At 62.3% G+C, this 56,128-nt stretch carries 56 protein-coding genes, 1 tRNA gene and 2 pseudogenes (1 of these 59 cut by a window edge); 38 read left to right on the forward strand and 21 right to left on the reverse strand.

Annotated features, from left to right (window positions below):
- From WA950_RS10890 to WA950_RS10915, 6 genes and pseudogenes are all read left to right on the forward strand, one after another.
- Positions 1-127 (forward strand): annotated as a pseudogene (locus WA950_RS10890) (electron transfer flavoprotein subunit alpha/FixB family protein); the annotation flags it as partial.
- 147 nt (positions 128-274) lie between these two features.
- Positions 275-1,147, forward strand: a complete 873-nt coding sequence (locus WA950_RS10895) for a 3-hydroxybutyryl-CoA dehydrogenase (RefSeq protein ID WP_424551735.1) — start codon at positions 275-277, stop codon at positions 1,145-1,147.
- A gap of 139 nt (positions 1,148-1,286) precedes the next feature.
- Positions 1,287-2,270 carry a thiosulfate ABC transporter substrate-binding protein CysP gene (gene cysP / locus WA950_RS10900; protein ID WP_424551736.1) on the forward strand — a complete coding sequence of 328 codons (984 nt, stop codon included), beginning with the start codon at positions 1,287-1,289 and terminating at the stop codon, positions 2,268-2,270.
- Between the two features lie 133 nt (positions 2,271-2,403).
- Positions 2,404-3,225, forward strand: coding sequence for a sulfate ABC transporter permease subunit CysT (gene cysT, locus WA950_RS10905; protein ID WP_424551737.1), 822 nt, complete (start codon positions 2,404-2,406; stop codon positions 3,223-3,225).
- 2 nt (positions 3,226-3,227) lie between these two features.
- A complete protein-coding gene (gene cysW, locus WA950_RS10910) occupies positions 3,228-4,124 on the forward strand; it encodes a sulfate ABC transporter permease subunit CysW (RefSeq protein WP_424551738.1) in 897 nt (298 codons plus the stop codon).
- Positions 4,121-5,143, forward strand: coding sequence for a sulfate/molybdate ABC transporter ATP-binding protein (locus tag WA950_RS10915; RefSeq protein WP_424551739.1), 1,023 nt, complete (start codon positions 4,121-4,123; stop codon positions 5,141-5,143). Before cysW ends, WA950_RS10915 begins: the two co-directional genes overlap by 4 nt.
- A gap of 3 nt (positions 5,144-5,146) precedes the next feature.
- On the opposite strand, the gene tlpA is transcribed toward WA950_RS10915, so the two are convergent.
- Positions 5,147-5,827, reverse strand: a complete 681-nt coding sequence (gene tlpA / locus WA950_RS10920; RefSeq protein ID WP_424551740.1) for a thiol:disulfide interchange protein TlpA — start codon at positions 5,825-5,827, stop codon at positions 5,147-5,149.
- A gap of 22 nt (positions 5,828-5,849) precedes the next feature.
- On the opposite strand from tlpA, the gene argH reads away from it, so the two are divergent.
- From argH to WA950_RS10940, 4 genes are all read left to right on the forward strand, one after another.
- Entirely contained in the window at positions 5,850-7,253 is a 1,404-nt protein-coding gene (gene argH, locus WA950_RS10925) for an argininosuccinate lyase (RefSeq protein ID WP_424551741.1), read from the forward strand.
- Positions 7,254-7,358: 105 nt separating this feature from the next.
- Entirely contained in the window at positions 7,359-7,541 is a 183-nt protein-coding gene (gene lptM / locus WA950_RS10930; RefSeq protein WP_424551742.1) for an LPS translocon maturation chaperone LptM, read from the forward strand.
- 60 nt (positions 7,542-7,601) lie between these two features.
- The gene (gene lysA / locus WA950_RS10935) at positions 7,602-8,870 is read left to right on the forward strand and encodes a diaminopimelate decarboxylase (RefSeq protein WP_424551743.1); all 1,269 of its coding nucleotides are present in this window, start codon (positions 7,602-7,604) and stop codon (positions 8,868-8,870) included.
- Between the two features lie 108 nt (positions 8,871-8,978).
- Positions 8,979-11,618: a TIGR02302 family protein gene (locus WA950_RS10940; protein ID WP_424551744.1), complete on the forward strand. Its 2,640-nt coding sequence runs from the start codon at positions 8,979-8,981 to the stop codon at positions 11,616-11,618.
- A gap of 22 nt (positions 11,619-11,640) precedes the next feature.
- Here WA950_RS10940 and WA950_RS10945 read toward each other — a convergent pair whose 3' ends face one another.
- From WA950_RS10945 to WA950_RS10955, 3 genes are all read right to left on the reverse strand, one after another.
- Positions 11,641-12,000, reverse strand: a complete 360-nt coding sequence (locus tag WA950_RS10945) for a response regulator (protein ID WP_424551745.1) — start codon at positions 11,998-12,000, stop codon at positions 11,641-11,643.
- Positions 12,001-12,212: 212 nt separating this feature from the next.
- Positions 12,213-12,758, reverse strand: coding sequence for a hypoxanthine phosphoribosyltransferase (gene hpt, locus WA950_RS10950; RefSeq protein WP_424551746.1), 546 nt, complete (start codon positions 12,756-12,758; stop codon positions 12,213-12,215).
- Positions 12,759-12,844: 86 nt separating this feature from the next.
- Complete coding sequence (locus WA950_RS10955; RefSeq protein ID WP_424551747.1) at positions 12,845-13,519, reverse strand: hypothetical protein; 675 nt, start codon at positions 13,517-13,519, stop codon at positions 12,845-12,847.
- A 188-nt stretch (positions 13,520-13,707) separates the two neighbouring features.
- Here WA950_RS10955 and ftsE point away from each other — a divergent pair, with 188 nt between their 5' ends.
- The 4 genes from ftsE (at position 13,708) to WA950_RS10975 (ending at position 17,010) form a co-directional block, all read left to right on the forward strand.
- Entirely contained in the window at positions 13,708-14,367 is a 660-nt protein-coding gene (ftsE, locus tag WA950_RS10960) for a cell division ATP-binding protein FtsE (protein WP_424551748.1), read from the forward strand.
- On the forward strand, positions 14,360-15,367 hold the full coding sequence (locus WA950_RS10965; RefSeq protein ID WP_424551749.1) for a cell division protein FtsX: 1,008 nt from the start codon (positions 14,360-14,362) through the stop codon (positions 15,365-15,367). The genes ftsE and WA950_RS10965 overlap by 8 nt, the downstream gene beginning before the upstream one ends.
- Before the next feature lie 145 nt (positions 15,368-15,512).
- Complete coding sequence (locus tag WA950_RS10970; RefSeq protein ID WP_424551819.1) at positions 15,513-16,145, forward strand: YdcF family protein; 633 nt, start codon at positions 15,513-15,515, stop codon at positions 16,143-16,145.
- Positions 16,146-16,221: 76 nt separating this feature from the next.
- Positions 16,222-17,010 (forward strand): lysophospholipid acyltransferase family protein, encoded by a 789-nt coding sequence (locus WA950_RS10975; protein WP_424551750.1) that lies wholly within the window; start codon positions 16,222-16,224, stop codon positions 17,008-17,010.
- Here WA950_RS10975 and WA950_RS10980 read toward each other — a convergent pair whose 3' ends face one another.
- Positions 17,011-17,562: a gamma-glutamylcyclotransferase gene (locus tag WA950_RS10980; RefSeq protein ID WP_424551751.1), complete on the reverse strand. Its 552-nt coding sequence runs from the start codon at positions 17,560-17,562 to the stop codon at positions 17,011-17,013. It lies immediately after the preceding gene.
- Positions 17,563-17,747: 185 nt separating this feature from the next.
- On the opposite strand from WA950_RS10980, the gene WA950_RS10985 reads away from it, so the two are divergent.
- Positions 17,748-18,755 carry a DUF2125 domain-containing protein gene (locus WA950_RS10985; protein WP_424551752.1) on the forward strand — a complete coding sequence of 336 codons (1,008 nt, stop codon included), beginning with the start codon at positions 17,748-17,750 and terminating at the stop codon, positions 18,753-18,755.
- Here WA950_RS10985 and WA950_RS10990 read toward each other — a convergent pair whose 3' ends face one another.
- Together WA950_RS10990 and WA950_RS10995 are read right to left on the reverse strand one after the other, a co-directional pair.
- Positions 18,756-19,688 carry a prephenate/arogenate dehydrogenase family protein gene (locus WA950_RS10990; protein WP_424551753.1) on the reverse strand — a complete coding sequence of 311 codons (933 nt, stop codon included), beginning with the start codon at positions 19,686-19,688 and terminating at the stop codon, positions 18,756-18,758.
- Between the two features lie 60 nt (positions 19,689-19,748).
- Complete coding sequence (locus tag WA950_RS10995) at positions 19,749-20,498, reverse strand: class I SAM-dependent methyltransferase (RefSeq protein ID WP_424551754.1); 750 nt, start codon at positions 20,496-20,498, stop codon at positions 19,749-19,751.
- 89 nt (positions 20,499-20,587) lie between these two features.
- Between WA950_RS10995 and gloB the strand changes: the two genes are divergently transcribed.
- Positions 20,588-21,352, forward strand: a complete 765-nt coding sequence (gene gloB / locus WA950_RS11000) for a hydroxyacylglutathione hydrolase (RefSeq protein ID WP_424551755.1) — start codon at positions 20,588-20,590, stop codon at positions 21,350-21,352.
- 3 nt (positions 21,353-21,355) lie between these two features.
- Here gloB and WA950_RS11005 read toward each other — a convergent pair whose 3' ends face one another.
- Both WA950_RS11005 and WA950_RS11010 read right to left on the reverse strand, forming a co-directional pair.
- Complete coding sequence (locus WA950_RS11005) at positions 21,356-22,237, reverse strand: DMT family transporter (RefSeq protein ID WP_424551756.1); 882 nt, start codon at positions 22,235-22,237, stop codon at positions 21,356-21,358.
- Between the two features lie 32 nt (positions 22,238-22,269).
- Positions 22,270-23,046 (reverse strand): DUF3108 domain-containing protein, encoded by a 777-nt coding sequence (locus tag WA950_RS11010; protein WP_424551757.1) that lies wholly within the window; start codon positions 23,044-23,046, stop codon positions 22,270-22,272.
- Between the two features lie 255 nt (positions 23,047-23,301).
- On the opposite strand from WA950_RS11010, the gene rpmB reads away from it, so the two are divergent.
- Complete coding sequence (rpmB, locus tag WA950_RS11015; RefSeq protein ID WP_424551758.1) at positions 23,302-23,592, forward strand: 50S ribosomal protein L28; 291 nt, start codon at positions 23,302-23,304, stop codon at positions 23,590-23,592.
- Between the two features lie 172 nt (positions 23,593-23,764).
- Positions 23,765-24,403, forward strand: coding sequence for a VUT family protein (locus tag WA950_RS11020; RefSeq protein WP_424551759.1), 639 nt, complete (start codon positions 23,765-23,767; stop codon positions 24,401-24,403).
- 55 nt (positions 24,404-24,458) lie between these two features.
- On the opposite strand, the gene WA950_RS11025 is transcribed toward WA950_RS11020, so the two are convergent.
- The 4 genes from WA950_RS11025 to WA950_RS11040 form a co-directional block, all read right to left on the reverse strand.
- The gene (locus tag WA950_RS11025) at positions 24,459-25,475 is read right to left on the reverse strand and encodes an esterase-like activity of phytase family protein (RefSeq protein WP_424551760.1); all 1,017 of its coding nucleotides are present in this window, start codon (positions 25,473-25,475) and stop codon (positions 24,459-24,461) included.
- Positions 25,465-27,366, reverse strand: coding sequence for a cobaltochelatase subunit CobT (gene cobT, locus WA950_RS11030; RefSeq protein WP_424551761.1), 1,902 nt, complete (start codon positions 27,364-27,366; stop codon positions 25,465-25,467). The genes WA950_RS11025 and cobT overlap by 11 nt, the downstream gene beginning before the upstream one ends.
- 16 nt (positions 27,367-27,382) lie before the next feature.
- Positions 27,383-28,381, reverse strand: coding sequence for a cobaltochelatase subunit CobS (gene cobS / locus WA950_RS11035; RefSeq protein ID WP_424551762.1), 999 nt, complete (start codon positions 28,379-28,381; stop codon positions 27,383-27,385).
- Positions 28,382-28,503: 122 nt separating this feature from the next.
- Positions 28,504-29,136 (reverse strand): J domain-containing protein, encoded by a 633-nt coding sequence (locus tag WA950_RS11040; protein ID WP_424551763.1) that lies wholly within the window; start codon positions 29,134-29,136, stop codon positions 28,504-28,506.
- Positions 29,137-29,258: 122 nt separating this feature from the next.
- Here WA950_RS11040 and WA950_RS11045 point away from each other — a divergent pair, with 122 nt between their 5' ends.
- Positions 29,259-29,540, forward strand: coding sequence for a BolA family protein (locus tag WA950_RS11045; RefSeq protein WP_424551764.1), 282 nt, complete (start codon positions 29,259-29,261; stop codon positions 29,538-29,540).
- On the opposite strand, the pseudogene WA950_RS11050 reads toward WA950_RS11045, so the two are convergent.
- From WA950_RS11050 to WA950_RS11060, 3 genes and pseudogenes are all read right to left on the reverse strand, one after another.
- Positions 29,541-30,266 (reverse strand): annotated as a pseudogene (locus WA950_RS11050) (transporter associated domain-containing protein); the annotation flags it as partial.
- Between the two features lie 191 nt (positions 30,267-30,457).
- On the reverse strand, positions 30,458-31,585 hold the full coding sequence (gene aroB / locus WA950_RS11055) for a 3-dehydroquinate synthase (protein WP_424551765.1): 1,128 nt from the start codon (positions 31,583-31,585) through the stop codon (positions 30,458-30,460).
- 10 nt (positions 31,586-31,595) lie between these two features.
- Positions 31,596-32,177: a shikimate kinase gene (locus WA950_RS11060; RefSeq protein ID WP_424551766.1), complete on the reverse strand. Its 582-nt coding sequence runs from the start codon at positions 32,175-32,177 to the stop codon at positions 31,596-31,598.
- Between the two features lie 141 nt (positions 32,178-32,318).
- Here WA950_RS11060 and WA950_RS11065 point away from each other — a divergent pair, with 141 nt between their 5' ends.
- The 6 genes from WA950_RS11065 to WA950_RS11090 all read left to right on the forward strand — a co-directional run bounded on the left by WA950_RS11065 (position 32,319) and on the right by WA950_RS11090 (position 37,019).
- The gene (locus tag WA950_RS11065) at positions 32,319-32,468 is read left to right on the forward strand and encodes a hypothetical protein (RefSeq protein ID WP_424551767.1); all 150 of its coding nucleotides are present in this window, start codon (positions 32,319-32,321) and stop codon (positions 32,466-32,468) included.
- On the forward strand, positions 32,465-33,412 hold the full coding sequence (locus tag WA950_RS11070; protein WP_424551768.1) for a site-specific tyrosine recombinase XerD: 948 nt from the start codon (positions 32,465-32,467) through the stop codon (positions 33,410-33,412). Before WA950_RS11065 ends, WA950_RS11070 begins: the two co-directional genes overlap by 4 nt.
- Before the next feature lie 78 nt (positions 33,413-33,490).
- Positions 33,491-34,444: an acetyl-CoA carboxylase carboxyltransferase subunit alpha gene (locus WA950_RS11075; protein WP_424551769.1), complete on the forward strand. Its 954-nt coding sequence runs from the start codon at positions 33,491-33,493 to the stop codon at positions 34,442-34,444.
- 202 nt (positions 34,445-34,646) lie between these two features.
- Entirely contained in the window at positions 34,647-36,158 is a 1,512-nt protein-coding gene (locus WA950_RS11080; protein ID WP_424551770.1) for a L,D-transpeptidase family protein, read from the forward strand.
- Positions 36,155-36,403, forward strand: a complete 249-nt coding sequence (locus WA950_RS11085; protein WP_424551771.1) for a sulfurtransferase TusA family protein — start codon at positions 36,155-36,157, stop codon at positions 36,401-36,403. Before WA950_RS11080 ends, WA950_RS11085 begins: the two co-directional genes overlap by 4 nt.
- Before the next feature lie 163 nt (positions 36,404-36,566).
- Positions 36,567-37,019 (forward strand): GNAT family N-acetyltransferase, encoded by a 453-nt coding sequence (locus WA950_RS11090; RefSeq protein WP_424551772.1) that lies wholly within the window; start codon positions 36,567-36,569, stop codon positions 37,017-37,019.
- Between the two features lie 39 nt (positions 37,020-37,058).
- Here WA950_RS11090 and WA950_RS11095 read toward each other — a convergent pair whose 3' ends face one another.
- Both WA950_RS11095 and WA950_RS11100 read right to left on the reverse strand, forming a co-directional pair.
- Positions 37,059-38,207: a CobW family GTP-binding protein gene (locus WA950_RS11095; RefSeq protein ID WP_424551773.1), complete on the reverse strand. Its 1,149-nt coding sequence runs from the start codon at positions 38,205-38,207 to the stop codon at positions 37,059-37,061.
- A 26-nt stretch (positions 38,208-38,233) separates the two neighbouring features.
- Positions 38,234-39,277 (reverse strand): D-alanyl-D-alanine carboxypeptidase family protein, encoded by a 1,044-nt coding sequence (locus WA950_RS11100; protein WP_424551774.1) that lies wholly within the window; start codon positions 39,275-39,277, stop codon positions 38,234-38,236.
- A gap of 200 nt (positions 39,278-39,477) precedes the next feature.
- Here WA950_RS11100 and WA950_RS11105 point away from each other — a divergent pair, with 200 nt between their 5' ends.
- A complete protein-coding gene (locus tag WA950_RS11105) occupies positions 39,478-40,638 on the forward strand; it encodes a M20 aminoacylase family protein (RefSeq protein ID WP_424551775.1) in 1,161 nt (386 codons plus the stop codon).
- Positions 40,639-40,702: 64 nt separating this feature from the next.
- Here WA950_RS11105 and WA950_RS11110 read toward each other — a convergent pair whose 3' ends face one another.
- Positions 40,703-40,948 (reverse strand): hypothetical protein, encoded by a 246-nt coding sequence (locus tag WA950_RS11110; protein ID WP_424551776.1) that lies wholly within the window; start codon positions 40,946-40,948, stop codon positions 40,703-40,705.
- A gap of 160 nt (positions 40,949-41,108) precedes the next feature.
- On the opposite strand from WA950_RS11110, the gene WA950_RS11115 reads away from it, so the two are divergent.
- From WA950_RS11115 to WA950_RS11165, 11 genes are all read left to right on the forward strand, one after another.
- A tRNA-Arg gene (locus WA950_RS11115) sits at positions 41,109-41,185 on the forward strand.
- A gap of 249 nt (positions 41,186-41,434) precedes the next feature.
- Complete coding sequence (locus WA950_RS11120; protein WP_424551777.1) at positions 41,435-42,499, forward strand: hypothetical protein; 1,065 nt, start codon at positions 41,435-41,437, stop codon at positions 42,497-42,499.
- A 29-nt stretch (positions 42,500-42,528) separates the two neighbouring features.
- A complete protein-coding gene (locus WA950_RS11125) occupies positions 42,529-43,104 on the forward strand; it encodes a hypothetical protein (protein WP_424551778.1) in 576 nt (191 codons plus the stop codon).
- 196 nt (positions 43,105-43,300) lie between these two features.
- A complete protein-coding gene (locus tag WA950_RS11130) occupies positions 43,301-44,536 on the forward strand; it encodes a hypothetical protein (RefSeq protein WP_424551779.1) in 1,236 nt (411 codons plus the stop codon).
- An 872-nt stretch (positions 44,537-45,408) separates the two neighbouring features.
- Positions 45,409-46,026: a hypothetical protein gene (locus WA950_RS11135; protein ID WP_424551780.1), complete on the forward strand. Its 618-nt coding sequence runs from the start codon at positions 45,409-45,411 to the stop codon at positions 46,024-46,026.
- Positions 46,027-46,069: 43 nt separating this feature from the next.
- Positions 46,070-47,989, forward strand: a complete 1,920-nt coding sequence (locus tag WA950_RS11140) for an AAA family ATPase (protein ID WP_424551781.1) — start codon at positions 46,070-46,072, stop codon at positions 47,987-47,989.
- A gap of 325 nt (positions 47,990-48,314) precedes the next feature.
- On the forward strand, positions 48,315-48,506 hold the full coding sequence (locus tag WA950_RS11145) for a hypothetical protein (protein WP_424551782.1): 192 nt from the start codon (positions 48,315-48,317) through the stop codon (positions 48,504-48,506).
- A 106-nt stretch (positions 48,507-48,612) separates the two neighbouring features.
- Positions 48,613-49,173: a hypothetical protein gene (locus WA950_RS11150; protein ID WP_424551783.1), complete on the forward strand. Its 561-nt coding sequence runs from the start codon at positions 48,613-48,615 to the stop codon at positions 49,171-49,173.
- Positions 49,174-49,224: 51 nt separating this feature from the next.
- Entirely contained in the window at positions 49,225-51,408 is a 2,184-nt protein-coding gene (locus WA950_RS11155) for an integrase (RefSeq protein ID WP_424551784.1), read from the forward strand.
- Between the two features lies 1 nt (position 51,409).
- The gene (locus WA950_RS11160) at positions 51,410-52,375 is read left to right on the forward strand and encodes an ATP-binding protein (RefSeq protein WP_424551785.1); all 966 of its coding nucleotides are present in this window, start codon (positions 51,410-51,412) and stop codon (positions 52,373-52,375) included.
- Positions 52,376-52,403: 28 nt separating this feature from the next.
- Positions 52,404-54,248 carry a TniQ family protein gene (locus WA950_RS11165; RefSeq protein ID WP_424551786.1) on the forward strand — a complete coding sequence of 615 codons (1,845 nt, stop codon included), beginning with the start codon at positions 52,404-52,406 and terminating at the stop codon, positions 54,246-54,248.
- A gap of 381 nt (positions 54,249-54,629) precedes the next feature.
- Here WA950_RS11165 and WA950_RS11170 read toward each other — a convergent pair whose 3' ends face one another.
- On the reverse strand, positions 54,630-55,010 hold the full coding sequence (locus WA950_RS11170; RefSeq protein WP_424551787.1) for a CAP-Gly domain protein: 381 nt from the start codon (positions 55,008-55,010) through the stop codon (positions 54,630-54,632).
- 57 nt (positions 55,011-55,067) lie between these two features.
- Positions 55,068-55,784 carry an META domain-containing protein gene (locus WA950_RS11175; protein ID WP_424551788.1) on the reverse strand — a complete coding sequence of 239 codons (717 nt, stop codon included), beginning with the start codon at positions 55,782-55,784 and terminating at the stop codon, positions 55,068-55,070.
- 188 nt (positions 55,785-55,972) lie between these two features.
- On the opposite strand from WA950_RS11175, the gene dxr reads away from it, so the two are divergent.
- On the forward strand, positions 55,973-56,128 hold the beginning of the coding sequence (dxr, locus tag WA950_RS11180) for a 1-deoxy-D-xylulose-5-phosphate reductoisomerase (RefSeq protein WP_424551789.1). It continues 1,020 nt past the right edge of the window; the window shows 156 of its 1,176 coding nt (coding positions 1-156); its start codon is at positions 55,973-55,975; its stop codon lies beyond the right edge, outside the window.

Consider the following 56,128-nt stretch of genomic DNA (forward strand, 5'->3'; position numbering starts at 1 on the left):
CATGAAGGATTCGAAGGTCATCGTGGCGATCAACAAGGACGAGGAAGCCCCGATCTTCCAGGTCGCCGACTACGGCCTCGTCGGCGATCTCTTCGACATCCTGCCCGAACTCGAAAAGGCTATTTGAGCCGACCTTGGTCCCATTTCGCGACGATGATTTCACTGGAAATATGCGTCGCGTGGCTTTATCACTTCATCGGGCCGGTTAGACCGGCCCGATGTTTTTTTACCTGCGCCCAAAGCGCGGCGCTGACATGACGGGACGACTGGTGTGATGATCAAGAACGTCGGTATTGTGGGTGCAGGCCAGATGGGCTGCGGTATCGCGCATGTCGCGGCCATGGCTGGCTACAAGGTCCATATCTACGACCTGTCCGCAGAACGCATCGAGGCCGGTCTTGCCACGATCAACGGCAACCTCGCGCGCCAGGTCTCGTCCGGCAAGATGTCCGACGAGGACCGCAAGAAGGCGCTGGCGCTGATCAAGGGCTCCTCCGACATCAACGATCTGTCCGATGCCGACCTCGTCATCGAGGCGGCCACCGAGGACGAGACCGTCAAGCGCAAGATCTACGGCCTGGTCTGTTCCGTGCTGAAGCCGGAAGCGATGCTCGCCACCAACACGTCCTCGCTGTCGATCACCCGCCTTGCCTCCGCCACCGATCGGCCGGAGCGTTTCATGGGCATCCACTTCATGAACCCGGTTCCGGTGATGAAGCTGGTCGAACTCGTGCGCGGCATCGCCACCGGCGAGGAGACCTTTTCCGCCGCCAAGGAATTCGTCGCCCGTCTCGACAAGACGATCACGGTCGCCGAGGATTTTCCGGCCTTCATCGTCAACCGCATCCTGCTGCCGATGATCAACGAGGCGATCTATACGCTCTATGAGGGCGTCGGCTCCGTTGAAGCCATCGACACGGCCATGAGGCTTGGCGCCAACCATCCGATGGGCCCGCTCCAGCTTGCCGATTTCATCGGCCTCGATACCTGCCTTTCGATCATGCAGGTGCTGCATGACGGGCTTGCCGATTCGAAGTACCGCCCGTGCCCGCTGCTGGTGAAATATGTCGAAGCCGGCTGGCTCGGCCGCAAGTCCGGCCGCGGTTTCTACGACTATCGCGGCGAGGTACCGGTTCCCACCCGCTGACCGGCGGAAGAATCTGCCAGGCTCCCCTTTCAGGAAAAAATGTTTCGCCTGCCGCAAATGCCGTGACAGGCCATGCCTCGGATAGCGTCCGGCCGGTCGCTATTGTCTGCCCCAATTCTTCTCGCATTGGGGTTTCCAGATGAAACGTTTGCTCCTTCTCGGCGTGGCTCTCCTCGGCCTCGTCGCTCCCTTCTCCGCGCAGGCCGCCGACAAGCTGCTGAATGCCTCCTATGACGTGGCGCGCGAGCTTTTCGCCGCCGAGAACGAAGCCTTCGTGAAGGCGCATCCGGGCGTCACGGTCGACCAGTCGCATGGCGGCACCTCCAAGCAGGCGCGCGCCATCGCCGAAGGCCTCGAGGCCGACGTGGTGACCTTCAACCAGGTGACGGATATCGACTTCCTCGTGAAGAACGGTTTCGTCGCGGAAGACTGGCAGAAGAAGTTCCCGAACAATGCGTCGCCCTTCTACTCCTTCCCGTCCTTCCTCGTTCGCGCCGGCAACCCGAAGAACATCAAGGACTGGTCCGACCTTGCCCGCGACGACGTGAAGGTCGTCTTCCCGAACCCGAAGACCTCGGGCAATGCGCGCTACACCTATCTTGCAGCCACGGCCTACGCGAAGGAAGCGTTCAACAACGATCCGGTGAAGGTCGAGGAGTTCGTCACCAAGATCTTCGACAACGTGCCGGTCTTCGATACGGGCGGCCGTGCGGCGACGACGACCTTTGTCGAGCGCGAGATCGGCGACGTCATCATCACCTTCGAGGCGGAAACCAAGTCGATCGCCAAGCAGTATGGCGAGGACAAGTTCGAGAGCGTCGTGCCCTCCGTCTCGCTGCTGGCCGAATTCCCGGTCGCCGTCGTCGACAAGGTGGCGGATGCCCGCGGCAGCCGCGATCTTGCCAAGTCCTATCTCGACTTCCTCTATGCGCCGGAAGGCCAGAAGATCGCTGCCGAATTCGGCCACCGCGTTCTCGACGAGAAGGTCGCCGCCGAGTTCAAGGACCAGTTCCCGGAAATCCGCCTCGTGAATGTCGAAGACGTCTTCGGCGGCTGGAACAAGGTTTCCGAAGAACACTTCGCCGAAGGCGGAACGCTGGACAAGATCTACGGCAGCCGTTGATCCACCGACCTCATGCTTCGGGCGACCGGCGGACATTGGTTCCGCCGGTTGTCGCATGCAAGATCCCACCCAATTCCGGCCGGAAAACCGATCCGCACGTTTCCTGGAATTGCCTTCGAAAGGAAAGCGCGTCTTGAGACGGCGTGTACTGCCCGGATTGCCGCTCGCGCTCGGCATAACCCTCGTCTATGTGGCCATCATCGTGGTGCTGCCGCTGGCTGCGCTCGTCTTCAAGGCGGCGAGCCTCGGCCCGGAAGACTACTGGCGCATCATCTCCTCCGAGCGCGCCTTTGCCAGCTACCGCGTGACGGTGCTCTGTGCACTGGCCGCCACGGTCTTCAACCTCTTCTTCGGCCTGTCGCTCGCCTGGATCCTGGTGCGTTACCGTTTTCCCGGTCGCCGCCTCGTCGATGCGCTGGTCGATCTGCCCTTCGCGCTGCCGACGGCCGTCGCGGGCATCGCGCTCACCACGCTGTTCGCCACGAACGGCTGGTTCGGCGGGCCGCTGTCGCATCTCGGTATCAAGGTTGCCTATACGCCGCTCGGCATCATGGTCGCCATGAGCTTCACCAGCATTCCTTTCATCGTGCGTACCGTGCAGCCGGTGCTGGAAGAGCTTGACCCGGCGCTGGAGGAGGCGGGACAGACGCTCGGCGCCAGCGACCTCTCCATCTTCGTCGGCGTCATCCTGCCGCTTCTGACGCCGGCGCTTCTGGCCGGCGTGTCGCTGTCCTTCGCGCGCAGCCTGGGCGAGTTCGGCGCCATCATCTTCATTGCCGGCAACCAGCCGTTCTCGACGGAGATCACCGCGCTCCTGGCCTTCATCCGGCTCGAGGAATACGATTATCCCGCCTCCGCCGCGATTGCCTCGGTCATGCTGCTGACGGCCTTCCTGATGCTGGCCCTCACCAATCTCATGCAGGCCCGCGCCCTGCGCTACACGGCAAGGGGCTGATCATGACGCAGAACCGAAAGGGCAAGCCGCCCCGCGTCGGCGACAATCCGTTTTTCCGTCGCAGCCTGCTTGCAATCGTTCTCCTGCTCGTCGGGCTGATGATCGTCGCGCCGCTCGTTGTCATCGCCGTCGAGGCCTTTTCGCGCGGCGTCGGCTATTTTGCCGAATCGATCGCCGAGCCGGATACGCGGCATGCCATCCTGCTGACGGTCATCACCGCGCTCATCGCCGTGCCGATCAACACGATTTTCGGCGTGGCGGCGGCCTGGGCCATCACCAAGCACGACTTCCGGGGCAAGCGGCTCCTGACGGTCGTCATCGAACTGCCCTTCTCCGTCTCGCCCATCGTCGCCGGTGTCGCCTATCTCTTCGTCTTCGGTCTGCAGGGCCTGTTCGGCCCCATGCTGCAATCGGCGGAAATCAAGATCCTCTTCGCGCTGCCTGGCATCGTGCTGGCCAGCATGTTCGTGACGGCGCCCTTCGTCGCGCGCGAGCTGATCCCGCTCATGCAGGCGCAGGGCCGCGATCTCGAAGAGGCGGCGACATCGCTCGGGGCGAGCGGCTGGCGCACCTTCTTCTCGGTCACGCTGCCGAACATCAAATGGGCGCTGCTCTACGGCGTGGTGCTCTGCAATTCTCGCGTGATGGGTGAATTCGGCGCCGTCTCGGTCGTCTCGGGTAACATTCGCGGCCAGACGAACACGCTGCCGCTGCATATCGAGCTGCTCTACCACGACTATAACGCGGCCGGATCCTTTGCCGCCGCATCCATTCTCGCCGGCCTCGCCATCGTCACGCTCATTGCCAAGGTGGCGCTCGAGCGGCAGGGCGCGGGCCGTGTCCAGCGTCCGACGGCCCTTGCCGGCGCCGACAGCATCCTTCCGGAGGTCAAGCCTTGAAGATCCGCCTCGACAATGTGGTCAAGACATTCGAGACCTTTCGCGCCGTGCACGGCGTTTCGCTGGAAATCGAGAGCGGCGAGCTTGTCGCCTTGCTCGGCCCGTCCGGTTCGGGCAAGACGACGATCCTGCGCATGGTCGCCGGTCTCGAATATGCCGATGGCGGCGCGATCTATTTCGGCGGGGAAAATGCCACCGATATCCCCGTGCGTGAGCGCGGCGTCGGCTTCGTCTTCCAGCACTATGCGCTCTTCCCGCACATGACGCTCGGCCAGAACATCGCCTTCGGCATGAAGGTATCGAAGGTGAAGCGCTCGTCGCAGGCGATTGCCGAACGGGTCGAGGAATTGCTCGATCTGGTGCAGTTGAGCGGCCTCAAGGATCGTTTTCCCGGCCAGATTTCCGGCGGCCAGCGCCAGCGCGTGGCGCTCGCCCGTGCGCTTGCTGTGGATCCGCGCGTGCTGCTGCTCGACGAGCCGTTCGGCGCGCTCGATGCGAATGTGCGGCGGGACCTGCGCCGCTGGCTGCGCAAGATCCATGACGAGCTTGGCATCACCACGCTCTTCGTCACGCATGACCAGGAAGAGGCGCTGGACCTTGCCGACCGGGTGGTCATTCTCAACAAGGGAAAGATCGTGCAGGAAGGGACGCCCGAAGCGGTCTGCCGCACGCCGGCCGATGCCTTCGTGATGAATTTCCTCGGCGACGCCAACCGGCTCGACGCGGATATCCGCGGCGGCAAGGCCTATGTCGATGACGTGGCATTCGAGGCCGACGGCGTTGCGGATGGCAGCGGCCAGATCCTCTTCCGCCCGGCGGACGTGACCTGGCGCGAGGACGGGAACGGCATTGCCGCGAAGATCATGCGCGTCATCGACCGGCCGGATTCGCGCCGCGTGCTGGCGATGACCGGCAGTGGCCAGCCGATCGAGTTCGACACCGCGCCGGAATTCCCGCATCGCAAGGGCGATACGGGGTTCATCGGCATTCGCCGCCCGCGCGTCTACGCGGCGGCGTGAGGGTCAGCTCTTCGGCGCCGCCAGCGCGGCGTTGATCAGGGCCTTGGCGTCCTCGCTGTCCCAGGCGGCCGGGCCGTTCATCGCGGAGATCAGGCAGCCCTTGTCGTCCATCAGCAGGGTCACGGGAAGGCCGAAGGCAAGGCCTTCCTTCTTCAGTGTGTTGAAGACGCCCATCGAGGCATCGCGGTAATAGGCAAGTTCATTGACGCCGGTCTCGGTCAGGAAGCTTTTGGGCTTCTCGTCGTCACCGGTATCGATGTTGATCGCGACGACCTCGAACCTGTCGCTGCCGAGATCCTTTTCGAGCGCGTTCAGCGCCGGCATTTCCTCGCGGCAGGGCACGCACCACGTCGCCCAGAGATTGATGAGCAGGGTTTTGCCGGCAAAGTCGGCGATCGTCTTCTTCTTGCCGTCCGGCCCGTCGAAGATGAGGTCAGGCAGCGGACGGTGTTCGTCGACGGTGCGCATGGCTGCGACCTGCCCCTTCGAGAAGGGGGTGAGTGCCTCGGCCTTGGCGGCCGCGGCGCTGCAGGCGGCAGGATCTGCGGAGGCGACGATGCCCGCGCCATTGCCAGACATGCTCTCCTTCACGTATATCGCTGCGGCACCGGCGAGAAGTCCGGCTAGCCCGGCAATGGCGATCAGCTTGGTTGCGGGCAGGCCGATTTTCTTCTTCACTGACATTTCATTCTCCAGGACAGGCACCATGGCTGACGGCAATTCCGAGACGAAATCCTCGAACCAGATGTGGGGCGGCCGCTTCGCCTCGGGGCCGGATGCGATCATGGAGGAGATAAATGCCTCCATCGGCTTCGACAAGAAGCTTTATGCCCAGGACATCCGCGGCTCAAAGGCGCATGCAGAGATGCTCAGCCATCAAGGCATCATTTCGGCAGAGGATAAGGAAAAGATCGTTCACGGTCTCGACACGATCCTGTCAGAGATCGAAAGCGGTGCTTTCGAGTTCTCGCGCAAGCTGGAAGACATCCATATGAACATCGAGGCGCGGCTGGCGACGCTCATCGGCCCGGCCGCCGGCCGCCTGCACACGGCCCGTTCGCGCAACGACCAGGTGGCGCTCGATTTCCGCCTCTGGGTCAAGGAAGAATTGCAGAAGACCGAGAAAATGCTGACGGGTCTCATCGCGGCCTTCCTCGACCGTGCGGAAGAGCATGCCGAAACCGTCATGCCCGGCTTCACCCATCTCCAGACCGCCCAGCCGGTGACCTTCGGCCACCATTGCATGGCCTATGTGGAAATGATCGGCCGCGACCGCCAGCGCGTGCGCCATGCCATCGAGCATCTCGACGAGAGCCCGATCGGTGCCGCCGCGCTTGCCGGCACCGGCTATGCCATCGACCGCCACATGACGGCGAAGGCGCTGGGCTTCCGCGAGCCGACACGCAATTCGATCGATACGGTTTCGGATCGCGACTTCGCGCTTGAATTCCTGTCGATCGCCGCGATTGCCGCAACCCACCTCTCGCGTCTTGCCGAAGAGATCGTCATCTGGTCGACGCCGCAATTCGGCTTCATCCGCCTGTCGGATGCCTTCTCGACCGGCTCCTCGATCATGCCGCAGAAGAAGAACCCGGATGCGGCCGAGCTGGTGCGCGCCAAGACGGGTCGCATCAACGGCTCGCTGATCGCGCTGCTCACCGTCATGAAGGGCCTGCCGCTCGCCTATTCCAAGGACATGCAGGAAGACAAGGAACAGGTCTTCGACGCTGCCGAAAGCCTGGAGCTTGCCATTGCGGCGATGACCGGCATGGTGCGCGACATGACGATCCGCACCGACAGGATGAAGGCGGCGGCCGGCTCTGGCTATTCCACCGCGACGGACCTTGCCGACTGGCTGGTGCGTGAGGCGGGGCTTCCGTTCCGCGATGCCCACCATGTCACCGGCCGCGCCGTGGCGCTTGCCGAGAGCAAGGGTTGCGACCTCGCGGACCTGTCGCTCGAGGATTTGCAGGCGATCCACGCCGCGATCACCGCCGACATTTTCAACGTGCTGACGGTCGAGGCTTCGGTCGCCAGCCGCAAGAGCTATGGCGGCACTGCGCCGTCGGAAGTCAGGAAGCAGATCGCCTGGTGGCGGCAGCAGAACTGATCAAGGCGCTTGCAGGACTCATCACCAGAATCAGGGTGCACAAGAGCGGGCGAATTCGCTAAGGATGGAGCCCACTCGACCACCGGTATTTCCAGGGAACGCTTCATGACACGCATCGACATCGGCAGGCTGGCTCTCGTGCTTTGCCTTTCCGCAGCGGTTCTGACTGCCTGCGGGCGCAAAGGCGATCTCGAACGGCCGGGCGCGCAGCCGGTGGTGAAGACCATCGATGGCAAGCAGGTCGAGCAGGTCGAAGACAAGCCATTCATCCTCGATCCCCTTCTCTAATCGTACCAACGCGCTTCCGGTTCTCGCCTTTGCCTGAATCGCTCTGGAGGGACCAGACTCTTGAATCATTTTGAGCATCGTGACGGCGTTCTCCATGCGGAGGATGTGCCGGTACCGGAAATCGCCAAGGCGGTGGGCACTCCCTTCTATTGCTATTCGACGGCCACGCTGGAGCGGCACTACAAGGTGTTCTCCGAAGCGTTCGACGGCCTGGATGCGATGGTCTGCTACGCCATGAAGGCGAATTCCAACCAGGCGGTGCTGAAGACGCTCGCCCGGCTTGGCGCCGGCGTCGATGTGGTTTCGGAAGGGGAACTTCGCCGGGCGCTTGCCGCAGGCGTTCCCGCCTCGCGCATCATGTTCTCCGGCGTCGGCAAGACGCCGCGCGAAATGGATCTGGCGCTTGAGGCCGGTATCTACTGCTTCAACGTCGAATCCGAGCCTGAGCTGGAAATCCTGAATGCCCGCGCCGTGAAGGCCGGCAAGGTCGCGCACGTCTCCTTCCGCATCAATCCGGATGTCGATGCGCGCACGCATGCCAAGATTTCGACGGGCAAGAAGGAAAACAAGTTCGGCATTTCCTGGGAGCGCGCGCGCGCCGTCTATGCCCGCGCGGCAAGCCTGCCGGGTATTGAGGTGACCGGCATCGACATGCATATCGGCAGCCAGATCACCGAGCTGCAACCCTTCGAGGATGCCTTCCGGCTGCTGCGCGAGCTCGTCGAGACGCTGCGGGCCGATGGCCACACGATCGATCACGTCGATGTCGGCGGTGGTCTCGGCATCCCCTACAAGCTCGACAACGCGCCGCCGCCGCTGCCGGATGCCTATGCGCAGATCGTCAAGGACCAGCTGAAGGGCCTTGGCTGCAAGATCGTCACGGAGCCGGGTCGCCTGATTGTCGGCAATGCCGGCATTCTGGTCACCGAAGTCATCTATGTGAAGGATGGCGGGGAAAAGACCTTCGTCATCGTCGATACGGCGATGAACGATCTCATTCGCCCGACGCTCTACGAAGCCTGGCACGAGATCGATCCGGTCATCATTTCCGCGGCCAACGCGCCGCGCATCCGCGCCGATGTCGTCGGTCCCGTCTGCGAAACGGGCGATTATCTGGCGCAGGACCGCGAAATGGCGCAACCGAAGCCGGGCGACCTCTTCGCCGTCGGTTCGGCCGGCGCCTATGGCGCGGTGCAGGCCGGCACCTACAACAGCCGCCTGCTGGTGCCGGAAGTGCTGGTCAACGGGTCCGAGTTCCACGTCATCCGGCCGAGGACGTCCTATGACGACCTGATCGGCCTCGACTCCACGCCGGACTGGCTCGCCTGAGCCGTCCGCGCGCGGGAAAGCCGTTCACGATTTTGCGCGTGCCCTCGTCTTCGCCACAAAGCATGTTATCTTTTGGCGGCGACAACCCGCGGCGGAGAATGATGAACGATGGCGATTGAAAGGCAGCGTAAGACGGGGGCGACGGGCAATCCGCTGGCACGCCGGCTTGCGGGCAAACGCCTTGCAGCGCGCACCATCCTCTATCTGGAAACGCTCGCTCCGCGACTGCTGCCGGTTCTCCTGCTCGTCGCCGGTTTCCTGGCGCTGACATGGTTCGGATATTTCCGCCATGTGCCGGCCTGGCTGCATATCGCGACGCTTGCCGCCTTTGCGCTTTGCCTTGCCGGGCTGCTTCTGCGCCTGCGGGGTCTCGACTGGCCCTCCGTCGACAGGGCCGACCGGATGCTGGAGGCGCGCAATGCGCTGGCGCATCAGGCGATCCGTGTGCAGGATGACCAGCCGGCAGGCGGCGATGCCTTTGCCGAGGCGCTGTGGCGCGAGCATCAGGCTCGCATGGCGCGGATGATCGGCTCCCTGCGGACAGGCACGCCCGAGCCCGATATCGCCCGCCATGACCGCCATGCGCTGCGCGCCATTCCGGTGCTGCTCGTCGTCATCGCCTTTGCCTTTTCCTATTCCAACCGTGCCGGCATGCTGGCCGATATCGTTTCCTTCCGCCCGGCGGCCGAGACGACGCCTGACATGCGCATTGACGCCTGGGTGACGCCGCCGGCGCATACATCGCGTGCGCCCGTTTTCCTCACCGGCAACGGGCAGGGCCAGCCGGCCGAAGCGGCGAAGGACGAGATCCGCATTCCGCAGTTCAGCGAACTCACGGTGCGCGTGACCGGCGGCAGCGGCGACGAGCAGGTGAGCTATCAGGCGGCCGGCGAGACCGCGGCCACGGCCATCCGTCCAGAAGAGGAAAAGCCGAAGGACGAGAAGGGCGCAGCTTCCAGGACGGATGCGAAGGCGCCGGTTGCTGCCGTCAATGGCGCCAGGACGATGCAGTATAAGATCCTGAAGGATGGCACGCTGACGGTCGATGGCCGCAGCTGGGTCTTCTCGGTCATTCCGGACCGGGTGCCGGAGATCGCCTTTGACGGCATTCCGAAGAAGACGGTGGCCGCAGCGCTCGAAATCAGCTTCATCGCCAAGGACGATTACGGGCTTCAGGACGCCCATGCGGAGATCGTGCCGGTCGATCAGCCGAAGGACGCGCGACCGCTCTATCCGCTGCCGGATTACAGGCTCGACCTGCCGCGCCGTGCGGCGCGCGACGCCAAGGGCACGACCAGCCGTAACCTCTCCGAGCATCCGCTCTCCGGCAAGCGCGTGAAGATTACGCTCGTCGCCAGGGACGCGGCCGGGCAGGAAGGGCGCAGCCAGCCGGTCGAGATGATCCTGCCGGCCAAGACCTTCTTCGAGCCTCTTGCGGCTGCGGTCGCCGACCAGCGGCAGGTTTTCGCGCTCGACGCCAATCAGCTTGCCTATGCGATCGCGCTCAACGAGGCGCTGACCATCCGGCCGGAAGAGACGATCCCCAACCTTACGCATTTCCTCCTGCTGCAATCGGCCGCCGCGCGCATGAAGCTTGCCCGCACGGACGACCAGATGCGCGAGACGGCGGATTATCTCTGGGAAATCGCGCTGGGCATCGAGGACGGCAATCTCTCACTCGCCGACCGCCGTCTGCGCGAGGCGCAGAAAGCGCTCTCCGAGGCGCTGGAGCGCAACGCCTCCGACGAGGAGATCGCCCAGCTCATGAAGGAACTGCGCGAGGCCATGCAAGCCTATATGGAAGAGCTTGCCCGTCAGGCCGCCAAGAACGGCCAGATGCAGCAGAATGCCCAGCAGCAGGGCCAGATCCTGCGCCAGCAGGATTTGCAGCGCATGATGGACCAGATCGAGAATCTGGCACGTTCCGGCGCGCGTGAGCAGGCCCAGCAGATGCTTTCCGAACTCCAGCGCATGATGAACAACCTGCAGGCCGGACGCCCCCAGCAGGGGCAGCAGGGCCAGCAGAACGATGCCATGCGCCAGCAGATGGACAAGCTCGGCGAGCTGATGCAGAAGCAGCAGCAGCTGATGGAGCAGACCTTCCAGTTCGACCAGGCCCTGCGTGACCGCCAGCAGCTTGGCGACCCGATGCCCGGCGAGGACGGTGAACAGCAACAGCCGGGCGACAACGGCGCCGGCCAGCCGAGCGACAAAAGCGCCGGCCAGCCGACCGACCAGATGACGGCCGAACAGTTGCGGGAAGCGTTGAAGAAGCTTCAGGAGCAGCAGGATGGGCTCGGCAAGCAGCTCGGTGAGCTGCAGGAGGCGCTGAAGGGCATGGGGCTGGAACCCGGCGAAGGGTTCGGTCAGGCCGGTCGCGAAATGAAAGGTGCCTCTGAAGCGCTTGGCGAAGGGCAGGGCGAAGCGGCCGTCGGTAGCCAGGGCCGCGCGCTGGAGGCGCTACGGCAGGGCGCGCAGAACATGATGAGCCAGATGCAGGCCATGGGGCAGGGCCAGGGGCCGGGCGAAGGCATGCCACAGGCCGGCCGAAACGGTCGCGACCCGCTCGGCCGTGAGCACAACGCCAACGGTCAGGGCCCTGATTTCGGCGGGCCGACGAAAATTCCGGAAGAGATCGACATCCAGCGGGCGCGCGAAATCCTCGACGAGATCCGCCGCCGGCTCGGCACGGGCGCCGCACCCGGCTTCGAGCGGGATTATCTGGAACGGCTGCTGGGCATCCGCTGAGAACTCCAGCGGAACGGCAAGGTCAGGCAGCGAGCGCCTGCGCGACGGCGCGACGGATGTCCGGCAGGCTGAAGGGCTTGCTGACGACATCGACGATTTTCGTCGCAAGGTCGTCGGCCCGTTCGCGCTGGTCGGCATAACCGGTCATCAGCAGGATCTTCAGCGCGGGATGTGCGGCGGATGCCTTGTGGGCAAGCTCGATGCCGTCCATCACCGGCATGCGGATATCGGAAAGCAGGAGATCGAAGCCGCCGTCGGTCAGGGCATCGAGCCCGGCAGCGCCATCCGGTGCCTCGACGGTTTCATGGCCATCCAGTCGCAGCGCGCGCGCCACGAAGATGCGCAGCGAATCCTCGTCCTCGGTGATCAGAATCTTCGCCATTGGTTCCCCTTCTCGGTCGTCCGGAAACGAAAAGACCAGACTTTCCTTGTCGATCGGTAAACGTCCGATGGCAATTTGGGGGAGCCACGGCGCATCCTGGCGGGATTGCCTGGAGCAATCCGGGTGAAAACCGGATCGCTGCAATTGCTCCAGGGTTTTGTTTTTGCCGCATTATCCGACGCCGAAGCGATGCTGCTTCGGCTGGAAATGCTTTAGTCCGCGTCACCCGTCACGATGCCCACGAAGGGGAGTTCCCGGAAGGCATAGGCGACGTCCATGCCGTAGCCGACGACGAAGTGGTCGGGGCATTCGAAGCCGACATAGTCGGCCTCCAGATCCGTCTTGCGCTTCTCGCGCTTGTCGAGCAGCACGGCGATCGTGACGTTGCGCGCACCGCGCTCGTACATCAGTTCCTTGGCGAAGGTGAGCGTGCGGCCGGATTCGAGAATATCGTCGATCAGCAGGATATCGCGGCCGTGCACGTCGCTGTCGATGTCCTTGACGACCTTGACGCCCTGCGAGACGGTGCCGGCGCCGTAGCTCGACAGCGTGATGAACTCGACTTCGGGCGCAAGGCCTGCCGTATGCAGCGCGCGGGTGAGGTCGGCAGCGAAGATGAACGAGCCCTTGAGGACCGCAATGACGAGAAGATCCTTCGTCGGTCCGTTTGCAATCGCTGCGGCCAGCTCCGAGTTGCGCGCGGCAATCTGCCCGGCGTCGTAGAGCGTTTCGATCTTCTTTCCGCGGACAATCTGCATCGCGAGGCGTTCCTTCGTGTCGACAAGGCAATTCCGGCAAAGCCGCTGGCGGGCTTGCGTGGAAACAAAGGAGCCGATTAGCACAGTCAGTTGGCCGGTGCACCCTCGGTGTCAAGGGAAACCGAGACTTTGGGCACTTTTCCGCCGCTATGGGGAATATGCAGCGCGAAGTGCTCGCTGCTGCCGGGGGCGAGCATCGCCGTCTCGAGCGCGACGCGCCGTTCAAGCTTCTCGCCCGCGCCCTCGACACGGATTGCCAGCGGCGGGACGGCCTGCGTGCCATTGCCGGCATTGTCGATGCGGCCGTAGACGGAGAGCACTTTCATGCCGTTCCGGTCGCTTATCGCCGTGGTGATGCCGGCGACGCGCAGTGCGGCCGGCGGATCGCTCGCCGGAAGCGTCGCCATGAGCGCCGAGAGGCCGCCGGCATAGGCGAAGACGAAAATGAAGGTTGCGGTGACGAGGCCGGCGAAGGCGCGACCGGGAAGAAGCTGCAAGCCTGCCTCGCAGAGCCGGGCGCCGGCGGCCGCGATTCGCAAGGCGAGGTGCTGCGCGGCCGGCCGGGCCTGAGCCGGACGGATCGGTCGATGATTGTCGTTGGACGTTCGCGCGGCGCTGCCGCGAATCACCACGAAATCGGCATCGACCGCTTCGGGGCGGGCCGGAAACGGTCTTGCGTGCTTGCGGGCGGGCGCCTTCGGCTCCGGCGGGAGCAGATCGATGCGGCCTTTTGCCTGCTGTTTCGCTCTGAAGGCGTTCATCGCGAACTCCTTGCTTGCCGGCCTTCGCGCAAAAAACATTGGCGAAAAGTCGGGCATTGAATGAAATCCTTACGAAACGTAAACCATAACGGTTAATGCTTTGGAAACCTGACCGTGAAAGAGCCGCTTTCCTATGCGACGTCGGCCGCGGTATCGCGGCGAGACCGCTTCTAGAACCGGATTGGCCATTGATTCACTTCGAGAATGTCGGACTGCGCTACGGGATGGGGCCGGAGATTCTCCGCGACCTGACCTTCGATATTCCGCGTCGGTCCTTCCAGTTCCTGACGGGGCCGTCGGGCGCCGGCAAGACGACGCTTCTGCGCCTGCTCTTCCTGTCGCTCCAGCCGACGCGCGGCATCATCCGTTCCTTCGACCGGGAAATCTCGACCATCGCGCGTGACGAGCTGCCGATGCTGCGCCGGCGCATCGGCATCGTCTTCCAAGATTTCCGCCTACTCGATCACCTGACGACCTACGAGAATGTCGCGCTGCCGCTGCGCGTGCGCGGCAAGGAGGAATCGAGCTACCGCGCCGACGTTCTGGAACTTTTGAAATGGGTCGGGCTCGGCGAGCGAATCAACGTGCTGCCGCCGGTGCTTTCGGGGGGCGAGAAGCAGCGCGCGGCGATCGCACGTGCGCTGATCGACCGGCCGGAACTGCTGCTTGCCGACGAGCCGACCGGCAACGTCGATCCGCCCATGGCGCGCCGGCTGCTCAGCCTCTTTCTCGAGCTGAACCGGCTCGGCACGGCCGTGGTGATCGCCACGCACGATCTGTCGCTGATGGATCAGGTCGAGGCGCGGCGCATGATCCTCTCGCAGGGACGGCTCGACATCTATGACTGACGCGCTCCGCGAGACCCCACAGGACACCCAGCCGGCCCGCCGGCCGGAGATGCGTGTGCGCCCGACGGCGCCCATCGTGCCGCAGGCCAACGTGTCCGGCAACGCGCTGATGCTCGTCATCGCCATCATGGCCTTCCTGGCCTGCCTCACCTTCGGCGCTGTCAGCATGGTGCGCGCGACGGCAGCGAGCTGGCAGAGCCAGATTTCCCGCGAGATCACCATCCAGATCAAGCCGGACGAAAATTTCGACATGGAACAGGCGCTCAGGGATGCGCGCGACCTCGCGCTCACCTTTACCGGCACGCGCGACGGCACGATCGTCGACAAGGCGGCGACGGCCCGCCTTCTGGAGCCCTGGCTCGGCGAGGGGCTGGACCTCGATGAACTGCCGGTGCCGCGCCTCGTCATCGTCACCATCGACGAACAGAGCCCGCCCGATTTTGTCGGCATGCGCGCGGCGCTTGCGGAAAAGATCCCGCAGGCCTTCCTTGACGACCATCGCACCTGGGTGGATCGCCTCGTCGCCATGGCGCGCACGACCGCCTTCATCGGCACGGGCGTGCTGGTGCTCGTCTTTTCCGCCATGGTGCTGACGGTGATCTTCGCCACGCGCGGCGCCCTTTCCGGCAACCGGCATATCGTGGAAGTACTGCACTTCGTCGGGGCCGAGGCGGGCTTCGTCGCTTCCGAGTTCCAGAAGCATTTTCTGAAGATCAGCCTCAAGGGCTCCCTTGCCGGCGGGCTCCTTGCGGCATTGTTCTTCGCCATTGCCGGTTTCTGGCAGGGGCGCTCGATCGCCACCCCCCAGAGCGACCAGGCAACGGCCCTTTTCGGCACCTTCTCCATGGGGTTCACCGGCTATCTCGGCATCGCCGCGACCATCGCCGTCATCGCGCTGTTGACGACCTTGACGGCGCGCTTCACGGTGATGCGGACGATTCACGAAATCGACCTCATCCGCTCCGATCCGTCGCGCACGGATCAATTGCCCGACACATGACGCGGGTTGGACGGATCATCGCCGCGAAACGGACTATCCGTTGCCGCAATCGGGTTCTATGGACGGAATCATGAACGCGCTGGAACGGGAAAAACCGGGGCTGTCTGAAGGCACCCGGCCGGAAGGGAAAAGGGGGCGGCGGCGTATGCGGCCGGCCCGGATTGTCGTGCGTGTCGTTCTCGCGTTCATCCTGCTGGCCGTCGTGGCGAGCGTTGCCGGTTTCCTGCAATTCGCCGAGACGGTCGCCGCGCTGGACGCACCCCGCGAACCGAAGGCCGACGCTATCGTCGTCCTGACCGGCGGCTATCAGCGCATCGACCGCGCCATCGGCCTTCTGAAGAACGGCGCGGGAGAGCGCCTGCTGATCTCCGGCGTGAACCCGACCACCAGCGGGAACCAGATCCGCAAGCTCACCCAGAGTTCCTCCGCCCTTTTCGAATGCTGCGTCGACATGGGCTACGAGGCCGTCGATACGATCGGCAATGCCAATGAGACGGCACGCTGGATCAGCGATCATCAGTTCCGCCGTGTGCTGGTCGTCACCAACAACTATCACATGCCGCGCAGCCTTCTGGAGCTGAAGGCCAGCGATACCCGGACGGAATTCATCGCCTATCCGGTCGTCAATTCGGACCTGAAGAACGGCAACTGGCTGCGCCAGCCGGGTGTCGTCAAAGCGATGCTGTCGGAATATCTGAAATATTGCCTTGCGCATCTGCGTGCCTTTGCCGGCGCGCGCAGCTGGTCGGGGCTTCGCGGCGACATGGCCGGCAGCTGAGATCGCTGCAACGGGAGTTTCCCCGCCCTGGATTATCGTGTAGGGCGAAAGGACGCGTCCCGCTTACAGGCTCCCGATGATCGTTCTCCGCTCTGTCATTTTCAATATCGTCTTCTACCTGAATCTCATCCTGCAGATGGTCGTCCTGACACCGGTCTATTTCCTGCTGCCGCGCAAGAAGGCCTATATGGTTCCGAAGAACTGGGCGAGAAGCAGCCACTGGCTGTTCGAGAAGATTGTCGGCACGACCTTCGAGATTGAAGGGCTGGAGAACATTCCGCAGGGCGGCTACATCGTCGCGCCGAAACACCAGTCCTTCTGGGATGCCTATGCATTGCTGCCCTGGCTCGACGATCCGCTCTACATTCTGAAGCGCGAGCTTACCTGGATCCCGCTGTTTGGCTGGTACATCAAGAAACAGCGCATGGTGCCGGTCAATCGCAACGCGCGCGGCAAGGTCATGGCCGCGGTGATGCAGCGCACGAAGGAAGAGATGGATACCGGCCGCCAGCTCATCATCTACCCGGAAGGCACCCGCCGTCCGCCGGGCGCGACGCCGGAATACAAGTATGGCATCGCTCGCCTCTACCGCGATCTCGCGACGCCGGTCCTGCCGGTCGTCATGCATCCGGGCCTGTTCTGGCCGCGGCGCAAGTTCATCCGGTATCCCGGCCACTTCAAGGTGCGCATCCTGCCGCCGATCGAGCCCGGCATGGACCCGGACGCCTTCCTCGCCCACCTCGTCGAGGTGATGGAGACGGAAAGCGACCGCCTGCTTGTCGAAACGATCGAGGCCAACCCGCATCTTCCGCTGCCGCCGACCGCCAAGAAGCGGCTGGCGGAACTGAAGGCGCATGCCGCCTGATCAGGCGGAAGCGCGGGTGTGCAGGGTTTCCGCCGCCCGGCCGACATCCTCCAGCCAGTGATCGCGGATACCCATTTCACGCAGATGTGCGAGCGTGTTGCGCAGGTAGTCCATGTTGTGCCCGGACTTGCCGATGGCGGCGCTGATGGTGGCTGCGGCTTCGTCCACCGACAGCGAACCGGCAAACTGATGGTGCGCCCGGTCGCAAATATAGGCAAGCGTCGTCACCCGCCGTCCATTGCCAAGTGTCGCGGGGAGCGAACGCTCCTGGTAGACATGCGTTACCAGTTCCCGCTCGCGCAGATAGTCGACCACCGCTTCCCGGCTTTCGGGCGCCACGCGAAAGGCGACGCCACGGCAGGAGCCGCCGCGGTCGAGGCCGAGCACGAGGCCGGGCCGTTCTTCGGTGCCGCGGTGGACCCAGGAGCGCACACACAGCGCCCGGCGAAACCCGAAGAGATGGGCGGCCTGCCGCTCCTCGAATTCGAAGCCCGGATTCCACATCAGCGATCCGTAGCCAAAGACCCAGAATTCGTTCATATCCACCGTCACTTGGATCATCTCTCAAAAAGCCGCCGCAATTGCCGGCTTTGTCGCAGGGCAGTTTCGACACGAATGCGAAGCGGTTTGCGTCCGCAAGTGCATGTCAGGTAACCAGATAAAGCGATTTCGCGATTCGAGGAAAAGCGGAATTGCTTCAGCGGGCAAATCATTACCCGTCACAATTGGAGAACACTATGGCATCGTCAAGCCGCGCAGGCACGTCCGGAGTTACGCGCAAGCTGGTCTGGCTTGCCATTGCCATCGTTGTCTTCGGAGCGCTCTATACGGGTGGGTGGTTCTATGCTGCGGGCCGGCTGAAGGATCGGCTGACGCAGCAGCTTGCCGCCTCCGAAGCGGGCATGCATTCCGCCTCGTGCAGCAATCTGTCCGTTCGCGGCTACCCGTTCCGGATTGGCGTCTTCTGCGATTCGGTCGGTATCGACGACCGGCCCACCGGCCTGTCGGCGAGCTTCGGGGAACTGCGCTCGGCCGCACAGGTCTATCGTCCCGGCCACGCGATCATCGAACTCGACGGACCGGCGCAGGTGCGCGTGACGCCGGACTTCGCCCTCGATGTGAACTGGGATTTGCTGCGCGCCAGCACCGTTGCCTGGACGGACGGGCTCGACCGTGCCTCGGTCGCCTATGACGGGCTGAAGGGCAGGCTCAACGCGCCGTCCGAAGGGCTGTCGGTCGGCATTGCCGCCACCCATGGCGAAAAGCATCTCCGCCGGTCCGGTGAAGCGCTCGACGTCGCTGCCTCGCTCGATGGGCTCGCGCTCGAACTGGGTGGGAAGGTGCTGCCGCCGTTCAACCTCGCGGTCGACGTGACGATCGCGGATGCGGCCAAGTGGATGTCCAGCGAGGGCCCGCCACCCGCGATTCCTTTCGGCACGAGTGCGGAACTGCGCGCCTTGTCGCTCGATCTGGGAGACGGCAAGACGATGACGCTTTCCGGGCCCGTCAAGGTCGGCGACGACGGCACGCTCTCGGGCACGCTCGATCTCACGATCGAAGGCATCACGGCCTGGCGGGATCGGGTGTCGGACGTGTTCCCGGATGCGGCCAAGACCGCAAAGCGCGTGGCGAGCGCCATCAAGGGGCTTTCAGGCGGGCAGGATCGCGCCGTGGTGAAGCTGAATGTTCAGCAGGGCACGGTCTATCTCGGTCCCTTCCCGATCGCGGAAATCCCGCCGCTCTGATCAGCTTTGTTTCTTCTCTTCCACCGGGCGGCCGAAGTTCGGTGCGGCGGTGTCCTGTCCGGCGTCGATGATCGAGCGGCGGATGGCGCGGGTGCGCGTGAAGAGGTCGAAGAGCTTGTCGCCGTCGCCCCATCGGATGGCGCGCTGGAGATAGGCGAGGTCTTCCGAGAAGCGCGACAGCATTTCAAGGATTGCGTCCTTGTTGTGCAGGCAGACGTCGCGCCACATGGTCGGGTCCGAGGCGGCAAGGCGGGTGAAGTCGCGGAAGCCCGAGGCTGAATATTTGATGACTTCCGATTCTGTCACCGTCTCCAGATCGTCCGCCGTGCCGACGATGTTGTAGGCGATGATGTGCGGCAGGTGCGAGACGATGGCGAGCACCTTGTCGTGGTGCTCCGTATCCATCTCGTCGACCTTCGAGCCGAGCGCCTCCCAGAAGGCGGAGAGCCTGCGCTTGGCCTCCTTGTCGGTGCCGTGCACGGGCGTCAGGATGCACCACCGGCCCTTGAAGAGTTCGGCAAAGCCGGCATCCGGGCCGGAGTGCTCGGTGCCCGCCAGCGGGTGGCCCGGAATGAAATGCACGTTCTTCGGCATGTGCGGCAGCATCTGCGCCACGACGGAGGCCTTGGTGGAGCCGACATCGGTGACGATGGCGCCGGGCTTCAGGTGCGGGGCGATATCCTGCGCCACCTTGCCGGAGGCGCCGACGGGGACCGAGACGATGACGAGATCAGCCCCTTCCACCGCCTCGCCGGCGTCGTGGATGTAGTCGGTGCCGAGATCGAGTTCGCGGGCGCGCTCGAGCGTTTCCTGGCTGCGGCTCGAAATGGTGACGGTGCTGGCAAGGCCCTTTTCCTTCACCGCGCGAGCGATGGAGGAGCCGATCAGGCCGATGCCGATCAGCGCGATCTTGTCGAAATGTACGTCCGTCATGTCCGTCGCCTCTTTTCTGCCGTTTCGCTCTAGCGACCGTCCCGGCATTTGTCGAGGGGATCAGCGCGACGTACCCTCGCGCGTCGTCGGCACGCCCTGCGGCGCCAGCACGGGCACGAAGACGCGGCGCGAGGCACGGGCGGCAACGGGCAGGCCCTGGTAGAGCCGCTTCTGCGCCTCAACGATGATGACGCCGGAGAACATCGGCCATAGCGTGCGCCCCAGCCGCTCGAAGGCGCTGCGCAGCTTCAGCACGCCGCGCAGCTTGGAGGGCGGAAAGAACAGCGCCTCGGCACTGGCGCCGGGCGTGAAATTGGTCTCGCGCAGCAATGCCGTGAGCTGGCCGCGCGAATAGGGCCGGCCGGAGCCGAAGGGCGTGTGCTCCATGCGCGCCCAGACGCCGCGCCGGTTCGGCACGACGATGACAAGGCGGCCGCCCGGCGCCAGCACGCGCCAGAGTTCCTTCATCGTCTCACGCGGGTTTTCCGCAAATTCCAGCGAATGCACCATCAGCACCCGGTCGACCGAAGCGTCGGGCAGGGGCAGTTCCTCGTCGAAGACCAGCGCCGTCGAGGAGAGCTCGTTCGGCGGCCAGTTCACCGCGCCCTGTCCGGCCGGCATGAAGGCGAAGGTCCGCTCGGTATCCGCGCGAAAACGGTCGAGATAGGACACGGCATAGCCGAGGCCCACCAGGCGCTCGTCGGGCAGGCGCGCCCAAAGCGATGAAAGCGCCATGGCGATCGACTGATCGGCAAGGCGGCCAAGCGGCGAGTGATAGAATTCCCGGAGGTCGACGATATCGGCATGCATGGCGTGAATGTTAGCGATGGTCCGGTGGACTTCAAGGGTGATTGCCTTACATTCCGCGCGACACCGACCGATATGATGAGGAATGCGCCATGACCGCCCTGGAAATCGAGCTTTTTGCCTGCCGCAGCGATAATTTCGGGGTGCTGCTGCACGACCCGGCGACGGGCGCTACCGCAAGCATCGATGCGCCGGAGGAACAGCCGATCCTCGATGCGCTCGCCCGTCGCGGCTGGACGTTGAGCCACGTCTTCACGACGCATCATCACAATGATCACGTCGAGGCCAATCCGGCGCTGAAGGCGCGCTTTGGTGTGACGATCGTCGGGCCGGCGCGCGAAGCGATTCCCGGCATCGACCGCAAGGTGGATGGCGGCGACAGTTTCGACTTTGCCGGCCGCCGGGTGGACGTCATCGCCACCCCGGGCCATACGCTCGGCCATATCTGCTTCCACCTGCCGGAAGAAAAGCTGCTTTTTGCCGCCGATACGCTCTTTGCGCTCGGCTGCGGCCGCCTCTTCGAGGGCACGCCGGCACAGATGTGGCAATCGCTTGAGAAGCTTTCCGCGTTGCCGGACGAAACCGTCGTCTATTTCGGCCACGAATACACGCTGTCGAATGCGCGTTTCTCCCTGACCGTCGACCCGGAAAACGCCGCCCTGGCGAGCCGGGTTGCCGAGATCGAGGCACTGCGGGCGGAGGGGGCCTTCACGGCACCCACGACGATCGGCCTCGAGAAGGCGACGAACCCGTTCCTGCGTGCGGCCGACCCGGCGATCCGCCGCCATCTCGGCCTGGAGACGGCGAGCGATGCGGAAGTGTTCGCCGAAATCCGGGCGCGAAAAGACCGGTTCTGAAAATCAGGCCGGAGCTGCGGCGCGCTTCCTGAGGATCATGTCCTTGGCGGCCAGCACCGCCCCGCCCGTCACCAGAAGGCAGGCAAGAGCGATGTTCCAGGACGGCTCGGCAAAGCCGGTCAGGATGAGCACCAGCGTCGAGAGCAGCGGGGCGGCATAGCTTGCCGCGCCGAGGATCTGGATGTCGCCGTTCTTAACGCCGAAATCCCAGGCATAGAAGGCAGCGCCCACCGGCAGGAGGCCGAGGCCGGCGACGGCGAGCCATTCGAAGTTCGTCTCCGGCCAGACGGTGGTTTCCAGCATCAGGTGGCAGAGCAGCGACAGGATGGATGTAGCGAGGCAGAAGCCGGTCACCACATCGGTCGAGACCGCCTCGAAGCGGCGGGTGATCAGCGAATAGCCGGACCAGGTGAAGGCGCAGAGGAAGGCGGCGCCATAGCCGATGAGATAGGCCTCGTCGAAGGCGAAGCCATTGCGCCCGACGATCAGCACCGTGCCGGCGAGGCCGAGCAAGGCGCCGACGATATGATTCCATTTCAGCGTCTCGCCCGGCAGCAGCGCCGAGCCGACGACGATGAGGAGCGGCCAGAGATAAGCGATGAGGCCGGCTTCGACGGCTGGTGCGTTGCGCAGGGCCGTGAAGTACAGGAAGTGGTAGCCGAAGAGGCCGAGGATGCCGGTGATCCAGACCTTCGCCGGCTGCCTCAGAAGGCGCGTGCGTTCCGGCCGGGCGGCGAGCACGAGGATGCCGGGCAGGCTACCGATGAGGAAGCAGATCGCGGAAAGCTGGAAGGGCGGCATCTTGCCGGAGGCGGCGGTGAAAAGCGCCAGCAGCGCCCACATGAGGATCGCGGAAAAGCCGATCAGGGTTGCACGCATCTTCAAGGCTCGTCACTCCGGTCTGCCGACCGGGCACGTCAGCCGCCGAAGCGCGTGGCCGAGACGGTGACAGGGCCGAGCTTGGTCGGAATCTGTACATAGACCGGAGCATATACATTTGCTCCTTCGGCCTTGGCAAACCAGATTTCCATCGTCCGCAGCTTGCGCAGATATTCCACGTCGTCGCGGCCCTTCCTGTAGCCGGATTTCGGGATGAAGCGGACGCCGCAGACCACGGCCTCGCCCTCGAAGCCCTTGGTGGAATAGGACTTGGTGCCCTTCGACGTCAATTGCAGGTCAAGGCGCGATTCCCCGTCGAAGATCGGCAGCGTCTTTGGGCAAATGCGGTTTCCTGCGGGAATGATGAGGCTCGAGATCGGGTCGAGCACCGCGCGCATGTCGGCGCTGGAGACCGGCACCCAGTTGTCCGGCTTCTTGCGCGCCGGCACCATGCTGGCATGTACGACATTGCCGTTGCGGAAGGTCACGTCGATGGCGCGCCCTCGCTTGCCGCTCTGGTAGGTCACCGAGTAGGACTGGGCCCGCAGCTTGTCGCGGCTGACGATGCCGGAAACCGACGTCGTGCCCTTCGTGCGGGCAAAGATATCCGCAAGGCCGGCGGAATGCAGGCTGCCGGAGATGGAAAAACGGTCGCCGTTGAATTGGGAGTGGAAGCTGGCGGTCGCGACGGGCAGGCCGGAAAGACGGATGGCGTAGTCCGTGCGATGCAGGATTTCGGCGGATGAAAGCGGCGTCGCGCTCACCGAAAAGGCAAGCGCCATGGCCGCACCGGCAATCCAACCCCGCCCGATCATCTTCACGACTCCCATAGAGACGCTCCGCCTAGCCTGCCATTGCGGCGATTCTACGCCATGGAGATTTGCTGAACATCCTGCTATTGCCCGTAAATCGCGATGTTTGGCAACTGATTTCCAGCGCCGCTACAGGTTTGGCTTGACGCCGCCGCCCAGTGTGACTATAGAACCGCAACTTTCCAAAAAGGCCATACGGACTGCGGCCGGTTTCGGTGCCGGAAACGTATTGTCCTGAGCAAGAAAAATAGGTGTACCATGTCCCGTAGTTGTGAATTGACCGGCAAGGGCGTCCAGTCGGGCAACAATGTGAGCCACGCAAACAACAAGACGAAGCGCAAGTTCCTGCCGAACCTGTGCAATGTCACGCTGATTTCCGATGCTCTCGGCCAGCGTTACCGTCTTCGCGTTTCCGCAGCTGCCCTGCGCACTGTCGAGCACCGCGGTGGCCTCGACGCCTTCCTGCTGAAGGCCGAAGAGAACGAACTGTCGATGCGCGCTCGCCTGCTGCGCCGCCAGATCGCCAAGAAGACCGCTGCTGCTGCCTGATTTCAGGCACTAAGCCAGACCGTTTTCATTGAGGCTTGGCCGGTTTCCGGGCAGGCCTCAATGTTGTGCGCATATCATCGTTTTAAATCGCAATTCCAGGCGGGAAGCCGTGTCACGCTTTTCCCGGAACTGCTTCGTCCCTCCAACTGGTGGCATCACCCAGGATAAAAAAATGCTAGCGAACCGTACTACCCTTATCTATGTCCTCCTGATGACCGCCGTGGTCGTCGCCTCCAACGTGCTGGTGCAGTACCCGCTTTCGGGCGAACTGTTCGGTATCGCTCTCGGCGATCTGCTGACCTATGGCGCCTTCACCTATCCGGTCGCCTTCCTCATCACCGACCTTACCAACCGGCAGTTCGGACCGCGCATGGCGCGCCGTGTCGTCGTGGCCGGTTTCCTTGTGGCGGTGGTCATTTCCTTTGCGCTTTCCACGCCGCGCATCGCGATCGCTTCGGGCTCGGCCTTCCTTGCCGGGCAGTTGCTGGACATCTCCATCTTCAACAGGCTGCGCCGGCAGACCTGGTGGCGCGCACCGCTGATCGCCTCGCTGATCGGCTCGGTGCTCGATACGATGATCTTCTTCTCCTTCGCCTTCGCACCGTTCTTCTCGATCTTCGGGCCGAACGATGCCTTCGCGATCGAATGGGCGCCGGTGCTGGGTGTCTTCAGCGCAGAGGCCCCGCGCTGGCTCTCCTGGGCGCTCGGCGACTTCTCCGTGAAGCTGCTGGTCGGTCTCGTCATGCTGCTGCCCTATGGCGCGCTGATGAGCAGGCTGAAGCCGATGCCGGGCGTCGAGAAGATCGCCTGAAACAAGGAAAAGTTCTGAAACAGAAAGCCGTCCGCTCAACCAGCGGGCGGTTTTTTCATTTGAGGCGGAATTCCAGCATCAGGTTGCGCTGGAGGATGGAGTTGTTGTCGTCGGAAACGACGATCACGCGGATGTCGTTTTCCGCCATCACCACCACGTCCAGCCCCTCCATATTGTCGATCTGCTGGCTGAGGTCGGCGTCGATCAGCACTTCGCCGTCGACCACGGCGCCCGGACGGATAGTGTCGCCGTCTATCCGGCGGATGCGCATGCCCATGCCGTCCGAAAGGCGGAAGCGGCGCTCCAGCAGCAGAAGGTCACCGTTCGGCAGGAAGGCTCCGTCGGTGATGTCCCACGGGTCGGAGCGCTTGACGGAGAACAGGCCCTTGCGTGGGCCTTCCAGCACTGCGGCAAAGACATTGCCATCGGCATCGAGGCTGCGCTCGGTCACGGCCACCGGCGTTGCGCCGAGCGGTCCTGCTGCCGGCGACATGGCAAGGGTCTCCAGGCCGCGATTGATGCGCATTTCCCACAAAGGGAAGGGGAAGGGCAGTTGCCGCTTCGGCTTTTCAGCCATGAAGCCCGGATCGGGATAGACCTCGATCCGGTGAAGCACCTCGAAGCTGACGAGGAGTTCGCCCTCGCGGATCGCAAGGCCCTCGGCATCCATCTTGAACTTGATATTCCCGTTCTGCCCATCCTTGTCGAGCATCGAGCGGATTTCCACATCGGCAAGGCCGCTCAGGCAGCCTTCCGCGTCGCGTTCGACGCGCCCGGTCAGCCAGTGGCCGGTATCGAGCGCGGCCACGAAATTCTGCCCGTCCTCGCGGAAGCGGATGGCGGAGATGGAGCCGAACCGGGAATCGCTGGAGGAAGCGCTGATGCCACCCAGGAATTCGAGCTTGCCGAAGGTGCGCTGGTCCGAGCCCGCCATGAACCCGGAAATGGCGTGGCTGGTAACCGGCATATCGGCGCTGTCGGCCACAGCCGGCCGGCCGACGGGCAGGCAGAGCAGGGCGGAAAGAAGGATGGCGCGAAGGCCGCTGGCCGGAAACGTCCGCTCAGCCCGCACGACGGCGGCCGGACGGGCGACGGGAGGTGGCCTCGTCGGCAAAGAGCGAGGCAAGCTGCTCGGTCATCGCCCCCGCCAGTTCGTCCGCATCGACGATGGTGACGGCGCGGCGATAGTAGCGGGTCACGTCATGGCCGATGCCGATGGCGAGGAGTTCGACCGGCGAGCGCGTCTCGATCTGATCGATGACGGCGCGCAGGTGCCGCTCCAGATAATTGCCGGGGTTCACCGAAAGCGTCGAATCGTCGACCGGCGCGCCGTCGGAAATCATCATCAGGATGCGACGCTGCTCGGGGCGTGCGAGCAGGCGGTCATGCGCCCAGATCAGCGCCTCGCCGTCGATGTTTTCCTTCAGCAGACCCTCGCGCATCATCAGGCCGAGATTGCGCCTGGCGCGACGCCACGGGGCGTCTGCGGCCTTGTAGACGATGTGGCGCAGGTCGTTGAGACGGCCTGGCGATTGCGGCTTGCCGCTGCCGAGCCACTTCTCGCGCGACTGGCCGCCCTTCCAGGCCTTGGTGGTGAAGCCGAGGATTTCGACCTTCACGCCGCAACGCTCCAGCGTGCGGGCGAGAATATCGGCGCAGGTGGCAGCGACCGTGATCGGCCGGCCGCGCATCGAGCCGGAATTGTCGATCAGCAGAGTGACGACCGTATCGCGGAAGGTCGTGTCCTTCTCACGCTTGAAGGAGAGCGGCTGCATCGGATCGATGATGATGCGCTGCAGGCGGGCGCTGTCGAGATAACCTTCTTCGAGGTCGAATTCCCAGGCGCGGTTCTGCTGCGCCATCAGGCGGCGCTGCAGGCGGTTGGCAAGACGGCCGACGGCGCCCTGAAGGTGGGCGAGCTGCTTGTCGAGGAAGGCGCGCAGGCGGTCGAGCTCGGCTTCCTCGCACAGTTCCTCGGCGGTGATCGTCTCGTCGAATTCCTGCGTGAAGACCGTATAGTCGACCTTCTCGTTGAAATCGGTGAAGGGATGGTTCGGGCGGCGGACTTCGCCGGGCGTTTCCGTGTCGTCGCCGTCATCCTCGACGAGATCGTCGTCGGAGATTTCCGCGCCGTCCATCTCGCCTTCGTCCATCTGCTCGTCGGACGTCTCGTTTTCGTCGGCAGGCGCGGAATCGTCGCCGGCATCTTCCTGGCTGCTGTTTTCTTCCTGCTCGTCGCTCCGCGGCTGGTTCTCGTCCTCGGGCGTTTCCGAATCGTCCTGTTCGGTGTCGTCCTCGCCGTACTGCTCGGCGACGTTCATGGAAGCGAGCATGTTGCGCACGACACGCGAGAAAGCCTGCTGGTCGTTCATGGCGGCGGAAAGCCCGTCCATGTCCTTGCTGGCCTTGTCCTCGATGAAGTCGCGCCAGAGGTCGAGCACCTTGCCGGCCGAGGCCGGCGGGGCCTGCCCCGTCAGCTTTTCGCGCACGATGAGGGCGACGGCCTCCTCGAGCGGCGCATCGGCCTGGCGGGTGATCGCACCAAAATTCGCCTTGGCGTATTTCTCCGTCAGCATGGTGGTGAGGTTCTGCGCCATGCCGTGCATGCGGTTGGAGCCGATCGCCTCGACGCGCGCCTGTTCGACAGCGTCGAAGATCGCCCGCGCATCCGCACCCTGCGGCGACATGGTCGCGTGGATGCGGGCGTCGTGGCAGGCCTTGCGCAGCGCCATCGAATCGCCGAGGCCGCGGGTGATCGCGACTTCGGTCGGTGAGGGGCGCTTGGCCAGTTCCGGCAGACGAATGCGCTCGCCGGTCATGCCGGGGCGCTCGTTGGCGAAGGTAACCTCCACCTCCGCATCGCCCGAGACGGCGCGCACGCAGCCCGTTACCGCACGGCGGAACGGTTCCATGTCGACCACGCCGCCGGGCCTCGGCTTCGAATTGTCTCCGCGAGCTGCCATGCGCTTCACCCTGCCGTCAGGCCGTCGCTTCCAGGACGATATTGGCGGCGCTTTCCTTCAGTTCCACGCCGAAGGCGCGCTGGTAAAGTTCGGCAACCAGCGTGCGTTCCAGTTCGTCGCACTTGTTGAGGAAGGTGACGCGGAAGGCGAAAGCGAGATCGCCGAAGATCTCGGCGTTTTCCCCCCAGGTGATGACCGTGCGCGGGCTCATCACGGTCGAAAGATCACCGTTGATGAAGGCGGCGCGGGTGAGATCGGCGACGCGCACCATGCGCGAAATCGTGTCGCGGCCATCCTTGCCGGCAGCAAGGCGCTTCACCTTGGCGGCAACGATGCTGACTTCGTTTTCATGCGGCAGGTAGTTGAGCGTCGTGACGATGGACCAGCGGTCCATCTGCGCCTGGTTGATCTGCTGCGTGCCGTGGTAGAGGCCGGTCGTATCGCCGAGGCCGACCGTGTTGGCGGTCGCGAACAGGCGGAAGGCGGGGTGCGGACGGATGACGCGGCTCTGGTCCAGCAGCGTCAGGCGGCCGGAGGATTCCAGCACGCGCTGGATGACGAACATCACGTCCGGGCGGCCGGCATCGTATTCGTCGAAGACGAGCGCGACATTGTGCTGGTAGGCCCAGGGCAGGATGCCGTCTTTGAATTCGGTGACCTGAAGCCCGTCCTTGACGACGATGGCGTCCTTGCCGACGAGGTCGATACGGCTGACATGGCTGTCGAGGTTGACGCGCACGCACGGCCAGTTGAGGCGGGCGGCGACCTGCTCGATATGGGTCGATTTGCCGGTACCGTGGTAGCCCGACACCATGACGCGCCGGTTGTGGGCGAAGCCTGCGAGAATCGCGAGCGTCGTCTCCCGGTCGAACAGGTAGTCCGGGTCGAGGTCCGGAACATAGGCGTCCGGCTTGGAATAGGCCGGGACACGAAGGTCGGTATCAATGCCGAAAACCTCCCGCACGGAAACCGTGGTGTCCGGGAGGTTGGAAATGTCGAGATCCATCTTGCTCATCACGTCTCCGCAGCAGCCGCCACCCGCGCGCCCGCCCATATGTCCTGTTATACGCCGACTATGCTGTTCTTCTGACCGCATGTGTGCGACGCCGGGCGATTCCGTCCGGTTGCAAAAATGCTCTAGCAGAAGCCGGCCTGCTTTAACAATTGATATGCTTGGATGACCGCGCGAAAACGCTCCTCCGAGCCTCTATCTCCGCCATTTGCATCCGGGTGATGCTTTTTGACAAGCGCCTTGTAGGCGGATTTTATGTCCTGCGTCGTCGCATCGGCGGCAAGGCCGAGCGTATCGAAGGCTTTCGCCTCGAGGGTTTTCAGCTTTCTGGCGCGCGGTTCCATGCGGGGGCCGCGCCCCTTGCCTTCTCCGAACAGGCCGAACGGATCGCGGATGCGCTGATTTGCCCCGGCCGTGCCGGAGCGCGCCGTGCCCTGCGCCGGGCTGTTCTTGGCGGCTTTGTTGACGCCGATCGTCCAGGTCGGGCGGTGGCCGGTGATCGCTTCCTTCTGGTAGCGTGCGATCTCGCCGTCCGAGAGACCGGAGAAGTAGTTGTAGCCCTTGTTGTATGCCTTGACGTGTTCGAAGCAGAACATGAAATACTGCCCCTCGGCATTGCGGCCGACGGGTGCCCGATGCACGGCGTTCTCTTCGCAGCCATCCCACTGACAGGACGGCGCGGAACGTTCGGGACGCTCCACGCGCCGCTTCGTGCGGATGTGATCGAAGTATTTGGAATCGAGTTTCATGGTGCCCATTATGGGGTTCTGGAGGGCCCACAACAAGAATTGACAAAGCGGATTGTTGCTGGCTTTGTGGAACCATTTTCGTGTCGCGCCGCGCGACCTGCGTCCCGCAAGCGGGCCTTCAAAGGTTTTCCATGTCGATCAAATCCAGCATAACCGAGAAGCTCGATGCGGCGTTCTCGCCAGAGCGTCTTGAGGTCATCAACGAAAGCCACCTGCATGCCGGCCATCAGCCGGGCTATGACGGCGAGGGCGAGACGCATATGCGCATCCGCATCGTCTCGTCCGCCTTTGCCGGCATGAGCCGTGTGGCTCGTCACCGGGCGATCAACGATCTGGTGAAAGCGGAGTTCGATGCGGGGCTGCACGCGCTTGCCGTCGAGGCGGCAGCGCCCGGCGAAGCGACCCGCTGGTAATCAGCGGCGTGACGGCTCCGGCTCGACCGGGCGGATGCGCAGCTTGGTGATACGGTTCTTCACCCGCTTCATGACGATGAAGCGCTTGCCGTAGAAGGTGAAGGCCTGCCGTTCTTCCGGAATGGATTTCGATTCGTGGATGACGAGGCCGGCAATGGTCGTCGCCTCTTCGTCCGGCAGGCTCCAGTCGAAGGCACGGTTGAGGTCGCGGATCGCCACGCTGCCGTCGACGACGAGCGAGCCGTCGGCTTCCTGCCGTACGCCCTGCATGTCGACGTCCTTCTCGTCGGAAATGTCGCCGACGATCTCCTTCAGGATGTCCTGAAGCGTGACGAGGCCCTGCACCTCGCCATATTCATCCACCACCGTCGCGAAATGCTCCTTGCGGCGCAGGAAGGCGGCAAGCTGCTCCTTCAGCGTCGTCGTGTCCGGCACGAACCACGGTTTCTGCGCGACCCTGGTGATGTCAAGGGTCTTTGGCTCGACGCCCGGTTCGGTGAGGGCGCGCAGCAGATCCTTGGCGTGTACGACGCCGACGATATTGTCCACCGAGCCCGACCAGAGCGGCATGCGCGTATAGGGGCTTTCCAGCACCGCCTTGACGATCTCCTCGGGCGGATCGCCGGCATTGAGCGCGCGCATCGTCGTGCGGTGGATCATGATGTCGGAGACTTCCAGCGCCTCCAGATCGAGCACGCTGGGCACCCTGTCCCGGTCGGATTTCGCAGGCGCGCCATCCCGCGAGGACTGGCCGGTCCGGCGATCTCCCTCCGCCTCGCGGCTCTCCTGATGCGAACGCCACAGCGCGGCGATCGATGAGCGCGAAAGAAAAAGAACGACGGCAAGAACGGCCAGGCCGAGGATGAAAGCGATCCAGGGCCAGGAGAAGGGAGCGAGTGCAGCGGACGTGTCGCCGTTCATCTGGGCAGCTTTTCCTTGAGGAAAGCGATGACTTCGGATTGCGGGACATCATCGGCGACGAAGGACTGGCCGATGCCGCGCGTCAGGATGAAAGTCAGCTTGCCGCCCTTCACCTTCTTGTCCTGTGCGATGGCGTCCATCAGTGTTTCCGCCGGCGGCAGGCCGCCTGGAATCTGATTCATGGAGGTGGGAAGGCCGACTTCGCCAAGATGCGCCACGACGCGCTTGGCGTCGTCGGGGCTGGCAAGGTTCATCCGGGCGGAGAACTGGTGGGCGAGCACCATGCCGATGGAAACGCCCTCGCCATGGACGAGGCGCGTGCTGTCATATTGCGTGGCGGCTTCCAGCGCGTGGCCGAAGGTATGGCCGAGATTGAGCAGCGCCCGCTGACCGTTTTCCCGCTCGTCGGCCGCGACGACATCGGCCTTGGCCTGGCAACTCGTGGCGATCGCCTCGATGCGCGCCTCGCCGCCGGCAAAGATGTCGCGCCAGTTCTTTTCCAGCCAGGCGAAGAAGTCCGGCTTGTCGATGAGGCCGTATTTGGCCACTTCCGCATAGCCGGCGCGGAATTCGCGCGGCGAGAGCGTGTCGAGCACGTCGGTATCGGCGAGCACGAGGTCGGGCTGATGGAAGACGCCGATGAGGTTTTTGCCGTGCTGGGTGTTGATGCCGGTCTTGCCGCCGACGGAGGAATCGACCTGCGCCAGCAGTGATGTCGGCACCTGGATGAAGCGCGAACCGCGGCGCGCGATGCCGGCGGCAAAGCCGGTGAGGTCACCGATGACGCCACCGCCAAGCGCGACCACCGCGTCGTTGCGCTCGATACGGGCGGCCAGCACGCTGTCGCAGACGCTGATCAGGTGTTCGAAGCTCTTGGTCTTCTCGCCGGCCGGCAGCACGAGCGAGACGGCATCGATACCTTCCGCCTTGAGTGCGCCCATGAAGCCGTCGAGATAGAGCGGTGCGACGTGCTCGTCGGTGATGACGGCGATCTTGCGCCCCTTCAGGCGGCTTGCGATCTCGCGGCCGGCAGCGGCGATGAGGCCGGGGCCGATCAGGATATCGTAGGAGCGGTCGCCGAGATCGACCCGCACGGTGCGGCGGGCGGTAGCAGTGGCAGTCATGGTCATCTCGTCAGGTTCTGCGGCGGGCGGTGGTGATCGCGGCGAGCACCTCCTCCACCATGGTTTCCTTTTTCACGTCGCGCGACAGCACCGTGAGGTCCGCTTCCGCATAGATCGGATAGCGGGCGTTCATGAGATTTTCGAGCGTCTGGCGTGGGTTCTCGGTCTTCAGCAGCGGGCGGGTGTCGCGCTTGTTGACGCGCTCCCAGAGCACGTCGAGATCGGCTTTCAGCCAGACGGAGAGCCCGCCGCGCTTGATATGCCGGCGGGTATTCTCGTTGATATAGGCCCCGCCCCCGGTGGAGACGACGCGCGGGCCCGAACGCAGCAGCCGCTTGATGACCCGGGTTTCGAGCGCACGGAACTCGGCCTCGCCATAGGCGGCGAAAAGATCGGTGATGGACATGCGCGAGACGCGCTCGATCTCGTGGTCGGAATCGACGAAGGGAATGCCGAGCGTCTGCGCCGTCATGCGGCCGATGGCCGACTTTCCGGCCCCCATCAGGCCGATCAGCACGAGGTTACGCCGGCCGAGCACTGCACGAGCCTGCTCGGCGAGCGTAGGAGGGGCCGGTTCGATCAGCTCGGTCATTGCTTTTTCCGGGTTTTCGCTTTCCTCCGTATCGACAAAAGCGCCGGAAGCGTCAAGTCTGCCGGAGAGGCCATCCTCTGTGCCGGCCTTGCGCTCGGCGTGGGGCGGGGCGATATAAGAGCCATCTTCCCGGAGTGCGCCATGCCGACCCTGTTCCGTTTCCTGTTCATCTGCGCCGTGATCGCCGGGTCGATCTACGGCACGATGGTGGCGCTGGTGACCTTCGTCGAACCGACCGAGCGCGAGGTGACGATCCGCATTCCCTCCGAACGGGTGAACCAGCAGCCATGAGGGATCCCTCCGCGCTACAGGTCGAGTCCTTTCTCGAGATGATGAGCGCCGAGCGCGGTGCGGCAACGAACACGCTGCAATCCTATGAACGCGATCTGGAGGATGTGCGCTCCTTCCTCAATGAGCGGAGCGTGCGCCTGACGGCGGCGACGCCGGACGACCTGCGCGCCTATCTCGGGCATCTCGCGAGGCAAGGCTTTGCGGCGTCCTCGCAGGCCCGCCGGCTTTCGGCCTTGCGGCAGTTCTTCAAGTTCCTCTACGGCGAGGGCCTGCGCGGCGACGACCCGACCGGCATTCTGGATGCGCCGAAGAAGGGGCGGTCGCTGCCCAAGACGCTGAGCATCGACGATGTCGGCCGCCTCATCGCCCGGGCGGAAGCAGAAGCGATGGAGCCGGGCGGCAACCTCCTTCTCAAGCGTCGCATGCATCTGCTCGTCGAACTGCTCTATGCGACCGGCATGCGCGTCAGCGAGCTGGTCTCGCTGCCGGCAAGCGTGCTGGCGCAGACGGGACGGTTCCTCGTGGTGAAGGGCAAGGGCAACAAGGAGCGGATGGTGCCCCTGTCGCGCGCTGCTGTTTCTGCGCTCGAGACCTATGGCGAGACGCTGGCGGCGGCGATCGGCGACGATCCGGCGACGGGCATTTTTCTTTTCCCGGCGCAGAGCAAGGAAGGCCATCTGCCGCGCCAGGTTTTCGCCCGCGACCTCAAGGCGCTTGCCGGACGGGCGGGAATCCGGGCCGCGACCCTCTCGCCGCATGTCCTTCGCCACGCCTTCGCCAGCCATCTCCTGCAGAACGGCGCGGACCTGCGCGCGGTGCAGGAATTGCTGGGCCACTCGGACATTTCCACGACACAAATCTATACACATGTGCTTGAAGAACGGCTGCACCAGCTCGTTCAAACCCATCACCCTCTTGCCAAACAGGCAAAAAAACCGGATTAGGACCCCCGCCGCTTGCGACTGGCCTCTTGGCCGACGATAGTCTGGCGCGGTTTGAGCAAACGATCGGAAACGCATCTCATGCACAACTACCTCGATTTCGAAAAGCCCATCTCGGATCTTGAAGGCAAGATTCACGAGCTGAGAAAGCTCGCAGAAGAAGATGAGAGCATCGACACGACGGATGAGGTCGGCAGGCTGGAAGGCCGCGCCCGCGAGGCGATGGCCGACATCTATTCCAAGCTGACCCCCTGGCAGAAGACGCAGGTCGCGCGCCATCCGCAGCGCCCGCATTTCGTCGACTACGCGCGCCAGCTCTTCGAAGAGTTCACCCCGCTCGCCGGCGACCGCAAGTTCGCCGAGGACGAGGCGATCCAGGCTGGCCTCGGCCGCTTTCACGGCGAAGCCGTCGCCGTCATCGGCCAGGAAAAGGGCAGCGATACCAAGTCGCGCCTGAAGCACAATTTCGGCAGCGCCCGGCCGGAAGGCTACCGCAAGGCGATCCGCGTCATGGAAATGGCTGACCGCTTCGGCCTGCCCATCATCACGTTGATCGACACCGCCGGCGCCTATCCGGGCATCGGCGCGGAAGAGCGTGGCCAGGCGGAAGCCATCGCCCGTTCCACGGAAATGTGTCTCAACGTCCGCGTGCCGATCGTCTCGATCGTGCTCGGTGAGGGCGGCTCGGGCGGCGCGATCGCCATTGCCACCGGCGACCGCGTCTACATGCTGGAGCATGCGATCTACAGCGTGATCTCGCCGGAAGGGGCGGCCTCCATCCTCTGGCGCGATTCCACCCGCGCCAAGGAAGCGGCGAGCAATATGAAGATCACGGCGGAAGACCTGAAGACCTTCGGCATCATCGACGGCATCATTCAGGAGCCGGTCGGTGGCGCGCATCGCGATCCTGCCGCGGTGATCGGCCGTGCGGGCGACGTCATCGCATCCGCCCTCAAGGAGCTCGGCGCCAAGACGGGCGACCAGCTGCGCAAGGATCGCCGTCAGCGCTACCTCAATATCGGGCGCCAGCTCTGATCCCATGGCCGTTTGGCGGCGCCTTGCGCCGCCAATGCCAAATCTCGGCCACAATCCTTGTGTCTGAAACGGATGCGGGTCGCCGGCAGCCTCGCGAAAGAATTTCCAGTTAAGAATTTATGAAGTATAAGCCGGTTACGACTGCGCGTCCCGCCGCCGGCGCGACGGCTTGCGATCTCACGATTGTTGACGGACCTTAGGAATGCGCCTGACTGTTCTCGCCGCCGTATCGCTTCTCGCCGTGGCCGCCGCCGGTTGCACGAACGAGACGCTCGATTCCTTCGACAAGGTCGATGTCGATCTTGCCCGCGTTTCCAGCAAGACTGGCTACCAGCTCTCGCCGGCCGTGCTGAGCAAGCTCTCGTCGATGAATATCGACCGATCCTCCCCGATGGTGCTGCGCATCTTCAAGGAAGAGGGGCGGCTGGAACTTTGGAAGTCCGACCGCACGAACCGCTTCAAGCTGGTGCGCAACTACAAGATCTGCGCATGGTCGGGTAAGCTCGGGCCGAAGACGAAGGAAGGCGACCGCCAGGCGCCGGAAGGCTTCTACCCGCTCTCGCGGGCGAATATGAACCCGAATTCGAGCTACTATCTCGCGATCAATACGGGGTTCCCGAACAATTATGACCGCGCCAACAAGGCGAGCGGCACCCATCTGATGATCCATGGCGCCTGCTCGTCGTCCGGCTGTTACTCGATGACGGACGAGCAGATGGTGGAAATCTTCGCCTTCGCGCGCGACGCCTTCGATGGCGGTCAGTCGGCGATCCAGCTCCAGGCTTTCCCCTTCCGCATGACCGCGGAAAACATGGCGCGCCATCGCAACAATCCGAACATCGAATTCTGGAAGATGCTGAAGGTCGGCTACGACCATTTCGAAGTGACGAAGCGTCCGCCGGAGGTCAATGTCTGCGAGAAGAAGTATGTCTTCAACCAGCAGGCCGACAAGCCCTTCGCACCGGCCGGCGCATGCCCGGCAATGACGACGCCGGCGGCTCTGGACGTTGCGCTCGGCAGCTACAACAAGACCTATGCCGCCGCCTATGCCAAGGCGATGGGCAAGTATGAAGGCACCGTCTGGGTCGAGCCGTCGGAAGCCCAGCGCAAGGCGATCGTCGCCGACCAGCGCAAGGGCAGGGAGCTTGCCTATGCACCGACCGGCAATTCGCTCGATGCCGGCAAGCTGATGACGGAACGCGAGATCGAGGCGCAGAAGCGCAAGGCTGAAGAGGCTGAGCAGCGCAAGATCGCGGCCATCGAACGGGCCAAGCAGCAGGCCGAACAGGCCAGGCTCGATGCCGAGCAGCAGAAGATCGAGGAAGCCGAAGCGCTCGCCGCCGATGTCGCTGCCGTGAAGGCGCAGAAGGAAGCGCGCGGCGCAGGCGCCATGCCGGTGCCGGAAGAAAATCCGGGCGTCGCGGTCATCGAGAAGAAGGAAAAGAAGCCCTTCTGGAAGCTCTGGGCCAAGGAAGAGGCGCCGCGCAGCGTCGAGCCGGCGGAAAGCGTGACGCAGGGCGGCGAGCAGGCAAAGCTCGATGCCGGCCAGGAGACCCGCAAGGAAGCGAGAATCCCGACGGCCGAAACTGCCACCCGCAAGGTGGAAAAGCCGGTCGAGGGTGCAGGCACGCTGCCGGTGCCGGAGGAGAACCCGGGCGTTCAGGTCGTCGAGCAGACGGCGAAAAAGCCCCTCTGGAAATTCTGGCAGAAATGACGGTCCCGACGACGCATTGCGAAGCCGAGATTTATGACCTGCGCGGACTGAAATGCCCGTTGCCGGTGATGAAGGCCCGCAAGCGCCTTTCGACGATGGCGGCAGGCGCCAGCCTCTGGGTCGAGACCACCGATCCGCTCGCCGTCATCGATATCCCCCACTTCTGCCATGAGGACGGCCACGCGCTCGAAGCAAGCGAACGGGTCGAGGCGGGGCATCGCTTCCTGATCCGCAAGAAAGCCTGAGCGACTCAATCGCCCGAGCCCTTGGCTATTCCGGCCGTTGAGGGTATGTTGTCTCCTTAGGCAGAAGGAGATTGATGCGCAGAATCCCGATTGGAGCCGCTTTCGCGGCATAGCAAGCGTCCTCAGGGCGCTGTTTCTGTGCACTCTATTTTTCCGGAACATCATGAAAAACATGGATCTATCCATCCGCGCCTATGACGAGGCGGCGGATCTAAAGAAACTGTCCTCTATCTGGTTCTCTGCCTCCCTGCATGCGCATGCCTTCGTCGGAGAAGAGCGCTTGCGGGCACAGCGCGTCGAGATCGAGACGATCTATCTGCCCCAGGCAGAGACCTGGGTGGCGTGCCACCAGGGGGAACCGGTCGGCTTCATCAGCCTCCTCGACAGGTTCATCGGCGGCTTGTTCGTTGCTCCTGAACGGCAAGGGCTGGGCGCCGGACGGGCGCTGGTGAGCCATGCCCTCTTGCTGAAGGGCGAACTCTCCCTCGAGGTCTATACCGCCAACAGGCAGGCCTGCGGCTTCTACCGAGGTCTCGGCTTCGAGGAGGTCTCGCGCCGTCCGGTGGATGATGAAGGCCTGCCCTTCGAAAACGCCTGCCTGCGCCTTTCGGCCTGAACGATCGGCGGGGCGACGCACGTCGTCCCGCCGATTTTGCTAGAGTTTGAGGCCCGGTATGGCGAGCGGGTTGTCGGCCAGCGCCGCCCGGTCCGGGCGGTCAATCTTGGGTGTGCCGGTAAAGGCATCGAAGAGGTCGCGAACGAAGGCTTCCGGCAGGTCCCTGGTGATCAGTACCAGCCGTGTACGGCGGTCGGAGGGGTCCGGCCAGGCGGCGAGGCGCTCGGGCGGGTGAAAGACGCTCTGCACGCCCTGCAGCACCAGCGGGCGCTCCGGATTGTTGGACATCAGCACGATGCCCTTCATGCGCAGCAGCTTTTCGCCATGCGCCGAGCGCAGCAGATCGATGAACATCTCCAGCGCCATCGGATCGACCGGGCGGTCGTGAATGATGCTGAAGGAACGGATCGTTGCATCGTGGCGCGTCACGTCATGGCCATGCTGATGGCCATGGTCGTGATGATGGTCGTGTCCATGATGGTGGCCATGATCGTCGTGGTGATGATGATCGTGCGCCTCCTCGTGCAGCCAGCGGCGGACATCCGGGATCTTGCTACCCGGATCGTAAAGGCCGTTTGCCAGAAGATCGGGAGTAGCAAGGCCCGGCGCATCGACATCCGAAATGCTGGCGCGCGGATTGAGCGCGGCGATCTCGCGCCTGACCGCTTCCAGCGTCGCAGCGTCGGCGAGCGACGCCTTGCTGATCAATACGCGGTCGGCCACGGCGACCTGCTTGACCGCCTCCGGGTGGTTGGCGAGTGTCGACAGCCCGTTGACTGCATCGACCACGGTGATGACGCCGTCGAGGCCGAAGGAATGAGCGAGCACGGGATTGCCCATGATCGCCTGCAGCACCGGCGCGGGATCGGCAAGGCCCGTCGTCTCGATCACCACGCGCTTCAGCGGCTGGATCTTGCCGGTCTGCATGCGGTCCATCAGGTCGGCCAGCGTGTCCACCAGTTCGCCGCGGATCGTGCAGCACAGGCACCCGTCGGAAAGCTCGATGATGCCGTCGCCCGACTGCTCGACCAGCAGGTGGTCGATGCCCACCTCGCCGAATTCGTTGATGATGACGGCCGTGTCGGTAAGCGTCGGATCCTTCAGGAGCCGGTTGAGCAGGGTCGTCTTGCCCGCGCCTAGAAATCCGGTCAGCACGGAAACCGGCACGCGCCGCTCAGCGAGGGTCATGGTCGTTCCTGTCTATATGTGGCCTGTCAGAAGGAAGGGCGCGGGATCGGGATGGGCACGTTGGCGACGTCGCCCATATCGCCGGCCGCGACCTTGTCGTTGCCGGCGGACTTTGCAGCCTCGCCAGCCAGAAGGCCGGCAAAGACGAACTTCAGCGGCCGGCTCAGCTCATGGATATAGGGTGAAGCCAGCTTCTGGCGGCCGGCCTCGTCGCGACCTTCGCTGCGCACCTTTGCCGCGTGTTTCGAGCAGATTTCCTCGGAGATGTCGGCGACCACGTTGCGCGTTTCGCCGTATGGGCGAAGCTGGCCGAGCGTCGTCCCCTTGGCGGAGCGCATCGTCAGGCCCTTTTCCAGCATGCCGGCCGAAATGTCCGCGCGGGCGCCAAGGCTCTCGGAACCGAGCACGACGGACACGACGCTGCGGCCGTTGCGGGTCGCCGAGGAGACCTGGTTGAAGCCGGATGCGCAAATGAAGCCCGTCTTCATGCCGTCCGCGCCGTTGAAGCGGCCGATCAGCATGTTGAAGTTCGGATACTGCTTCTTGCCCGTGGTGAAGCCTTCCAGCGCGAAATAGGACGAATATTGCGGAAACTCGCGCTTCAGCGTCACGGCCAGCACCGCCAGGTCGCGCGCCGTCGTATACTGGCCCTTGCCGGGCAGGCCGTGCGGATTGATGAAGTGCGAAGAACTCATGCCGATACGGGCGGCTTCCGCATTCATGCGGTTGATGAAGCCCTGTTCGGAGCCGGCAATCGATTCGCCGATGGCGACCGAGACGTCGTTGGCCGACTTGACGAGGATGATCTTGAGCGCGCTGTCGAGCGTCATCTTCTGGCCGGGCTTGAAATACATCTTGCTCGGCGGTTCGGCGGCGGCATTCTTGGTCATGGTGACCGGGCTTTCCAGAGTGATCTCGCCGGCCTTGATGGCGCGGAACACGGTGTAGGCCGTCATCAGCTTGGTGAGCGAGGCCGGATACCAGCGCTGGAACGCATCCTCGTGCTCGATGACCTGAAGGGTGTTGACGTCCACCAGTATGCGCGGGTTGGCCGTGGCCGTGGTTGCCATGAGGGAAGCTGTGAGCAACAGGGCGGAGCCCAAAAGCCGTGCGCTCCGGCGCGTCGTTCGTCCGTTCATCTGCAAGGGTCTGTCCTCGAAATCGGGAGTTGTCTCGAACCGTCGCCCTATTTAACCTATATGGCACCGTGATGGCAAAGCCATCGAACAGCGACGGCCAAATTTGCGGCCGAAATGACAGGACGTGTTGCATGCCCATTCTGAACCGCGCCGCAGAAATGCAGGACGAAATCGCCGAATGGCGCAGACACATCCACCGCGAACCGGAACTTCTCTTCGCCGTGGAGAAGACTGCGGCCTTCGTGGCGCAGAAGCTGCGGGAGTTCGGGGTGGACGAGATCGTCACCGGAATCGGCCGCACCGGCGTCGTCGGTATCATCCGCGGCAAGGGCGAGGGGCGCGCGATCGGTCTTCGTGCCGACATGGACGCGCTGCCGATCGACGAGACGAGCGGCAAGCCATGGGCTTCCACGACCAAGGGAAAGATGCATGCCTGCGGCCATGACGGCCATACGGCCATGCTGCTCGGTGCGGCGAAATACCTCGCCGAGACGCGCAACTTCACGGGCAATGTCGCCGTCATCTTCCAGCCGGCCGAAGAAGGCGGCGGCGGCGGCAACGAGATGGTCAAGGACGGCATGATGGAGCGCTTCGGCATTGCCGAGGTGTACGGCATGCACAACCTGCCCGGCATGCCGGTCGGTTCCTTCGGTACGCGCTCCGGCCCGATCATGGCGGCGACCGACGAGTTCGCCATCACCGTCAAGGGCCGCGGCGGCCATGCCGCGCTGCCGCACAAGACGGTCGATCCCATTGTCATCGGCGCGCAGGTCGTGGGCGCCCTCCAGACCATCGTGTCGCGCGTTGCCGATCCGATCGCTTCCCTCGTCGTCTCCGTCACCAAGTTCAATGCGGGCTTTGCCCACAATGTCATTCCGGAGGAGGCGAAGCTTGCGGGGACGGTGCGCACGCTGAGCCCGGGCATGCGCGAGGAGGCCGAAGCCCGTATTCGCCAGATCTGTGATGGTCTTGCCGCCGCCCATGGCGCACAGATCACGGTCGCCTATCACCGCAACTATCCGGTGACGGTGAACCATGCGGACGAGACGGGTCATGCCGTCTCGGTGTTGCACGAGATCGCCGGCGAAGCCCTGGTGGATGCGTCGCTCGATCCGATGATGGGGGGCGAGGATTTCTCCTACATGCTGGAGGCCCGGCCCGGCGCCTTCATCTTCATCGGCAACGGCGATACCGCGGGCCTGCACCACCCGGCCTACGACTTCAACGACGATGCCATCCCCCATGGCGTGACCTATTGGGTCAAGCTCGCCGAAAGCCGGCTTGCCGCCTGATAAATAGAGCCCGGTTGAAGGGACATCAACCGGGCAAGTCGGGGAAGGGCGGCGAAGAGAACGGTCAGCGGCAGACGCGAACCTTCCTGACGATGCGGTTGCCCCACTCGTCGTAGCGCTTCACCTTCTTCCAGAAGCAATCGTAGCCGTAGTCGTCATAGACCCTGACATGGGCGCCATGACCGTGGCCGTGGCCCCAGCCGCCGTGGCCGAAGCCGAAACCGATGGACAGGCCGCCGGCCTGCGAGGGGGCTGCAAAGGAAAGCGCCGCGACAGTTGCGACGACAGCGGACAGCAAGATCTTGCGCATGGACATTCTCCTCTGGGTTTAGCGAATGGAGCCATCTCCATTCCATGAACCGAATGTCTCATGTCCCGTTGGTCCGTGCTGTTCCGCATGGAACTTGCCGGCAGCGCCCCCCGAAAATCGCTTGGCTTAGAGCTCCGGCTTTTGTATGGGTGCAGTCAGTGGTCCCGTAGCTCAGCAGGATAGAGCACCAGATTCCTAATCTGGGGGTCCCGCGTTCGAATCGCGGCGGGATCACCAATCACTCCATGAAGTGTTAGCCTTCGAGGCTTTTCGAATAAATGGAATCGCTCAAATGGTTTGTCCCTACGGGCGCTGATATGTCCCTGACGCTTTGATAGGCTTGTCCCTGAAGTCAAAACAGTCGATTTTTACGATTTTCTCGAAATCCCAGCCTTCGAAATAACGGCTGAGCGAAGACCTCGTCTCTATTGCTTACACGCCCTGCGGTTACTACATTTTTCTTCAAATTGTAGTGGAGACTCGGGCATGAATGATTTCGAGAAGCGGAATGCCGGGTTCTCCGGTTTGGCGGGACTGTTCAACCAGGAGCCGACGCCGCCGGACCCGTTTGGACTTAGCTCGCTATTTGATGCGTTAAAGCAAGACTCCGTCAGGACCCGCAGTTCGTGGAATGACCGATTCTCCCACTGGGAGACCGCCGAGAGCACCACGGAGACGAAAGCGATTGAACGGGCGCGTGACATGGTCCACAGCGCCCTTCGCGAAAACAAGTGGCTTGCAAACGAGGGCGTGGTGTTCGGCCCGCAGGGCAGTTTCACCAACCGCACGAACGTCAGGAACGAGGCTGATATCGACCTGCGAGTGCAGCATCCGTCGCTTCGGATCGAATGCGACGCCAATGTCAACTTCCAAGCGGCTTACCAGGCTGGCACCTACTTCGACACAGGAAGGTCTTTCGCCGAAATCGCCCAATATATGCGTACCGAGATATCGCGCGATCTCAAAGCCTGCTTCGGCAAGGGTGCTGTGGACGACACCGGGAAGAAAGCGATCCGTGTGGACGGCGTCGACGGTAGCCGCGGCGAAGTGGATGTAGTCCCTTGTTTCACCCTCCACCATATTCGCGCCAGTGCTGGCTTCGTACCGTTCAACACCGTTCAGGGCGTCGCCATCCTTTCTACAGACGGCAACTGGACAATGAACTACCCAGATCAGCACATCGCGAACGGTCGGCTGAAACGCACGACAACAGGTCACCAGTTCAAGCGAATAGTCAGGATCGTGAAGCGGCTCCAGACAGACATGGAGGAGTACGGCGTTCTCGAGGAGCGTGTACCGTCGTTTCTGATTGAATGCCTTGTCTATCTCGTCAAGGACCATCACTTCGTCTACAACGAAGATCGTTATGACCGCGTAAAACGTATCCTCGGCCGTATTTCCGAAATCCTGTCGCAGGGAGGCTTCCTGTCCCCGCACCTGCTTCTCGAAATTAACGGCGTCAAGCCGCTTTTCGGTGGCGGCCAGGCTTGGACACTGGAAAAGGCCCAGCGGTTCGTGAACTCGGCGCTTCGCCATCTTGGCAATCGCTGATGTGGTCCCTTTTTCAGCGCAAGACCCAGTTGCTGATCATCGTTCCCGCTTCCATCCTGGCGGCTTGGGGACTTGAAGCCGCTTGGTTCTGGTACTTCGGAGAGCAAACGACTCCACTGAAATGGATTTCGTTCGTTATATCCATCGTCGGCGTCGTCATGGTGGCCGCGGCTGAACTGCTCTGGTTCAGGCTTGCTCGCGTTGCGCCCCTCATGCAGACAAAGATGTTCCCCGATCTCAACGGCGAGTGGGTCGGGCATCTGAAATCCACCTGGATCAATCCAGAGACGGGGACGACTCTGCCGCCTATTCCGACCAGCCTGAAAATAAGCCAGACCTTCTTTACGACCAGCGTCACGTTGAAGACGGGAGAATCGTTCTCGAAATCGACGCGCGTGTTCCTCGAACCGGACTATGAAAACCGTCGCTACCGTGTCTGGTACAGTTACAACAATGATCCGCAAGCCCAATTCAGGCATCGGAGTTCGCAACACGAGGGTGTCGCGTATCTTGATCTGGACTGGGACTCGGATAGGGATAGACTTACGGGTACGTACTACACCGCACGAAAGACCACCGGCGATATGGATTTTCGTCGAATTTAAGGATCGACTTCCTCCCGCGTACGGGAGAGCAGACTGGCATTCGCTGCCTTCACCCATCGCTACAGCAAAAGGCCTCGACTACAGGCGGAGGTTATTTTTAAAATCAGATTGTGGCTAGACCATTAATCAAAAACTGATTTTTCCATCGTACTACCGATGATAGAAGCTCACCTAATAGCAGCCCCGGATGCATTCAATGGCATATCTGATAGATGTATCAAACATGGTCTTGGCCGCCCTTTTCTTTGCCTTCCTCTGTGGTAACAGAGCGCATGCACTGCTGCTTTTTTTAGTCTATTATTCAGCACTGAAGTGGGCGGCATATGAAAATACCGGCATCTCGTACACATTCACGGCTCATTTTGAACTTTTTGCATTTGTATTTTATCTTGGGCTCATCTACTTTTCGCCAAAGATTTTCCTCGCGTTTAAAACTGAGATAGTTGCGCGCTTTAACGGCCTGAGCCTTCTTTTTGATGATAACCGGGGCATCTTCATCTCGAAATTGTGGACATCGACAGTCGTAGCGACGTCCACGATGGGCTACATGCGCTACCATGGGTTTACTTACCCTTCGGAGAACTTTTACGTCTCATGGGCAGTCAATGTCGTTTTCTTTAGCGTGATCGGCCTTGCAGCCGCATTGCTCAGCTTACGGCTACCGCACAAAGAGGAATTTTCGAGCCGTCTCGGAATTCTATTCGCAGGCGCAGAAAATGTAGACAACGAGTTCCGCCAATCGGCCTTGTCGCACATATCAAGTGAAGTCAAAAAACTTGGCCTTGCCGTTTCCAAAATAAACCGCCGGATCGTGATAGAGGCATATGACCCTGATTACGACGCTTACCGCGCTACCGTTACCATTACTACGACGATGGTAAGCCTTTTCGGCGACGTTGATGCACAAGATCAGGTGCAATTCACAGTTACGCCGGACAAGTTCGAGGGGTGTAAGCGTACCCCTAACCCCGTCGGCCAAATCATCTCGCTTTTCGTGAATGGAGAGGAGAAAATCAGGGGCAACCCACAACCGATTTTGCTGGGCCAGGGCAACGGCTATCCGGAAGTTTTTACGGTCGGCAAAGATGAGCAGGTATTCACGTTTAAATATTGGTGCTGGTTTCAAACGGGCGAAGACTTCACATATCATTCAAAACGATTCTGCAGGGAATTTAATGTAAGAGTCATAAACAGAATGCTCGACGAAAAAGAGAGTAAATTTTCTGTGCGTCGACCACGGCTCGGAAAAATTGGTGAATTCGATAGCAAGACACTAATTTATGGAGAGGAATGGGACATTGTAAATTTCAAGGACCTTGAGCCGAACGTTATGACAACATTATTTACTATAGAACGTCCTAGTGCCGCATTGGCGGCAGAAACTTCTCTCGATGGGGCGACAAGTGCGACATCTACCGGCGAAAACGCTTGATAAAATCTGCTGTTCGAATAACATGAAACCAGCAGCCTTCGGGTTCGTTGATACATAGGCCAGTCGAGCGTGGAACGAGCGCCGAGTGAGAATAAACGAGGTCAACAATGTCCAGAAGCAATGAAACTAGCATCTAAAAGGATGCGCGCGAAATAAAAAAGGGTCGCTATGCGGCCCTTTTTTCGTCTAGCAGTAAGGTAGCATTGCCGCTTTGTCGTTCATAACGAACCATCCCCTCGGTGTCGCATTGCGATGGTCTAAATGCTAAAAAGCCCTTCAAGTTCGTCAACCAAGCGAAAAACCTCGAACTCCTCCCTGAGGTCTTCGAATGACATCGGATCGCACCCGTAGATGCCGACGTCGGCGAGAGTGGCAAGGTGGTCTGACATGATGCGATTTGAAATGAGCATGACAAGCGTCTCCTGTCCCGCGCGCAAAGCGGGGATCGTTTTGAATCGGATGTGAGAAGCGTCGATCCCTCTCTGGATACGCGACTTATTCGAAACGGGAGACGGGCTACGGACATGGTGAATGCCCCTATGAAATGACGAATGCGGAAAACGCCTTGGCGGCGTCAGCCTACAGGGTCATATTCGCACGCTATTCCTGCGAACCTGGGTCATCGATTTTGTCCTTTGAGCGGAATGGTCGTCGCTCAGGCCGTCGACAGAAAAACCGGAATTTCATCGTATCAACCGGGCCTTCCCGGAAAAGTTGCCTGCAGAAAATTTCACAGAGCCCGGTTGACTCTGAAATTTTGTTCGCTAAATGTTCACGCATGCAAAACAGCCCTCGCCACCTCATACGAATAGGTTGACCCTCGCTGCCGCGATGACCGCGGCGACGACCAACCGTTTTTGTCAGAGGATGCCATGGGAATTGCCAAGCAGGCCGCCACGTTGCGCGCGGCCAGAAACTCCTCGTTGATCAGAACCTATCATCCGGCCGGCACGGTAAAGTGTGACGGCGTACGCCTGTTCCGCTCTCAAGCGGCCCGCGATATTGGATGTCTTCTCGATGTGAACCCTTCGGTCACAGCCTGGCGATGTATGCCATCACCATTCGGTACTGGCGGGATCGCCCATATCACCGATTTCCAGGTCTTCGACGAGGACGGTACCGTCCTGTATCTCGACGCACCTGATCGCGCTGTCTCTGTCGATGTCGCCGCCATTGCGTCGGAAGCCATGCGCATTAACGCCCGCTACCGACTCCTCGAGCGTGCCGAAATCTACGACGGTTTCAGGCTAAGGAACGCCAGGGACCTGTTGCGCTACGCCGCTCATGTCACGCCTCTCGGGGATCGGCTTCGCCTGCTGGCAGCACTCGATGAACACGGTTCCCTGCCGCTCGGGGAATGCCTCAAGGCCTTCCAGGAAACGAGGCCCGTTCCGGGGATCGCATCTCTCATTCTCCATGGCTTCGTCGAGGTCGATCTCGACGACGCACCGCTCGGTCCCGAGACGGCTGTGAGGCGGATACCGCGGTGAGACCGATACCGCCGCCGTCCCGTCGCCTATGGAGAACCTTTCAATGTCGTACAGATCGCTCAGTGCACCGAAGTCGCCGCCACATCTCGCTATCGCAGTTGCGCGATGCGGTGTCCGCAATGCTCTTCGGCCATTCCTGCACCGCCAGAACCTCGCTTTTATCGCTGTTCTCATCGCCCCCGAGAACACGGCTGACTATTATCGCCGGGCCGTGTCGAGTCTCATCCAGGACCCCGCGAATGCGGATGAATATGGCAACGATCCCGCCGTTGTATTCACTGTCAGCGAGTCCACCATTGAGGGGAGGTCGGTCTATGACCGCATCAAACACGCTCGCCAAGTCGTAGTCGTCACTGAAGAGCGAGACTACCTGCCCGCGGATTTCCTCGCGGGAGCCGATCTGGTCGCCGACATCGCCAGGCCGACAACCGAACACTTCATCGCGGCGGCGCGGGAGGCGAAGGTCCCAGGCATGACCGAGGCGCATGCTAAATTCCTGTCGACGAAGTCATTCGACGCTATCCTGGTAGCAGTTAGGCATACGCGCCCGCTCATGAGTTCGGTACGCCAGATGAAGCGAATGGAGGCTAAATCCGTCGAGCCGGAGCCGGTTGCGAAAGCACCGTCCGCAGTGGGTCTCCAGGACATGCACGGCTATGGAAAGGCCAAGGATTGGGGCATTCAACTGGCCGAGGACCTCGCCGCATGGCGGGCGGGGGAGATCAATTGGGAGGACGTTGATCGCGGGGCGTTGCTCTACGGCCCGCCGGGCTGCGGCAAAACCTCTTATGCCAAAGCCTTGGCGACGACATGCAGTGTAGAGTTGGTAGTCGCTTCTGCAGCGAGGTGGCAGTCGAAAGGTCATCTCGGTGATTTGCTGAACGCGATGAGGGCGGCCTTCGCCGAAGCCACCAAGAAGGCACCCAGCGTGCTCTTTATCGATGAGTTCGACTCGTTCGGTGACCGCGATGGCCCCACCTCCGATGATCATCATCGCGACTACCGCCGCCAGGTGATCAACGGTCTACTTGAATGTCTGGACCCGTCCGAGGGCCGTGAAGGCGTGGTTGTCATCGGGGCAACCAATAATCCAGACGGCATCGACCGAGCACTCCTGAGATCGGGGCGGCTCGAAACCATGATCGAAATTCCGCTGCCAGACGCGGCGGCCAGAGTGGAAATCCTGCGCCACCACTTGAAAGGCCAGGAGATCGACGGTGACCTGAGAAAGGTCGTTGCAGCAACTCGGTCGTGGTCTGGTGCCGATATCGAGAAGCTTGCCCGTGACGTTCGGCGTCTCGCACGACGACGACATAGCACAATCACCGAGAGCCTGCTCCTGGAAGTGATGCCGAAGCAGTATGTTATGGCCGAGAACGAACTGCGACATGCGGCGGTACATGAGGCCGGGCATGCGATTGTCGGCGTTCTTTTGGCATGCGACGTGCTGACCGGGGTCTATGTCGAGCGAGAGGTGTCCATGAATGGTGCGCGGCAGAGTGCCGGGCGCGCTAGCTTCGAACCCGCCAGGGGCATCATCAGGACGGCCGCGCATTACGACGACAGGATCGCGATGCTTCTTGGCGGCATCGCGGCCGAGACCGTCGTGTTCGGTTTTCACGCCGATGGCGCAGGAGGAGCGCCTACTTCGGACCTTGCTCTCGCCACTGATTTGGCGACGCGCACCGAACGCCATTATGGCCTTGGCGCGACGCTGTCGGTGGAACTCGGCCACGGCAGCCATCCGCTGGAGAGCATCCGTAAACGTGATCCCGAACTTCGGCGACTGGTCGAATGCCGCCTTCGGAAGCAGTTCGACCGTGCCGTCGGCATTCTGACCGAAAGGCGTGCCGACCTCGCTGGCGTGTCTGATGTGCTTGTAAGCAATGGGCGAGTCACGGGGGACGAGGTTCGGGCAATGTTGTCGACAGGCTCCAGAGATACCGCATCCGTCGTCCCTTGACGGCTAGCGGCGGTGCCGAGTTTCGTCTCCGGAGGCTCGGCACCGAAAAAGTTAATAAAGCACGCGTCCACGGTTCAGACTTTAAGAACCTGTTAACTTCTGACGCGTAGGTAGCCGGTCCCGCCCAAGTACACCAGAACAGTGCACCATGTGGCTCAGGATCAAACCGCCTCCAACCGGGCGGCACGAAAACGGAGAAGCAGAATGCTCATACTACGAATAGGAGGTTTTGACTTCTCCGAACGAGGCTAGTCCTCTTTGTGAAAAGGCATCTCCTCCAGCCAATCTTGTGTGTCGCGTAGTGACAAGGTGGAAGGAGCCGAGCATGAACATTGCCCATACGGTCGCCCGTAACATTGCGCTCAAGAAGGCCGGACTCGGCTTTGTTGTAGATGGCCGCCGTGCGCCTGTGCCAACGGCAGCGTCTTCGCGCAACTACGAATCTCCTGTTCTCCAGCTGAAGGTCAAGCACGGCCGCACTGAGGCAGGGGGCTGTAAAATACCGCGGCGGCGCTGACGCCAGTCAGAGCCGCGACATTCCGCTTTACTGGAACGAGCCTACCGAGGGACACGCAACGCGGCGTCCGGCGCTTCGCCAGGCAAAGACCGCGCGCGGTTTCACGATGTTCAACGGCAACGTGGTGTTCCACGAAAGCGAGCTTGAACACCGCGTCTCCACGGTCATCCAGGCGCGTTCGGACGTTCGCGAACTGCATTCCCAGTTCCCCGTCCTGCCGTTTGCAGACGACGATGGCGTGATCCACGACCACACGTTCGATTACTATGTGGTCTTCGACGATGGCTATCGTGTCGCCGTCGCGGTGAAACACGCCCGCAAGCAGGCGCAAATCCTCGACATGTTCGACCGGATCGCAAGGCATGACTTCTCCCATGTCGCAGACGACCTGCGCCTGATGACGGACGAGGATGCAACCTACGAGGCGTTCTACAACGCCCATGACATCCTGCGCGCCCGGGAGCATTTCGACGAGGTCGAGTGCCAAAACACCCGGTCCATCGCCAGGCGTCTCGTCGGTCGCTTTCACTTCGCAGAACTGCTGCGCGGCTGCCGCCATGTCGGGGCGCGGCGCGATGCCGTGTGGCAACTCATCGACCGCGGCGATCTGGTCCCGCTCTCCCCAGGGCGCATCTCCGACCTGAGCTGGCTGACCGTGCCGTCCTGACCGAACTCTCCCGCGCCGCGCCATCGTTTCCAACGGAGTAAAGAGATCGCAATGCCGAATTATGCCTTGCCCGCACGCGTATACCACCACTCGATCGTCGAGATGGACGATACCGATCGCTTCACCAGCGGTGGCCAGAATTATGTTCCGTTGCGCGCCGATGGCGATGGCTACGTGATGCGGCACGAGGATGACGGTCGAGAGATTTTCATGGGCCACGCGGAAATCCATCGTTGGCTGACGGAGAAGCGGGCGGCCATTCGCTACGGCTACAACAGCGTTCCCGAACAGAAGCTCCGCCTCATCTGGGGCGACGAGACCTTCGAAGGCCTCGATCCCGAAAAACGCATCCTGCCCAGTTTTCGCGAGAAGCTCATCCTGCGCTACGAGGACGAGTGCATGAAAGCAGGTAAGGCGCTCCCCCGCTCGGAAAAGAAGCTTCAGCCTCTGCTCGATGCATGGGCTGATGAAATCCTGAAAGGCGCGAAGGGAAAGCGACGCAAGCGCAGTGATCGCGGCACTACTTCGTTCGGGGCACCGACGGTACGCCAGTTCAACCGCGACTATGCCGATTACATGGCATGCGGCAGGAAGACGCTGGCGCTGGCGCATCGTCATCATGGCCCAGGAAAGCGCCTCTTCATGAGTTGCACCGAGAGCTTAGCGGTCGCCCACCGTGGCGCGCGTCGGTATCTGTCGCGCAAGAAGCCCACCAAGGCCCACTGCTACCTGTTGTATCGCGCCGAGCTTTTCGAGATCAACCAGACGCGGACCACGAAGCTGCACAAGGTTTCGCGTACCAAGTTCGAGTCCATGATCAACCGGTTCGACGAGTTCGAAAAGGACGCGAGCCGCCACGGCGAGAAGTGGGCGATCGATAAGTACGCCCGGAACCTGCGGACCTACGATATCCTCACCCCCGGTCAGCGTGTCGAGATCGATGAAGTCAATGTCGATCTCATGACGCTTCTCGTGGAAACGGGGCTGTACGAGGGCCTCCCCGAGAAGGTGCGCGCAAACATCCCGAAGGTGCGCATCTGGTTCGTGGCGGCGATCGATGTGGCAACCAGGTATGTCCTGGCCTTCAGGGCGGCATTCAATCCGACTGCGAACGCCGCCATCTCGGCGCTTCGCATGATCATGTCGGACAAGCGACTACTGTCGCAATCGGTGGGTGCGAAGACACCCTGGATCGGCATGCTGAGACCGAAGGAGGTCTATTCGGACAACGGATCGGCGTTCATCGCCGAGCGCACGCGCGCGGTCTTCAAAGCCGCGCTCGTCGGCACGACATGCCCGCCTGCAGGAGACCCGGCGCGTCGTCCGTTCATCGAGAGCCTTTTCCATTCGATCGGTCCGATGATCGCCCAGTTCTTCGACGGGCGCACCTTCGGTTCGGTTGCAGAGAAGGGCGATTACAAGCCGGAAGACTTCGCCTCCCTGACCACGGACGAGTTTGTCCGGATGTTTACCTACGCGATCTGCGACATCTATCACAACAAGCCGCATGCCTCGCTCGGCGGAAACTCCCCGCACAACGCGTGGGTACGCGCCACGCAGGAGTGCCGTGTTCGGCAGGTTCCATCGGACGAGGAGATGCTTCACGTCTTCGGTGAACCTTCGAACCGTCCGATCTCCGACGACGGTATCACCTATCAGGGCATCACGTACGGGAGTGACGAACTCAACGTCCAGCGCATGCGCCACGGCAAGAAGGAGTTCGAGATCAAGAGCGATCCCGAGAATGTCCGCTGGATTGCCGTGAAAGGCGACGAGGGATGGTTCACGGTGGAAAACACCGTGGGCCTCAATGACGACCTCACGCTCGCGGAATGGATCGCGGCCCGCAAGGAGGAACTCGCACACAACGCCACGGAGGCCGAAGAGGGCATGGCGGCGATGTACGATGCCGTCAACAGGCTGCGGCGTGCGGGGGAAAACGCGACTGTCCGCGCTCATTTGACCCCTGCCATCCCCGATGCCGAGGAACATGAGCGGATGGAGCGGGAAGTCATGCGCGGGTGGAAAGCCGGCACGCGACGTGCGGGGCCTCTGCCCGAACTCGTGCCGGAGATGTCGCCGCCCGCCGATCCTCTCCGCGGTCCCCCGAGGCGCGCCTTGCCCATCAACCACCTGAAATCCGGCCCAGCGTTGGTCGCACCCTCGAGCGAGGAAGCGCTTCCGACCCGGCCGATCCCGATCGTTTCCACTCTCGACTACAACGAGGACGACTGACATGACCGACGCCACGCCTATCGAAACTTCGGTCTTCGCCGCCATCAAGGCCAGCGTCCGTGCAAGCTATTTCACGACGGGCCGCGACGGAAAGCTCGCGTCCTATCTCCGTGAGATGGCCGTCAACGTGACGGACTGGGAACGGGGTGCCGGCTCGAAACGGCGTGCTCTTTTTGTCATCGGGGACTCGGGTAGCGGCAAGACCCGCTCGCTCCAGCACCACTTCGCCGCGATGCCGGAATTCCGCCCGCACAGAAACGAGCACGGTGAAGTCGTCTCGCCTGTGTTGAGCATCGACGCGCCCCAGCCCTGCAATACCAAGGCGCTCGCGATCACGATCCTGACGGCCATGGGACTGCCTACCCGGGAGCGCATGACAGAACACGCGCTCTTCGCTGTCCTCAAGGCCCAGCTTTGCGAGCGGGGCGTGAAGTACCTTCATATCGACGAGATGCAACACGTCATGCGGCACAACACTCCGAAAGCGATCAGCAACGTCCAGGACACGCTCAAGAGCCTGATCCAGGTTGCGGACTGGCCGCTGCACACGATTTACTCCGGCGTGCCCGAGCTCGCGGAACTGCTCAAGGGTGATCCCCAGCTTGCCAACCGTTCCCGCGTCCTGCGCTACGACGCGCTCAACTGTCCCGCGGATGCTCAATGGATCACGAGCATCCTGAAGAAGGTGGCCAACGATGGATGCGGGTTGGCCTTGTCTGCGGAACTTCTCGATGAGGTTTTTCCCGAGAGGCTCTGCGTTGCAAGCAACGGCGCATTCGGATCGATGATCGCGATGGTGCAAGAGGCATGTTTTCGCGCACTCGTGCGAGGTCGAAAATCGGTCACGAGCAAGGAGTTCGCCCGCAACTACGAGCGCGATACCGGATGCATGCCCCGTGACAACGTATTCACCGCCGCGCGCTGGCGCGACCTCGCACCGGGTCACGCGCTGGCAGACCTCGCCTGAACAGAACCTGCTTCGCAAAGGAAGCCCGATGAAGCTGCCTGTCACGATCCCGTTCCACGACGATGAAACCCCGCTTGGTTTCGTATCTCGCCTCGCGGCGGCGAACGGGTTTCCTTCCCTGGAAGTATTCCTGAATTGCACGGAAACAAGCGCACTCGCGATCATGCGCGGTGAAGCAGGCTCAATGGCACTGCTGGAGTCCTGGACTGGGGAGAAACGGGACAGGCTGGGTCGCTTCGCCGTGCGCCGCGCCGACGAAAAGCTGCATTTCAGGTTGGGTAACGCGGTATTCGGCCGCGACCATCGCCGCGGCAACACACACCGCTTTTGTGTCCAGTGCGTTCAGCACGACCTTCGGATTGAAGAAGGCCGCAAGGTTTCACACCCGTACGTACGGGTGTGGTGGGAAACAAAAGCCATCGGGACATGCCCGATCCACGGTTCGCGGATTACCGACGTCGCTTGCGACAACAACAAGGATGACTTCGCTCTCTTTGTTCGGTCCAACGCGCATCTGTTTGCCGACGATCATGGAGACGCGACGAGCCGCCCGCCGCGGGAGCTTGACAGATACTTGATCGGACGCATTCAAGGCGCAATCGTCAACCCTTTCCTCGATAGCCTTGAGGCATACGTGGTCGCAGGGCTCTGCAAGTATTTCGGCCGTTTTCTGCGTCGATATCGCAGCGCTGCGGTCAGCGAAGACGGATCGTTTGAGACCCTTAACGATGCGGAGTACGGATTCAACGCCGTAAAGCTGGGCGAAGCGCACATCTCGGAACTGGTCTCTGAGCTTGTACTCGGTGAAAGCGCCTTAGTGGAAGACGGGGCTTCCCCGATGGACCCGATCACGCGCTGGCTTCGGCGCAATCACGATGTTCCGGCCTACGCAACCCTCGTCGAGTTCTTTCAAGACCTGGCCGAAAGAAACATGCCGCTGGGTGAAGGCCAGATTTGCATTCTGCCTACGCGCAGGCGTTACCGTCACACCGTACGCTCGGCGAGTGTCGAATACGGCCTGAGGGAGCAACGCATTGTCGGGCTATTGACGAAAGCTGGCATTCTGAAGGTGGAAGAGGCGACAACGGCGAAGATTTCCTTTGACGCGGAACAAGCAAAGCCCATTCTCGAGGCCGCGCAGGATGCTCTATCCCTGACCGAGGCGGCGGCTATTCTCGGTTTGAAGGGACCGCGGCTCCACGAGATCATCGACGCTGGCTTTCTGCCCCGCGTCGAGGCGGATCGCGGCGATCTGCGCATCTACACCCGCATCTGGAGGCAGGACCTGATTGATTTCCAGCGCCGCTTGTTCGAGCGAGCGAAGACCGAGATCGATCTCGATGGCTACCTGCCGATCGTAAAGGTGGCCCACAGGTGCAACTGCCAGGTAAGGGAAGTGGTCGGAATGATCTTTGACGGCCAGCTTGATGGTATTGCGCGATCCGGCAACGGTATCACGTTCGCTAATCTGTTAGTGAATTTGAAGGAAGCCCAGGGGAAGAGGCGTCTTGTCGTCAGACAGGAGATCGGAACCGATCTGCTGTCGATCGCGGAAGCCGCGGAGTTGTTGAATACCGCGAAATACAAAACCTATCCCCTGGTCGCCACCGGAGTCCTTTCGTCGGTCACGAGACTCAATCGTACGTCACGTCGGATGCAACCGTTCATCGAGCCAAAGGCTCTAGAGGATTTCCGACGTCTTCATATTTCAGTTGCCGAAATCGCCTCGCTGTACGGCACACGCGCCGACGTAATTGTTCGACGCATGGAAGCGCTCGGTATTGAGCCGAGCTTCGACCCTGGTTCCCGACCAGGAAGGTATTATTGGCGGAGCGATCTGGATAAGTTCACTTTCGACCGGGCATCAGCTTAACACTGGTTTCATCATGCGACGTTTCAGAGGCTCCGGTTCCGGGGCCTTTTTTGTTGCCCGAAATTCACGAGCATCATGCTGGGGACATATCAATTGAAACGTCAGGGATACACCAAATCTAACAACCGAAAATATCCCAATAGAATCAGTGTGGGTGTAGCCGCTCTGGGACAAACCTACTGAACCGCGCCAATAAATGAGCGCTTCAACGACGGTCGCGGTCTGGATCGGACGGCTGATTCTGCGTCCGATCGAGGTGCGTGCGGCGCACATTCCCGGATCGCTGGTGTGAATTCGAAATGCTGCGCCACTTTTCAGGTTGGCAGCATGTCTGCGCCGACGGGCCGGCCTGGCCTCGTCTGCGGGCCTGACGGCAGGCCGTCAGACGTCCTCGGTCTCGCGCTCGGGCGTGACGACGCGCGGCTTGGTGCGCACGGAAGGCACGATCGACGGCTTTGCGACGATCTTCGGCGGTGGCGCCTTGATGCCGAGCATGCTGCGGATGCGGTCGGAGACGAGGGGGCGGAAGCGGCTGGCGCGGAAGGGCATGTCGGTGGCGCCGTAGCCTTCCGGACCGTCGTCCTTGCCGCGATAGAGTTCCACCAGCTTGATGCCGTAGAAGTCGCCATCGACATAGTGACGGTAATGGCCGCTCCAGCGAACGGTGTAGACTTGGCCCTTGCGGATGCCCTGATCGATCGAGACGTTCTTGAAACGGTCGTTGATGCAGACGACTTTCTGGCCGACATGAAACGTGGGCATTCCGTTTCCTTTTCCCTCAGCGATTCCCGCAAACGTTCGGCCGTTTTACGTGAAAGCTCAGCTTGTCTTGCGGCAGGTTACGCCCGGTGCGTTCTCGCCCTTCGTCAGGTCGTAGAGCGTCGCCTCGTCACCCTTGGTCCACCACTCGTACTGGCCGCCGGCATATTTGGCGCCAGAGGCCGCAAGCACGTTGGCGGCGATGATCGTCTCTTCCGCGATCGTCAGTACGGCCAGCGAATTTGCGCCGACATTGATGTATTCGACGACGACGCGCTGCTCGGCGTCGCATTGATAGTTCAGCGTCTCGCGGACCACGCTCTGTTCCGGGCCTGGCAGGCGGATGACGACGTCCGTGTTGTTCTTGAGTGCGGCGAGGCGGATTGCCGGTGCGCCTTCCTTGGCCGTCAGGTGCAGGATGCCGTTTTCGAGCCTCCACGAGGTGACCGTGCCGAGGGCGTCGAAAAATTTCTGCTCCTGGTCCATGATGGCCGGAGCGCACATCTTGCGGGTCGCGGCGGCGGGGGCGAAGGCGATGTTGCCGTTCTGCACCTTCAGCTTGCCGCGATAGGTGTTGCAGCCACCATTGCCGCCATAGGAGCCATCCGGCTTGATCTCCAGCGTGGTCTGCAGGTCGTCGATGACGCCGTTGCCGCTGATGTCTTCGGCCAGCCATGTGCCGCCGAGACCACCCGGGACCGGCTCGTCGGCATAGGCCGGAGCCGCTGCCCAAAGGGCGATGCAGGCGAGGGTCCATACTCTCAGGCGTCGGTGCACAGATTTCTCCAATCGTCAGCGCGGAAGACCGCTTTGCGGGGACGTTATGGCCGTCCGGGCGAAAAGGTCAAGCCAAGGGTTCCAGAAGTCTTGTCAAGCACCCGCTTTACAGCATTTCGATGACTTGTTGCAGGCGTCTTTCGCCTGTAGAGCCTTCTATCGATAAGAAGAAAAACGCGGAAATGATCATGGCTCCCGACGCGCGGCAGATGCGCCGCATCACCATTCTCGGCTCCACAGGCTCCATCGGCACCAGCACGCTTGACGTGGTGCGCCAGCTTGGCGGGCGCGAGCGCTATGAGGTGCTTGCGCTGACCGGCAACGGCAATGTCGAACTGCTCGCC

It is taken from the genome of Shinella sp. (genome assembly GCF_049651085.1).
In the GTDB taxonomy this organism is placed as follows: domain Bacteria; phylum Pseudomonadota; class Alphaproteobacteria; order Rhizobiales; family Rhizobiaceae; genus Shinella.

Excerpts from the sequence above, each read along its gene's own strand:
- aroB (WP_424551765.1), bottom strand. The coding sequence starts at position 31,585 with ATGACTGCCACTGCTACCGCCCGCCGCACCGTGCGGGTCGATCTCGGC.
- WA950_RS11070 (WP_424551768.1), top strand. The coding sequence starts at position 32,465 with ATGAGGGATCCCTCCGCGCTACAGGTCGAGTCCTTTCTCGAGATGATG.
- WA950_RS11100 (WP_424551774.1), bottom strand. The coding sequence starts at position 39,277 with ATGGCAACCACGGCCACGGCCAACCCGCGCATACTGGTGGACGTCAAC.
- rpmB (WP_424551758.1), top strand. The coding sequence starts at position 23,302 with ATGTCCCGTAGTTGTGAATTGACCGGCAAGGGCGTCCAGTCGGGCAAC.
- WA950_RS11130 (WP_424551779.1), top strand. The coding sequence starts at position 43,301 with ATGGCATATCTGATAGATGTATCAAACATGGTCTTGGCCGCCCTTTTC.
- WA950_RS11040 (WP_424551763.1), bottom strand. The coding sequence starts at position 29,136 with ATGGGCACCATGAAACTCGATTCCAAATACTTCGATCACATCCGCACG.
- WA950_RS11165 (WP_424551786.1), top strand. The coding sequence starts at position 52,404 with ATGAAGCTGCCTGTCACGATCCCGTTCCACGACGATGAAACCCCGCTT.
- WA950_RS11135 (WP_424551780.1), top strand. The coding sequence starts at position 45,409 with ATGGGAATTGCCAAGCAGGCCGCCACGTTGCGCGCGGCCAGAAACTCC.
- cysP (WP_424551736.1), top strand. The coding sequence starts at position 1,287 with ATGAAACGTTTGCTCCTTCTCGGCGTGGCTCTCCTCGGCCTCGTCGCT.
- WA950_RS11010 (WP_424551757.1), bottom strand. The coding sequence starts at position 23,046 with ATGATCGGGCGGGGTTGGATTGCCGGTGCGGCCATGGCGCTTGCCTTT.
- WA950_RS10945 (WP_424551745.1), bottom strand. The coding sequence starts at position 12,000 with ATGGCGAAGATTCTGATCACCGAGGACGAGGATTCGCTGCGCATCTTC.
- cobS (WP_424551762.1), bottom strand. The coding sequence starts at position 28,381 with ATGAGCAAGATGGATCTCGACATTTCCAACCTCCCGGACACCACGGTT.
- WA950_RS10955 (WP_424551747.1), bottom strand. The coding sequence starts at position 13,519 with ATGAACGCCTTCAGAGCGAAACAGCAGGCAAAAGGCCGCATCGATCTG.
- WA950_RS10965 (WP_424551749.1), top strand. The coding sequence starts at position 14,360 with ATGACTGACGCGCTCCGCGAGACCCCACAGGACACCCAGCCGGCCCGC.
- WA950_RS11145 (WP_424551782.1), top strand. The coding sequence starts at position 48,315 with ATGAACATTGCCCATACGGTCGCCCGTAACATTGCGCTCAAGAAGGCC.
- WA950_RS11020 (WP_424551759.1), top strand. The coding sequence starts at position 23,765 with ATGCTAGCGAACCGTACTACCCTTATCTATGTCCTCCTGATGACCGCC.
- hpt (WP_424551746.1), bottom strand. The coding sequence starts at position 12,758 with ATGCAGATTGTCCGCGGAAAGAAGATCGAAACGCTCTACGACGCCGGG.
- cysW (WP_424551738.1), top strand. The coding sequence starts at position 3,228 with ATGACGCAGAACCGAAAGGGCAAGCCGCCCCGCGTCGGCGACAATCCG.
- WA950_RS11170 (WP_424551787.1), bottom strand. The coding sequence starts at position 55,010 with ATGCCCACGTTTCATGTCGGCCAGAAAGTCGTCTGCATCAACGACCGT.
- WA950_RS11045 (WP_424551764.1), top strand. The coding sequence starts at position 29,259 with ATGTCGATCAAATCCAGCATAACCGAGAAGCTCGATGCGGCGTTCTCG.
- WA950_RS11075 (WP_424551769.1), top strand. The coding sequence starts at position 33,491 with ATGCACAACTACCTCGATTTCGAAAAGCCCATCTCGGATCTTGAAGGC.
- WA950_RS11155 (WP_424551784.1), top strand. The coding sequence starts at position 49,225 with ATGCCGAATTATGCCTTGCCCGCACGCGTATACCACCACTCGATCGTC.
- WA950_RS11080 (WP_424551770.1), top strand. The coding sequence starts at position 34,647 with ATGCGCCTGACTGTTCTCGCCGCCGTATCGCTTCTCGCCGTGGCCGCC.
- WA950_RS11065 (WP_424551767.1), top strand. The coding sequence starts at position 32,319 with ATGCCGACCCTGTTCCGTTTCCTGTTCATCTGCGCCGTGATCGCCGGG.
- WA950_RS10895 (WP_424551735.1), top strand. The coding sequence starts at position 275 with ATGATCAAGAACGTCGGTATTGTGGGTGCAGGCCAGATGGGCTGCGGT.
- WA950_RS11110 (WP_424551776.1), bottom strand. The coding sequence starts at position 40,948 with ATGCGCAAGATCTTGCTGTCCGCTGTCGTCGCAACTGTCGCGGCGCTT.
- lptM (WP_424551742.1), top strand. The coding sequence starts at position 7,359 with ATGACACGCATCGACATCGGCAGGCTGGCTCTCGTGCTTTGCCTTTCC.
- WA950_RS11060 (WP_424551766.1), bottom strand. The coding sequence starts at position 32,177 with ATGACCGAGCTGATCGAACCGGCCCCTCCTACGCTCGCCGAGCAGGCT.
- WA950_RS10995 (WP_424551754.1), bottom strand. The coding sequence starts at position 20,498 with ATGCATGCCGATATCGTCGACCTCCGGGAATTCTATCACTCGCCGCTT.
- WA950_RS11160 (WP_424551785.1), top strand. The coding sequence starts at position 51,410 with ATGACCGACGCCACGCCTATCGAAACTTCGGTCTTCGCCGCCATCAAG.
- WA950_RS10990 (WP_424551753.1), bottom strand. The coding sequence starts at position 19,688 with ATGACGGACGTACATTTCGACAAGATCGCGCTGATCGGCATCGGCCTG.
- WA950_RS11090 (WP_424551772.1), top strand. The coding sequence starts at position 36,567 with ATGAAAAACATGGATCTATCCATCCGCGCCTATGACGAGGCGGCGGAT.
- cobT (WP_424551761.1), bottom strand. The coding sequence starts at position 27,366 with ATGGCAGCTCGCGGAGACAATTCGAAGCCGAGGCCCGGCGGCGTGGTC.
- WA950_RS11095 (WP_424551773.1), bottom strand. The coding sequence starts at position 38,207 with ATGACCCTCGCTGAGCGGCGCGTGCCGGTTTCCGTGCTGACCGGATTT.
- WA950_RS11085 (WP_424551771.1), top strand. The coding sequence starts at position 36,155 with ATGACGGTCCCGACGACGCATTGCGAAGCCGAGATTTATGACCTGCGC.
- WA950_RS10975 (WP_424551750.1), top strand. The coding sequence starts at position 16,222 with ATGATCGTTCTCCGCTCTGTCATTTTCAATATCGTCTTCTACCTGAAT.
- WA950_RS11140 (WP_424551781.1), top strand. The coding sequence starts at position 46,070 with ATGTCGTACAGATCGCTCAGTGCACCGAAGTCGCCGCCACATCTCGCT.
- WA950_RS10970 (WP_424551819.1), top strand. The coding sequence starts at position 15,513 with ATGCGGCCGGCCCGGATTGTCGTGCGTGTCGTTCTCGCGTTCATCCTG.
- WA950_RS10985 (WP_424551752.1), top strand. The coding sequence starts at position 17,748 with ATGGCATCGTCAAGCCGCGCAGGCACGTCCGGAGTTACGCGCAAGCTG.
- WA950_RS11120 (WP_424551777.1), top strand. The coding sequence starts at position 41,435 with ATGAATGATTTCGAGAAGCGGAATGCCGGGTTCTCCGGTTTGGCGGGA.
- tlpA (WP_424551740.1), bottom strand. The coding sequence starts at position 5,827 with ATGTCAGTGAAGAAGAAAATCGGCCTGCCCGCAACCAAGCTGATCGCC.
- WA950_RS11150 (WP_424551783.1), top strand. The coding sequence starts at position 48,613 with ATGTTCAACGGCAACGTGGTGTTCCACGAAAGCGAGCTTGAACACCGC.
- gloB (WP_424551755.1), top strand. The coding sequence starts at position 20,588 with ATGACCGCCCTGGAAATCGAGCTTTTTGCCTGCCGCAGCGATAATTTC.
- WA950_RS11105 (WP_424551775.1), top strand. The coding sequence starts at position 39,478 with ATGCCCATTCTGAACCGCGCCGCAGAAATGCAGGACGAAATCGCCGAA.
- argH (WP_424551741.1), top strand. The coding sequence starts at position 5,850 with ATGGCTGACGGCAATTCCGAGACGAAATCCTCGAACCAGATGTGGGGC.
- WA950_RS10940 (WP_424551744.1), top strand. The coding sequence starts at position 8,979 with ATGGCGATTGAAAGGCAGCGTAAGACGGGGGCGACGGGCAATCCGCTG.